This is a genomic window from Rappaport israeli (assembly GCF_001888055.1).
Lineage (GTDB): Bacteria > Pseudomonadota > Gammaproteobacteria > Cardiobacteriales > Cardiobacteriaceae > Rappaport > Rappaport israeli.
Genome location: NZ_LXHZ01000023.1, coordinates 1 through 56,995, shown reverse-complemented (window position 1 = coordinate 56,995; position 56,995 = coordinate 1). Strand labels below are relative to the sequence as shown.

The 56,995-nt window shown below is 42.9% G+C and carries 55 protein-coding genes and 13 pseudogenes (1 of these 68 cut by a window edge); 43 read left to right on the top strand and 25 right to left on the bottom strand.

All coding sequences use genetic code 11. The features are described 5' to 3' along the window. On the bottom strand, positions 1–1,081 hold the start of the coding sequence (gene clpB / locus A5N84_RS07130; protein ID WP_072281837.1) for an ATP-dependent chaperone ClpB. Its footprint begins 1,490 nt before the window's first position; the window shows 1,081 of its 2,571 coding nt (coding positions 1–1,081); its start codon is at positions 1,079–1,081; the stop codon falls past the left edge of the window. Between the two features lie 135 nt (positions 1,082–1,216). On the opposite strand from clpB, the gene A5N84_RS07125 reads away from it, so the two are divergent. From A5N84_RS07125 to A5N84_RS13490, 10 genes and pseudogenes are all read left to right on the top strand, one after another. After that, a complete protein-coding gene (locus A5N84_RS07125) occupies positions 1,217–1,648 on the top strand; it encodes a SixA phosphatase family protein (protein ID WP_072281817.1) in 432 nt (143 codons plus the stop codon). Positions 1,649–1,969: 321 nt separating this feature from the next. After that, complete coding sequence (locus tag A5N84_RS07120; RefSeq protein ID WP_158008675.1) at positions 1,970–2,404, top strand: DUF4442 domain-containing protein; 435 nt, start codon at positions 1,970–1,972, stop codon at positions 2,402–2,404. Positions 2,405–2,425: 21 nt separating this feature from the next. Further along, entirely contained in the window at positions 2,426–3,010 is a 585-nt protein-coding gene (locus tag A5N84_RS07115) for a LemA family protein (protein WP_072281816.1), read from the top strand. A gap of 51 nt (positions 3,011–3,061) precedes the next feature. After that, a complete protein-coding gene (locus A5N84_RS07110; protein WP_072281815.1) occupies positions 3,062–3,700 on the top strand; it encodes a TPM domain-containing protein in 639 nt (212 codons plus the stop codon). Next, positions 3,619–3,957 (top strand): hypothetical protein, encoded by a 339-nt coding sequence (locus A5N84_RS07105; RefSeq protein ID WP_143324872.1) that lies wholly within the window; start codon positions 3,619–3,621, stop codon positions 3,955–3,957. Before A5N84_RS07110 ends, A5N84_RS07105 begins: the two co-directional genes overlap by 82 nt. Continuing rightward, the gene (locus A5N84_RS07100; protein ID WP_078055647.1) at positions 3,951–4,454 is read left to right on the top strand and encodes a TPM domain-containing protein; all 504 of its coding nucleotides are present in this window, start codon (positions 3,951–3,953) and stop codon (positions 4,452–4,454) included. The genes A5N84_RS07105 and A5N84_RS07100 overlap by 7 nt, the downstream gene beginning before the upstream one ends. Positions 4,455–4,607: 153 nt before the next feature. Then, positions 4,608–6,325, top strand: a pseudogene (locus A5N84_RS07095) (ABC transporter ATP-binding protein). A 45-nt stretch (positions 6,326–6,370) separates the two neighbouring features. Further along, positions 6,371–7,924, top strand: a complete 1,554-nt coding sequence (locus A5N84_RS07090; RefSeq protein ID WP_408633846.1) for an ABC transporter substrate-binding protein — start codon at positions 6,371–6,373, stop codon at positions 7,922–7,924. A 102-nt stretch (positions 7,925–8,026) separates the two neighbouring features. Further along, positions 8,027–9,008 (top strand): annotated as a pseudogene (locus A5N84_RS07085) (ABC transporter permease). Next, positions 9,005–9,939, top strand: a pseudogene (locus tag A5N84_RS13490) (ABC transporter permease). The pseudogenes A5N84_RS07085 and A5N84_RS13490 overlap by 4 nt, the downstream one beginning before the upstream one ends. Positions 9,940–10,048: 109 nt before the next feature. Here A5N84_RS13490 and A5N84_RS09615 read toward each other — a convergent pair. Continuing rightward, positions 10,049–10,606 (bottom strand): annotated as a pseudogene (locus tag A5N84_RS09615) (substrate binding domain-containing protein); the annotation flags it as partial. Positions 10,607–10,769: 163 nt separating this feature from the next. On the opposite strand from A5N84_RS09615, the gene A5N84_RS07070 reads away from it, so the two are divergent. Next, on the top strand, positions 10,770–11,150 hold the full coding sequence (locus A5N84_RS07070; protein ID WP_072281811.1) for a pirin-like C-terminal cupin domain-containing protein: 381 nt from the start codon (positions 10,770–10,772) through the stop codon (positions 11,148–11,150). Positions 11,151–11,206: 56 nt separating this feature from the next. Next, a complete protein-coding gene (locus tag A5N84_RS07065; RefSeq protein ID WP_233120029.1) occupies positions 11,207–11,815 on the top strand; it encodes a nitroreductase family protein in 609 nt (202 codons plus the stop codon). Between the two features lie 406 nt (positions 11,816–12,221). Here A5N84_RS07065 and A5N84_RS07060 read toward each other — a convergent pair. The 5 genes and pseudogenes from A5N84_RS07060 to A5N84_RS10300 form a co-directional block, all read right to left on the bottom strand. Continuing rightward, positions 12,222–12,884, bottom strand: a pseudogene (locus tag A5N84_RS07060) (substrate-binding periplasmic protein); the annotation flags it as partial. 102 nt (positions 12,885–12,986) lie between these two features. After that, entirely contained in the window at positions 12,987–13,442 is a 456-nt protein-coding gene (locus A5N84_RS07050; RefSeq protein WP_072281809.1) for a chemotaxis protein CheX, read from the bottom strand. 4 nt (positions 13,443–13,446) lie between these two features. Beyond that, on the bottom strand, positions 13,447–13,803 hold the full coding sequence (locus tag A5N84_RS07045) for a response regulator (protein ID WP_072281808.1): 357 nt from the start codon (positions 13,801–13,803) through the stop codon (positions 13,447–13,449). A gap of 13 nt (positions 13,804–13,816) precedes the next feature. Continuing rightward, positions 13,817–14,509, bottom strand: coding sequence for an ATP-binding protein (locus A5N84_RS07040; RefSeq protein ID WP_072281807.1), 693 nt, complete (start codon positions 14,507–14,509; stop codon positions 13,817–13,819). A 212-nt stretch (positions 14,510–14,721) separates the two neighbouring features. Continuing rightward, a complete protein-coding gene (locus tag A5N84_RS10300) occupies positions 14,722–14,889 on the bottom strand; it encodes a hypothetical protein (protein ID WP_158008674.1) in 168 nt (55 codons plus the stop codon). A gap of 328 nt (positions 14,890–15,217) precedes the next feature. On the opposite strand from A5N84_RS10300, the gene trhO reads away from it, so the two are divergent. The 5 genes and pseudogenes from trhO to A5N84_RS07015 all read left to right on the top strand — a co-directional run bounded on the left by trhO (position 15,218) and on the right by A5N84_RS07015 (position 20,144). Beyond that, positions 15,218–16,210, top strand: a complete 993-nt coding sequence (gene trhO, locus A5N84_RS07035) for an oxygen-dependent tRNA uridine(34) hydroxylase TrhO (RefSeq protein WP_072281806.1) — start codon at positions 15,218–15,220, stop codon at positions 16,208–16,210. A 235-nt stretch (positions 16,211–16,445) separates the two neighbouring features. Then, the gene (locus A5N84_RS07030; RefSeq protein WP_072281805.1) at positions 16,446–17,900 is read left to right on the top strand and encodes a cytochrome c; all 1,455 of its coding nucleotides are present in this window, start codon (positions 16,446–16,448) and stop codon (positions 17,898–17,900) included. A 31-nt stretch (positions 17,901–17,931) separates the two neighbouring features. Continuing rightward, positions 17,932–19,534, top strand: a pseudogene (locus A5N84_RS07025) (flavin monoamine oxidase family protein). 14 nt (positions 19,535–19,548) lie between these two features. Continuing rightward, on the top strand, positions 19,549–19,968 hold the full coding sequence (locus tag A5N84_RS07020) for a cytochrome c (protein WP_072281804.1): 420 nt from the start codon (positions 19,549–19,551) through the stop codon (positions 19,966–19,968). After that, on the top strand, positions 19,935–20,144 hold the full coding sequence (locus tag A5N84_RS07015) for a c-type cytochrome (RefSeq protein ID WP_078055644.1): 210 nt from the start codon (positions 19,935–19,937) through the stop codon (positions 20,142–20,144). Before A5N84_RS07020 ends, A5N84_RS07015 begins: the two co-directional genes overlap by 34 nt. A 240-nt stretch (positions 20,145–20,384) precedes the next feature. On the opposite strand, the gene holA is transcribed toward A5N84_RS07015, so the two are convergent. The 5 genes and pseudogenes from holA to A5N84_RS06990 form a co-directional block, all read right to left on the bottom strand. Then, positions 20,385–21,254: a DNA polymerase III subunit delta gene (gene holA / locus A5N84_RS07010; RefSeq protein WP_233120028.1), complete on the bottom strand. Its 870-nt coding sequence runs from the start codon at positions 21,252–21,254 to the stop codon at positions 20,385–20,387. Next, complete coding sequence (locus A5N84_RS12000; protein WP_233120027.1) at positions 21,145–21,384, bottom strand: hypothetical protein; 240 nt, start codon at positions 21,382–21,384, stop codon at positions 21,145–21,147. Before A5N84_RS12000 ends, holA begins: the two co-directional genes overlap by 110 nt. Positions 21,385–21,894: 510 nt before the next feature. Beyond that, positions 21,895–24,446, bottom strand: a pseudogene (gene leuS, locus A5N84_RS07000) (leucine--tRNA ligase). Beyond that, positions 24,415–25,899: an apolipoprotein N-acyltransferase gene (gene lnt / locus A5N84_RS06995; RefSeq protein WP_072281801.1), complete on the bottom strand. Its 1,485-nt coding sequence runs from the start codon at positions 25,897–25,899 to the stop codon at positions 24,415–24,417. The pseudogene leuS and the gene lnt overlap by 32 nt, the downstream one beginning before the upstream one ends. A gap of 40 nt (positions 25,900–25,939) precedes the next feature. Continuing rightward, positions 25,940–26,131: a CsbD family protein gene (locus A5N84_RS06990; protein ID WP_072281800.1), complete on the bottom strand. Its 192-nt coding sequence runs from the start codon at positions 26,129–26,131 to the stop codon at positions 25,940–25,942. A gap of 206 nt (positions 26,132–26,337) precedes the next feature. Between A5N84_RS06990 and A5N84_RS06985 the strand changes: the two genes are divergently transcribed. Genes A5N84_RS06985 through A5N84_RS10875 form a run of 3 tightly spaced genes read left to right on the top strand, consistent with a single transcriptional unit; the run spans position 26,338 to position 28,221 of the window. Further along, positions 26,338–27,255, top strand: coding sequence for a DMT family transporter (locus A5N84_RS06985; protein ID WP_072281799.1), 918 nt, complete (start codon positions 26,338–26,340; stop codon positions 27,253–27,255). Next, the gene (locus A5N84_RS10880; RefSeq protein ID WP_198923856.1) at positions 27,252–27,866 is read left to right on the top strand and encodes a YeiH family protein; all 615 of its coding nucleotides are present in this window, start codon (positions 27,252–27,254) and stop codon (positions 27,864–27,866) included. The genes A5N84_RS06985 and A5N84_RS10880 overlap by 4 nt, the downstream gene beginning before the upstream one ends. Beyond that, the gene (locus A5N84_RS10875) at positions 27,820–28,221 is read left to right on the top strand and encodes a putative sulfate exporter family transporter (RefSeq protein ID WP_198923855.1); all 402 of its coding nucleotides are present in this window, start codon (positions 27,820–27,822) and stop codon (positions 28,219–28,221) included. Before A5N84_RS10880 ends, A5N84_RS10875 begins: the two co-directional genes overlap by 47 nt. 83 nt (positions 28,222–28,304) lie before the next feature. On the opposite strand, the pseudogene A5N84_RS11995 reads toward A5N84_RS10875, so the two are convergent. From A5N84_RS11995 to purH, 4 genes and pseudogenes are all read right to left on the bottom strand, one after another. Continuing rightward, a pseudogene (locus tag A5N84_RS11995) lies at positions 28,305–29,035 on the bottom strand (M24B family metallopeptidase). Continuing rightward, positions 29,007–29,627 (bottom strand): aminopeptidase P N-terminal domain-containing protein, encoded by a 621-nt coding sequence (locus tag A5N84_RS09600; RefSeq protein ID WP_078055641.1) that lies wholly within the window; start codon positions 29,625–29,627, stop codon positions 29,007–29,009. The pseudogene A5N84_RS11995 and the gene A5N84_RS09600 overlap by 29 nt, the downstream one beginning before the upstream one ends. Beyond that, positions 29,624–30,154 carry a dihydrofolate reductase gene (locus A5N84_RS06970; protein ID WP_072281798.1) on the bottom strand — a complete coding sequence of 177 codons (531 nt, stop codon included), beginning with the start codon at positions 30,152–30,154 and terminating at the stop codon, positions 29,624–29,626. Before A5N84_RS06970 ends, A5N84_RS09600 begins: the two co-directional genes overlap by 4 nt. A 17-nt stretch (positions 30,155–30,171) precedes the next feature. Then, positions 30,172–31,743 carry a bifunctional phosphoribosylaminoimidazolecarboxamide formyltransferase/IMP cyclohydrolase gene (purH, locus tag A5N84_RS06965; protein ID WP_072281797.1) on the bottom strand — a complete coding sequence of 524 codons (1,572 nt, stop codon included), beginning with the start codon at positions 31,741–31,743 and terminating at the stop codon, positions 30,172–30,174. An 81-nt stretch (positions 31,744–31,824) separates the two neighbouring features. Between purH and A5N84_RS06960 the strand changes: the two genes are divergently transcribed. From A5N84_RS06960 to rsmA, 4 genes are read left to right on the top strand one after another with little or no spacing between them, the layout of a single operon-like run. Further along, on the top strand, positions 31,825–32,130 hold the full coding sequence (locus A5N84_RS06960) for a hypothetical protein (RefSeq protein ID WP_143324871.1): 306 nt from the start codon (positions 31,825–31,827) through the stop codon (positions 32,128–32,130). After that, a complete protein-coding gene (locus A5N84_RS06955; RefSeq protein WP_072281795.1) occupies positions 32,106–34,073 on the top strand; it encodes an LPS-assembly protein LptD in 1,968 nt (655 codons plus the stop codon). Before A5N84_RS06960 ends, A5N84_RS06955 begins: the two co-directional genes overlap by 25 nt. 2 nt (positions 34,074–34,075) lie before the next feature. Beyond that, complete coding sequence (locus A5N84_RS06950; RefSeq protein WP_078055640.1) at positions 34,076–35,413, top strand: peptidylprolyl isomerase; 1,338 nt, start codon at positions 34,076–34,078, stop codon at positions 35,411–35,413. 12 nt (positions 35,414–35,425) lie between these two features. Beyond that, positions 35,426–36,220, top strand: coding sequence for a 16S rRNA (adenine(1518)-N(6)/adenine(1519)-N(6))-dimethyltransferase RsmA (gene rsmA / locus A5N84_RS06945; protein ID WP_072281794.1), 795 nt, complete (start codon positions 35,426–35,428; stop codon positions 36,218–36,220). 221 nt (positions 36,221–36,441) lie between these two features. Here the strand turns inward: rsmA and A5N84_RS06940 are convergent, their stop codons facing one another. After that, entirely contained in the window at positions 36,442–37,032 is a 591-nt protein-coding gene (locus tag A5N84_RS06940; protein ID WP_072281793.1) for a PAS domain-containing protein, read from the bottom strand. A 255-nt stretch (positions 37,033–37,287) separates the two neighbouring features. Beyond that, a complete protein-coding gene (locus tag A5N84_RS10295; protein WP_158008673.1) occupies positions 37,288–37,464 on the bottom strand; it encodes a hypothetical protein in 177 nt (58 codons plus the stop codon). Here A5N84_RS10295 and A5N84_RS10020 point away from each other — a divergent pair. The 7 genes and pseudogenes from A5N84_RS10020 to A5N84_RS06905 form a co-directional block, all read left to right on the top strand. Next, positions 37,447–37,608: pseudogene (locus A5N84_RS10020) on the top strand (transposase); the annotation flags it as partial. The gene A5N84_RS10295 and the pseudogene A5N84_RS10020 sit on opposite strands and share 18 nt — an antisense overlap. A 153-nt stretch (positions 37,609–37,761) precedes the next feature. Then, complete coding sequence (locus A5N84_RS06930) at positions 37,762–39,204, top strand: ABC transporter ATP-binding protein (protein ID WP_072281792.1); 1,443 nt, start codon at positions 37,762–37,764, stop codon at positions 39,202–39,204. 68 nt (positions 39,205–39,272) lie between these two features. Further along, on the top strand, positions 39,273–39,479 hold the full coding sequence (locus A5N84_RS06925) for a hypothetical protein (protein WP_072281791.1): 207 nt from the start codon (positions 39,273–39,275) through the stop codon (positions 39,477–39,479). Further along, positions 39,476–41,221 (top strand): ABC transporter ATP-binding protein, encoded by a 1,746-nt coding sequence (locus A5N84_RS06920; protein WP_072281790.1) that lies wholly within the window; start codon positions 39,476–39,478, stop codon positions 41,219–41,221. The genes A5N84_RS06925 and A5N84_RS06920 overlap by 4 nt, the downstream gene beginning before the upstream one ends. Next, complete coding sequence (locus A5N84_RS06915; RefSeq protein WP_072281789.1) at positions 41,218–41,796, top strand: MptD family putative ECF transporter S component; 579 nt, start codon at positions 41,218–41,220, stop codon at positions 41,794–41,796. The genes A5N84_RS06920 and A5N84_RS06915 overlap by 4 nt, the downstream gene beginning before the upstream one ends. After that, positions 41,789–42,412 (top strand): energy-coupling factor transporter transmembrane component T, encoded by a 624-nt coding sequence (locus A5N84_RS06910; RefSeq protein ID WP_072281788.1) that lies wholly within the window; start codon positions 41,789–41,791, stop codon positions 42,410–42,412. The genes A5N84_RS06915 and A5N84_RS06910 overlap by 8 nt, the downstream gene beginning before the upstream one ends. Before the next feature lie 72 nt (positions 42,413–42,484). Continuing rightward, positions 42,485–43,822, top strand: a complete 1,338-nt coding sequence (locus A5N84_RS06905) for an ABC transporter ATP-binding protein (RefSeq protein ID WP_072281787.1) — start codon at positions 42,485–42,487, stop codon at positions 43,820–43,822. Positions 43,823–43,858: 36 nt separating this feature from the next. On the opposite strand, the pseudogene A5N84_RS13655 reads toward A5N84_RS06905, so the two are convergent. Beyond that, a pseudogene (locus A5N84_RS13655) lies at positions 43,859–43,975 on the bottom strand (IS30 family transposase); the annotation flags it as partial. Between A5N84_RS13655 and A5N84_RS06900 the strand changes: the two are divergent. Then, the gene (locus A5N84_RS06900) at positions 43,937–44,434 is read left to right on the top strand and encodes a hypothetical protein (protein ID WP_072281786.1); all 498 of its coding nucleotides are present in this window, start codon (positions 43,937–43,939) and stop codon (positions 44,432–44,434) included. The pseudogene A5N84_RS13655 and the gene A5N84_RS06900 sit on opposite strands and share 39 nt — an antisense overlap. Here A5N84_RS06900 and A5N84_RS10015 read toward each other — a convergent pair. After that, positions 44,385–44,675, bottom strand: coding sequence for a hypothetical protein (locus A5N84_RS10015; RefSeq protein ID WP_143324868.1), 291 nt, complete (start codon positions 44,673–44,675; stop codon positions 44,385–44,387). The genes A5N84_RS06900 and A5N84_RS10015 overlap by 50 nt on opposite strands. A 240-nt stretch (positions 44,676–44,915) precedes the next feature. Here A5N84_RS10015 and A5N84_RS13485 point away from each other — a divergent pair. The 10 genes and pseudogenes from A5N84_RS13485 to A5N84_RS06835 form a co-directional block, all read left to right on the top strand. Next, a pseudogene (locus tag A5N84_RS13485) lies at positions 44,916–45,140 on the top strand (transposase); the annotation flags it as partial. A gap of 343 nt (positions 45,141–45,483) precedes the next feature. Beyond that, the gene (locus tag A5N84_RS06890) at positions 45,484–46,239 is read left to right on the top strand and encodes a hypothetical protein (protein ID WP_072281785.1); all 756 of its coding nucleotides are present in this window, start codon (positions 45,484–45,486) and stop codon (positions 46,237–46,239) included. A gap of 28 nt (positions 46,240–46,267) precedes the next feature. Then, a complete protein-coding gene (locus tag A5N84_RS06885) occupies positions 46,268–46,819 on the top strand; it encodes a hypothetical protein (RefSeq protein WP_072281784.1) in 552 nt (183 codons plus the stop codon). 329 nt (positions 46,820–47,148) lie between these two features. Beyond that, on the top strand, positions 47,149–47,442 hold the full coding sequence (locus tag A5N84_RS06875; protein WP_072281782.1) for a hypothetical protein: 294 nt from the start codon (positions 47,149–47,151) through the stop codon (positions 47,440–47,442). A 302-nt stretch (positions 47,443–47,744) separates the two neighbouring features. After that, positions 47,745–48,053 carry a hypothetical protein gene (locus A5N84_RS06865; protein ID WP_072281780.1) on the top strand — a complete coding sequence of 103 codons (309 nt, stop codon included), beginning with the start codon at positions 47,745–47,747 and terminating at the stop codon, positions 48,051–48,053. 80 nt (positions 48,054–48,133) lie between these two features. Then, positions 48,134–48,661: a hypothetical protein gene (locus A5N84_RS06860; RefSeq protein ID WP_072281779.1), complete on the top strand. Its 528-nt coding sequence runs from the start codon at positions 48,134–48,136 to the stop codon at positions 48,659–48,661. Between the two features lie 336 nt (positions 48,662–48,997). Further along, positions 48,998–49,489 (top strand): hypothetical protein, encoded by a 492-nt coding sequence (locus A5N84_RS11990; RefSeq protein WP_072281777.1) that lies wholly within the window; start codon positions 48,998–49,000, stop codon positions 49,487–49,489. Beyond that, positions 49,449–50,015 carry a C39 family peptidase gene (locus A5N84_RS06845; RefSeq protein ID WP_072281776.1) on the top strand — a complete coding sequence of 189 codons (567 nt, stop codon included), beginning with the start codon at positions 49,449–49,451 and terminating at the stop codon, positions 50,013–50,015. The genes A5N84_RS11990 and A5N84_RS06845 overlap by 41 nt, the downstream gene beginning before the upstream one ends. A 91-nt stretch (positions 50,016–50,106) precedes the next feature. Then, positions 50,107–50,478, top strand: a pseudogene (locus tag A5N84_RS06840) (transposase); the annotation flags it as partial. A gap of 75 nt (positions 50,479–50,553) precedes the next feature. Beyond that, on the top strand, positions 50,554–51,441 hold the full coding sequence (locus tag A5N84_RS06835; protein WP_072281774.1) for a LysR family transcriptional regulator: 888 nt from the start codon (positions 50,554–50,556) through the stop codon (positions 51,439–51,441). Between the two features lie 5 nt (positions 51,442–51,446). On the opposite strand, the gene A5N84_RS06830 is transcribed toward A5N84_RS06835, so the two are convergent. Beyond that, positions 51,447–52,346: a cupin domain-containing protein gene (locus A5N84_RS06830; RefSeq protein WP_072281773.1), complete on the bottom strand. Its 900-nt coding sequence runs from the start codon at positions 52,344–52,346 to the stop codon at positions 51,447–51,449. 94 nt (positions 52,347–52,440) lie between these two features. On the opposite strand from A5N84_RS06830, the gene A5N84_RS06825 reads away from it, so the two are divergent. After that, complete coding sequence (locus tag A5N84_RS06825) at positions 52,441–52,776, top strand: carboxymuconolactone decarboxylase family protein (protein WP_072281772.1); 336 nt, start codon at positions 52,441–52,443, stop codon at positions 52,774–52,776. Positions 52,777–52,890: 114 nt separating this feature from the next. Here A5N84_RS06825 and A5N84_RS10870 read toward each other — a convergent pair whose 3' ends face one another. The 4 genes and pseudogenes from A5N84_RS10870 to A5N84_RS10290 all read right to left on the bottom strand — a co-directional run. Further along, on the bottom strand, positions 52,891–54,183 hold the full coding sequence (locus A5N84_RS10870; RefSeq protein ID WP_072281771.1) for an EF-hand domain-containing protein: 1,293 nt from the start codon (positions 54,181–54,183) through the stop codon (positions 52,891–52,893). An 18-nt stretch (positions 54,184–54,201) separates the two neighbouring features. Continuing rightward, positions 54,202–54,933: a hypothetical protein gene (locus A5N84_RS06815; protein WP_072281770.1), complete on the bottom strand. Its 732-nt coding sequence runs from the start codon at positions 54,931–54,933 to the stop codon at positions 54,202–54,204. Between the two features lie 26 nt (positions 54,934–54,959). After that, positions 54,960–55,631, bottom strand: a complete 672-nt coding sequence (locus A5N84_RS06810) for a hypothetical protein (RefSeq protein ID WP_072281769.1) — start codon at positions 55,629–55,631, stop codon at positions 54,960–54,962. A 3-nt stretch (positions 55,632–55,634) separates the two neighbouring features. Next, a pseudogene (locus A5N84_RS10290) lies at positions 55,635–56,995 on the bottom strand (hypothetical protein); the annotation flags it as partial.

Below are 56,995 nucleotides of genomic sequence, written 5' to 3'. Positions count from 1 at the left end.
CATGATGGACTTCATAGCGCTCTTGTAGACCGCGTAAAATGGCGATGGTGTCTTCAACACTGGGCTCATCAACCAATACTTTTTGAAAACGGCGCTCAAGAGCGGCATCTTTTTCCATATATTGGCGATATTCTTCTAATGTGGTCGCGCCAATGCAGTGTAGTTCTCCGCGGGCGAGGGCAGGTTTGAGCATATTACCTGCATCCATTGAGCCTTCAGCTTTGCCTGCGCCAACCATGGTATGAATTTCATCAATAAATAAAATGATTTGTCCGCTAGATTTCTCAATATCAGTTAAGACCGCTTTTAGGCGCTCTTCAAATTCGCCACGGAATTTTGTGCCTGCTAATAAGGCGGCTAAATCAAGTGAAAGCAGGCGCTTGCCTTTTAGGCTCTCAGGGACTTCATTATTTACAATGCGTTGTGCTAATCCTTCAACAATGGCGGTTTTCCCTACACCTGGTTCGCCAATTAAGACAGGATTGTTTTTGCTACGGCGTTGTAGAATTTGCATGGCACGGCGGATTTCTTCATCTCGTCCAATAACGGGGTCGATTTTGCCTGCTTCGGCGCGTGCGGTAACGTCGATGGTGTATTTTTTAAGCGCTTCGCGTTTGTCTTCGGCGTTAACTTCGGTTACCGCTTCGCCCCCTCGCAAATCTTCTATCACTTGATTGAGTTTGTTTTTGTTGACACCGCTATCACTTAGCAGCGTGCTGAGGTTGTCTTTGCCCTCAATGGCAGCTATCAATAAAATTTCTGAGGAGATGTAATGATCGCCATGTTGTTGAGCAAGTTTATCGCAGCGGTTGATTAGGCGAATGCTCTCTGGTGAGAAACTGACCTCGCCGTTGGCATGTGTGATGGTTGGTAAGGCGTCAATGGCGCTGGTGAGTTTTTGCCGCAGTTGGGCTATATCCGCGCCTGCTTGGCGCAAAATGCTAGCAGTTGCGCTGCCTTGTTGGTCGAGTAAAGCCGATAAAATATGAACGGGCTCTATTTGGTTATGGTCGCGCCCAACGGCAAGCGATTGAGCATTCATTAAAGCGTCTTGTAGGCGCTGAGTGAATTTTTGTTGCATAATGCTTTTCCTTTTTTGAAATAAAACTATTACCGATATTGGGTATTGAGCATAAAAATCAAGTTTAATGCGTAAATTTAACAAGATGGTCATGCTGAATGCCCGTTTTTTAGTGCTTGGTCTTAAGGAGGACAAATGAAACATTTATTATTGTGGCGTCATGGTGAGGCGGGAAATGCGCGTACGGATTTAGAGCGTGAATTAACAGAGTATGGTCAAGCTCAGGCACAACGCACTGCGCAATGGTTGCACGCACAGAATTTGGATTTAACGGTTATAAGTTCGCAAGCTCAGCGCACGCAACAAACGGCAGGATTTTATAAACAACCTGACGCGGTCTGTGCGCAGATTAATCCCGGAACAGCGATTGATGCGGTGTTGGCGTTTATTGAAGCGCAAACGGCAGAGCAGTTGTTGGTGGTCGGGCATCAGTCATGGGTGGGGCAAGTGGTGTCTTATTATTTAACAGGAGAGAAAGATTATTTGGCACTTAATACCAGTGATTTGTGGTGGTTGCAGTGTGATGAGGCAGGGCATTGGACGCTTAAAGAGAAGTATGTGAGCTAGGTGGCTAATAAAGTTATGCACATTTTGACAAGGATGACAAGCCATTCATCTCAGTTTTTTAAAAGCGCCAATAAAAACAATGGTTAATGTAATATGTTGATTTGTATAGTGATTTTGTTTGTCAAGTGTTAAGGAAGATAATTTTGGCAGGTGTGTTTAGTCCCTTTGTTACGGCAAACTCAGGAGTTATTCACAAGGTTATCCACAGGTTGTTGGGTATAAGTTTTTAGTCTGTATAATCGTTAGGAGGCAGGCTGTGAATGATTTTTTTAAACGTTATTTTTTCCGCTCACCGCGCGGGTTGCGCTGGGGGTTGAGTTTGTGGCCGCCGCTTTTTTTAGTGGTATTAAGGTGGTGTTTGTGAGTGAGGATTTGCGTTGTATGAAGGTGATGTTAAAACGTCGTCCGTGGACGTTAAATATGCATAAGGCGCAATATGGGGGGAGTTTGTTTTCCATGACTGACCCTGTGTATTTGTCGTTGGTTTATGCCGCGCTTGGGTGGGAAAAATACTATATTTGGGATCAGGCGGCAGAGATTGAATATGTGCGCCCAGCGCGAGGGAAGGTGTTTTTTGAGGCGAGGGTGTCGCAGGATTTTTTGCAAGAGATTGTCGCTCATACGCAAAATGGGGAGAAATATTTGCCTTGGGCGCATGGGGAGATTGTAGATGAGGAGGGGGTGGTGGTGGCAAGGGTTAGACGGCAGTTGTATGTGCGTTTAAAGCGGGCATATCGTCCGTTATCTGTAGAGTAATTTTATTTTTAAGGAGTGGCTATGCGTTGGTTGAAATGGATGTTGTGGGGGATGATGTTGGGGATGTTGGCTGGCTGTGGCTATAACGAGTTGCAGCGTTTGGATGAGGAAGTGAAGGCGAAATGGTCGGAGGTGGTCAATCAATATCAGAGACGTGCGGATTTGGTGCCTAATTTGGTGGAGACGGTGAAAGGATATGCTGGGCATGAGGCGCAGGTGCTAGAGGCGCTTACACAAGCGCGCGCGAGGGTGGGGCAGGTGTCGGTGTCTTCTGAGTTGTTGGAAGATGCGCAGGCGATGCGACAGTTTCAACAGGCGCAGGGGGAGTTGTCGGGTGTGTTGTCGCGTTTGTTGGTGGTGGCGGAGAATTATCCTGAGTTAAAGGCGAATGTGAGTTTTGAGAATTTGATGGCGCAGTTAGATGGCACGGAGAATCGCATTGCAGTGGCGCGCAATCGTTATATTGAGGCGGTGCGTGATTACAATGTGAAGGTGCGATCGTTTCCAAGTAATTTGACGGCGAAGTTATTTGGTTTGCAGGAGAAGGTGAATTTTCAGGTAGAGAATGAGTCTGCGCTTGCCACGTCGCCAAGTGTGCAGTTTTAATGTGCTGTTTTTTAAAATTATTTTTCTATAGGTTGTGGGCGATTATTTGGGATGAATAAGATTATTTGGCGCGTGGTAGGAATTTGGGGGTTGTGGGTTGTGGCGGTTTTGGGGTGGGCGTTGCCTGTGGAGAGGGTGGCGGTTGGTCAATCGGCAGTGGTGGATGTGGCGGGAGTGATTGAGCCAATGCGCCAAGCGCAATTAGAGGCGCGGTTGCAACGTTGGGCGCGTGAAGGGGTGATGCAGGCGGCGGTTGTGGTGGTGGATTCAACGCAGGGGTTGGGGGTGTTTGATTATGCGTTGGCGCTGGCGGAGCGTTGGCAGTTGGGTGGGCGTGAGTCTGATGAGGGGTTGTTGCTGTTGGTGGCGATTGAGGAGCGTGATTTGCAGGTGTTGACAGGATATGGGTTGGAGGGGGCGCTGCCTGATGTGTCGGTTAAGCGAATTATTACAGAGCAAATCACTCCAGCTTTTAAGGTGGGGGATTATGCTGGCGGGATTGAGTTGGGTTTGCAGGCGATGGCAACGCGATTGTTGGTAGATGATGAGACTCAACAGCGCTTGGTGGCGGCAGATAAGGCGCAGGTGCAACAGGAGGTGGCAGGGGATTGGCTGGCTTTGATTGTGCCAGCTGTGATTATAGCGACGGTGTTGTCGCAGTTTTTAGGGCGGATTTTGGCTGGGTTTTAGGCGGTGTGGGGACGGTTGGGGTGTTGTCAGGTATGGGGGGGGTGAGTTTATGGTTGGCGCTGGTTTTGGGGTTGGCGGTGATGTTGGTGGTGATGGTGCCAGCGTTTGTGAGTGGGGGTAATGCTGTGGTGGTGGGGCGTTTGCCTTCAGGCTATGGGGATGGGTTTGGTGGGAGAATGAATGGGCGTCGTGGGGGCGGTGGTTATCGTGGCGGTGGTGGCGGATTTGGGGGCGGAGGCGCTGGAGGGTCATGGTGATGTGGGTAAGATGTTGGCGAGTGGTGCGGCATGGGTGTTGCTATCCGTGGCGGTTTGCGTGGTTAAATGCGCGTACTAGACAGTCGTTGCAGGAGGCTGTGGCGGCAGCGGAGTTGGGGCATGGTGGGGAGGTGGTGTTGGTTATTGAGCGCACATTGCCGTTGGATTGGGCGTGGCAGGGTTCGGTGCGCGCACGGGCGGAGGCGCTATTTGCTAGTTTGCGGGTGTGGGAGACGAAAAATCGTAGTGGGGTGTTGGTGTATGTGAATTTGCTAGAAAGGCGTTTGGAGTTGGTGGTAGATGAGGGGATAAGGGGAAAAGCGCCACAAGCTTTGTGGCAGGCGCATTGTGATGAGGCGTTGATGGCGCTTAAGCAGGGGCAGGCGTTGACGGGGTTGTTGAATTTGGTGGCGCGGATTGGGCAGACGTTGCGGGCTTATGAGGGTGGGGAGGATGTGTTTGGTAATGAGTTAGACGATGGGGCGCATATTTTGTAGCGCTAACTAGGGTTTTGGAATGTTTATTAGCAAGAGAGGGTTGTAAAATTTTCTTGCTTTTGTGTTAGAAATCGATAAGGTATTGAGATTATCTAGCGGCTATAGCTTTTGCTTTTGTTAAAGATTAATCATTGATTGAGGGGTGGGTTGGGAATGTCTGCTGCATTATTACAAGTCAAGGATTTGCAAGTTGTTTTTCCTTCACGTCATGGGGATTTTCAGGCGGTGAAGAAGGTGAGTTTTAATCTTCATGCAGGCGAGATTCTAGGGATTGTAGGGGAATCTGGCGCGGGGAAGTCGACGGTAGGTAATGCAATTGCAAAGTTATTATCGCCACCTGGCTATGTGAGTGGCGGTGAGGTGTGGCTAGATGGGCAGGATTTGCGTACGCTAAATGCTGAAGAGATGCGCAAGGTTTGTGGTAAGGATATTGGCTTTATTTTCCAAGACCCGATGACATCGTTAAATCCGCTTTTTACGATTGAAGAGCAGATTGTTGAACCGATGTTGGCGCATTTGAAAATTGGCTATAGTGCGGCTCGCATGCGAGCGATTGAGCTTTTGGAGGCGGTGGGGATTAAAAATGCTGAGCGTCGTATGCGCCAATATCCGCATCAGTTTTCAGGAGGGATGCGTCAGCGAGTGGTGATTGCGATTGCTTTATCTACAAAACCTAAATTTATTATTGCAGATGAACCAACAACGGCTTTAGATGTGTCGATTCAAGACCAGATTTTGCAGTTGATTCGTCGGCTGTGTATTGAAAATAATGTTGGGTGTATGTTGGTAACGCATGATATGGGGGTGGTGGCGTCGGTAACCGATAGGGTGATGGTGATGTATCGGGGGGAGCGGGTGGAGATTGGGAAGACGCAACAGGTGTTGCGTGCGCCAGTGCATGATTATACAAAAAGTTTGATTTCAGCTGTGCCACCTTCGCAGTATAAATTAGAGCGTTTTCCGTTGGTTACTTATATTGAGCATGCGCATGAGGCGGCAAAGATTGATTTAAAAACGCACTGGTTGGGGCGTAAAGAGGACAATGCAACTGCGCAGGATAATCAGGCGTTGTTGGCGGTAAAGAATGTGTCGTTGCGTTTTTTAACGCATCGTTCTTTTTTTGCCAGTAAGCGTGAGTATGTGCAGGCGGTTGATGGGGTGAGTTTTAGTATTAGAAGGGGAAAAAGTTTTGGTTTGGTAGGGGAGTCTGGTTCGGGGAAATCTACTTTGGCGCGCATTATTACAGGGCTTTATGCACCAGATAGCGGTCAGGTGATTTTTGAAGGTAAGGACTTAACGGCGATTCAAAGCGATAAGGCGCGCTTGTCTTTTCGAAGGGCGATGCAGATGGTGTTTCAAAATCCGTATTCTTCGGTTAATCCGCGCATGCGGGTGCGCGATATTATTGCAGAGCCTATGCGTTTTCATCAATTGGCTCAATCAGAGGCGCAAGTGCGACAAGTGGTGGATGATTTGTTGAATTATGTTGGGCTTGGAAAGGGTGCTGGGGATAAGTTTCCGCATGAATTTTCAGGGGGCAGCGTCAACGAATTTCTGTTGCTAGAGCGCTGGCGACGCGTCCTACTTTGCTAATTTGTGATGAGCCTACTTCGGCTTTGGATGTGTCGGTGCAGGCGCAGATTTTGAATTTGTTAAAAGATTTGCAAGATGAATTGCAATTGACGATGCTTTTTATTAGCCATGATTTGCCTGTGGTGCGGCAAATGTGTGATGAGATTGGGGTGATGAAGTATGGCAAGTTGGTGGAAGTTGGTGAGAGTAATCAATTATTTGACCATCCTCAACATGCTTATACAAAGGAGTTAATTCGCTTAATGCCACGTTTTGATGAGGCGCATGTAAGGGTGTAAAAAAACGCTGGCAAGAGTGTTTGACAAAGTTATTTAACATGAGGAGTGAAAATGTTTAAAAAAAATATATTGGCTTTAGCTATGACGGCATCGGCAGCAATGATTGCTCATGCAGCAGATATTACGATTGCTTATGATTCTGACCCAGTGTCAATGGATCCACAGGAGCAATTATCAGCGGGTACTTTGCAGATGGGTTATTTACTGTTTGACCCTTTGGTTTTTATGGATGCAAATTTGGAGATACAACCCCGTTTGGCGGAAAGTTGGGAAAAAATTGATGATAAGACCATGCGTTTTCATTTGCGTAAAGGGGTGAAATTTCATAGTGGCAATGAGATGACGGCAGAGGATGTGGTGTTTAGTTACAACCGCTTGTTATCCTCAGCTGATTTTAAGGGGTTATTGGCTAATTATGACCGCATTGAGAAGGTCGATGATTATACGGTAGATATTATTACAAAAGAGCCTTATCCGTTGGTGCTGGCAAATATGACGTATCTTTTTGTGATGGATAAGGATTTCTATACTGGAAAAGATGATAACGGTAAGGATAAGTCTGCTATTGAAAAGAGTACGGGCACTTTCGCGTCAATGAATGTTTCAGGTACAGGCCCGTTTAAATTGGAATCTCGTCAGCAGGGTGTGGAGAGTGTGTATGTTAAAAATCATGATTATTGGGCAGACTCTGGCAATATTGAGCGTTTAAAATTAGTCCCAATTAAAGAAAATCCTACGCGCATTTCTGCATTGTTATCAGGTGATGTGGATTGGATTTATCCAGTAGCACCAACAGATTTAGACCGTGTGAAAGATGCAAAAGGCTATGAACTTTATTCTATTCCTAGCGACCGCATTATTTTCTTAGAACTTAATCAAGAGGTGGTTGAGCCATTTAAAGATGTGCGTGTGCGTGAGGCGGTGGTGCATGCTATTAATAATAAAGGCATTGTGGATAAAATCATGCGTGGTTTTGCAACGCCTGCTGGTCAGCTTTCACCTGAGGGATATAGTGGGCATAATGAATCGCTTGCGCCGCGTTATGACTTAGAAAAAGCTAAGGCATTGATGAAAGAAGCAGGGTATGAGAAAGGCTTTAGCGTAACGATGATTTCGCCTAATAATCGTTATGTCAATGATGAAAAAATTGCTCAAGCAGTGGCGGCAATGTTGGCAAAAATCAATATTGATGTGCAGTTAACAACAATGCCTAAAGCGCAATATTGGGATGAATTTGAAAAATGTGAAAATGGTATTCAATTGATTGGATGGAGCTCTGATACGGGTGATTCTGCCAACTATAGTGAATATTTGACGATGACACGCAATAATGAAACAGGCGTGGGTCAATATAATTGTAATGGCAATTCTAATGCTCAGTTAGATACTTTGGTAAATCAAGCTAACGCAACTCTTGATCCAGAAGAGCGTAGCGCGCTTTTAAAACAAGTGGCTAAGATTGAATATGATGAAGCAATTGTTGTGCCATTACATTGGCAGAATTTGGACTGGGGTTATAAATCTAAAATTAGTAATTTCCCTGAAAATGTTAATTTGAAAAACTTCCCATTATTTGGTGATGTAATTGTTAGCGAGTAAGTTTTAGGATTAGATCAGCGCGCTATTGGAGGCAATGCTCAATGGTGCGCTGATTTTCTTAATTTATGAGCATTTTATTATTTTTTAAGTACATAAAAATCTATGTTGTTATTTTTAATTAGAAGAATCGCGCAGTTAGCGGTGGTGATGCTGATTATTTCCTTTATTGCTTTTGCGGTGCAAAGTAAGTTAGGCGACCCTATAAATGAGCTCACCAGTATGGGTACGCCAGAGGCGGAAAAAATAGCTTTGCGAGAATCTCTTGGGTTGAATGACCCTTTTTTAGTGCAGTATGGGCGTTATGTGCTTCATGCGGTTCAGGGGGATTTTGGGACAAGTTATTTTTTTAAACGTCCAACTTTAGAGGTTATTTTAGAAAAACTACCTGCAACGATGGAGCTGGTATTGGTCTCTTCTTTATTGGTTGTAGGCTTGTCTATTCCTCTAGGGATTTATACGGCGATTTATCCGCGCTCATGGTTGACTAAAATTATTATGGGCGTGAGTATTGTTGGAATTTCTATTCCTGTGTTTTTAACGGCGATTTTGTTGTTATTTGTTTTTTCTGAGGGACTTGGGTGGTTGCCTTCTTATGGGCGCGGTGAAACAGTGGCGTTGGGGAATTATTGGTCGACGGGGTTTTTAACTACAGATGGATTGTTGCATTTAATATTGCCAGCGATAGCGCTCTCTTCAATTATGTTACCGCTTTTTATTCGCTTGGTACGTGCTGAGATGATGGAATCTTTAGGGCAGGAATATATTCGTTTTGCCCGCGCGAAGGGGCTAAAAAAAAAGTACAATCCGCTATAAGCATGCGCTTAAAAATACGCTTTTGCCAGTGATTACGGTAGGCGGAGTTCAGTTGGGAACGATGATTGCGTATACGATTTTAACTGAGACGGTATTTCAATGGCCTGGAATGGGATTAATGTTTTTACAGGCGGTTAATCGCGCAGATATTCCATTGCTGACAACCTATATTGTGTTTGTAGGCTTTGTGTTTGTGATGACTAATACGGTGGTTGATATTATTTATGGATTGATTGACCCGCGGGTTAAATTATCAGGAGAAAGCGCATGATGAAAGAGCATCCAACACGTTGGCAACGTTTTTTATCCTCTGATTTGTTTTATTATTTTAAGCGCGATAAAACCGCGATTGTATCGCTTTTTATTTTACTGACTTTGACGATGTTGGCGCTGTTTGCCCCGCTTTTGGCGCAAAGTAATCCTTATGATTTATTGTTAATTGATATTTTAGATTCTGAATTGCCACCGATTTGGATGGAGGGGGGAGATGCGCGTTTTTGGCTAGGAACAGATGAGCAGGGTAGGGGGATTTATTCAACCATCTTATATGGTCTTAGAACATCATTGGTGATTGGTATTTTTGCGGTGGCGTTACAAATGCTGTTAGGCATTATTGTTGGATTGGTTGCAGCGTATTATGGCGGTTGGGTGGATAGTGTATTGATGCGAATTGCAGATGTGCAGTTGTCATTTTCTACATTGATGGTGGCAATTATTGTTTCAGCAATTTTTTAAAACGGCATTTGGGGCGCAATTTTTTTGCCAATTATGCGGTGGTGATTTTGGTATTGATTATTGGAATTGCAGAATGGCCACAATATGCGCGCACAATTCGTTCAACTGCTTTGGCTGAAAAAGGTAAGGAATATGTTGAGGCTGCTAAAGTGATGGGATTTAAACCTATGCGCATTATGTTTCGCCATATTTTGCCAAATTGTTTGTCGCCAATTTTAGTAATTTCTACAGTGCAAATTGCCAATGCAATTATGAGTGAGGCGGCATTGTCCTTTTTGGGCTTAGGAATGCCACCTTCTAAACCTTCACTTGGCTCATTGATTTCAAATGGCTTTGCTTATATTAGCTCAGGCTCATGGTGGATTACGCTATTCCCTGGAATAGTATTAGTGGTATTGGTTTTAGTGGTGAATTTATTAGGGGATTGGTTGCGTGATGTGTTTAATCCTAAATTGTTTAAAGGTTAATGCAAAAAAAAGCGATATTTTTTAACCCGTAAATAGTTGCTAGTCATTAAACTGGCAGTTTTGCGCTAGGTGCGGTTCGCCGTATCTAGCGTTTTTTATAAATATGGGATTATGATTGGTTTGACCTATCCCAATAGGGTGGGTCGCCTAATTGCTCAGAGAGATGTTCGATAAGCAGGCGACTTTGTGGCGAGAGATAGCGGTTGCTGGGATAAAGCGCATAAGCTTTAACACTAGGAAATTGATAATGAGGAAGAACATGCTGAAGTTGGTTGTTTGCAATGGCGCGATGGCTTAAGAAAGTAGGGAGATAGGCGATACCATGATGGTTTAACGCCATTTGTAAAAGAAAATCCCCATTATTAGCGTTGATTTTGCTTTTTAGGTTTAGGGTGTGGATGTTTTGCTGTGGGTCGATAAGGGTGAGAGTGGGATGTTTATGATAGCCATATTGTAGGAAGTTGTGGCGTTGTAGTTCGGCTAAGGTGTTGGGTGTGCCGTGTCGTTTGAGATATTGAGGGCTTGCACAGAGGCTAAAATGTATGGGACAAAGGGGTTTGGCATGATAGCTGGAATCTTTTAAATGCCCAATGCGAATGGCTAATTCATAGCCTTCTTTGATTAAATCTACTTTACGGTCAGAAAAATGTAACTTTAAAATAAGTTCGGGATGCTGCTGAGCCTATTGATTAATTAAAGGGCTTAAATGTAAAAGCCCAAAAGACAGAGGAAGCGCAAGTTTAAGGCTACTGCTTAGATTTGGGCTGGGGTGGTTTAGTTAGTTATTGAGTTGTTCGACATTATGCAATAATCTCCTCTGATTGGGTTAGATGTACATTTTTTTACAAGATGGTGAAGCCACACTACAACTTGAAGCAGGCATGGAATATGGTCTGCTAACAATTGTAGATGAGTTGGAATTAGAAGGAGAGGGCTACGAAGCAGATAGGTTAATGCGCTTGGGAGAAGGTGTGCTAACACAAGCAACACCCATTCGTGTTAGTGCTAAAAAAGGATGTCGGTTTATGTTAATTGGGGGTGAGCCCTTGCAACAAAAAGTGTTACTATGGTGGAATTTTGTTGCCGATAGCAAAGAGGAAATTAAACAGTCTATAGAAGACTGGAATAACCATCATCCTCGCTTTGGCAAAGTAAAAACTACGCTTAAGCGATTGGTGGCTCCAGAATTGCCTGTAGGATTTAAGGGTTAGCGATGGATTGTTTTTATTTTAATCAGTTTTATTGTTAGTTATAAAAGGAGAAAATTGTGTCAGATTTACAAGTTTTGCACAATAATATGGAAAAACGCCGTAGTGTTTATGCATTAAATAAGCAATTGCCTGTAGAACAACAAGAAATTGTTGCATTAGTAGAGCATGCGCTTTTGCATACGCCATCAGCGTTTAATTCACAATCTACACGTTTAGTAGTCCTATTTGGTCAAGAGCACGAAAAACTTTGGCAAATAGCTGAAGATATTCTTAGAGAAGTTGTTAATGATGATGAAAAATTTGCAACAACGAAAAATAAGATTGATGGATTTAAAGCTGGTGCAGGGACTATCTTGTTCTTTGAAGACCAAGCAGTGGTACATGGGTTACAAGAGCAATTTGAGCAATTTGCAGATAAATTCCCTGAGTGGTCTCAGCATACAAACGCAATGCATCAATATGTTGTTTGGACGGCATTGGCAAGTTTGAATGTAGGTGCAAGTTTGCAACACTATAATCCTTTGATTGATGAACAGGTAAAAGCAAACTGGCAAATAGATTCTAACTGGTCATTAGTTGCACAAATGGTCTTTGGTGGCATTGAAGCACCAGCTGGAGAAAAAGAATTTTCTGATGTTAAACCAAGATTAAAAGTATTTTCATAAAATCTTTTATTTAAAATATTAGTTTTATCTGCACTCTAAGTAATGCTGTTTTAATTAATCAGCGTATTGGAGTGCAGATTTTTATTGTGTTTAAAAAAAATGATATAGCATATAATTCATTAACATGATAATAAAAAGAACTAGTTTTATTTGAAATAACAGATTCTTCTTAATGGAAATTATTATCTTTATATAAAAATCAAACTTTATACGTATATATTAATAACCTATAGTTTATAATTACTGAAAATTTTATTTGCTAATATTGTTTACGATTTTTTGGATTAAAATAAGGATTTCTGTATTTTTTATTTTGGGATCATATCTAATTAAAGTAGGCGAATAAAAACAGCCAATAGCTTTATACTATTGGCTGTTTTTATTTTTATAGAGTAGAAGGGTTGGGTTAATTACTTGTATTAATCCATTTTTGTCTAAGCTCTTCTAACTGACCGTTTTCTTTTAAATTTTTCAAACCAGCATTAAGTTTGTCTAGTAATTCAGTATTGCCTTTTTTTACCGCTATAGCAATAGGTAAGGAAAAATTCTCGTCAGAATTAATAAGATTGAAAGCAAAATTTAATTCAGGATAATGACTTAATGCATATCCTTCTACAACATCTTCGGTATATAAAATATCAATTTTTCCTTGGGCAAGCGCTTTAAGATCTAAAAAAACGGTAGAGTATCCATATACACCTTTAATGCTTTTTTGTTTTAAGCGTTCTGAATCTGAGCTCGCAATTAAAACACCTATCTTGTAAGGACGCATATCATCAATTGTTTTAATTTCGCCTAGTTTTTCTTTGTTATACAGTACTGAAAAATTTATTTCAAAATATTCATCAGAAAAATCATATAATTGCATTCTTTCTGGGGTTTTTGTTACTGTAGAAATAATCATATCTCTTTCCCCATTGTCTAACAGATTAAATATGTTATCCCATATATCAGCATTTAGCTGTACTTCAAAGCCTTAATTTTCGGCAATAGCATGAATTAAATCAACATCATATCCTACAATTGTTGCTTCTTCATCTAAGAATTCCATAGGAGGATAGTGGGGGTCTACGCCTACTTGATAAGTTTACGCTGTGCCGACTTGATTTGTTAATAAAGTAGCCAATAAAAGTGCAGAAATAATTTTTTTCATTTAATAGTATCGGATTTATTATTTTGGATTTTGTAAGCAAATAACCGTTGCAGCGGTATATTCTTGCCAAGAGATAGGAATTACATACGAACGAGAATCTTTGGGTAAGAAGATTTCACTTGGCGCACCTTCAATAATAATGGGTGCGGAAATCATAAAAGATTCTCCATAAACTCTACGAGCATTTCCTGAAATAGTGTTGGCAATTTCACCAACTAGGTCAAACATAGCCTCTTTATTAGTATTCTTTTCACCAATTTCAAGTAGGATATGGCGTAATAATGCCCGAGGTGCTGTAAAATATACGCAACCTTTGTAATCACCAGAAAGTCCGATAATTCCCGTAAAGTCATGGACTTTGGGCTTGTCATTTTCAACTAAGTAAGGGGTACCAATTTCTGCATTAATATTATTTACTTCATTGAAAAATCTATTAGCTCCATCAATAAATACCTGCATTCTTTCTTCTTTCATTGTATTAATCCTCCATCATTTCATTTAAAGCATCTAATAATTGTTCATCGCTAAAAGGTTTAGTTAAAAAGCCATTGGCACCTAACTCCAAGGATTTGATGCCAGTTGCTTTATCTGATAAGGCAGAGACAACAAGAATCTGTAAATTAGGTTTAATTTGCATGAGCTCTTTAATACATGTTAGACCGTCCATTTCAGGCATTGTTAAATCTATAGTAACAATATCAATAGGCATTTTTTTAACAATTTTTAATGCTTCTTCACCATTGTTTGCCTTACCTACTATTTTAAAATTAGAAGTAGTTGGTAATCGCGATATTTTATTTCTAATAATCATGGAGTCATCTAATAAATTATACATAGTCTGATTGCCCTTATTTTAAGTTAACAGTGAAGGCAGTGAGCTCACCTTTTCTAGTTCTGAGGTTGAGTGCGCCGCCAATGGATTTAACTTGTTCTTTAACAACATCCATCCCTACACCTCTGCCAGCATCTTCATTATTTTGCTCAGCAGTGGATAGCCCAGAGATAAAGATGGCTTGGAATAGTTCTTTTGTGCTCATAGCATCAGAGTCTTTATTAAAGTGAGGCAGTTGCTTGAGTTTTTCTTTAATGACAACAGTGTCAATCCCTTTGCCGTCATCTCTGACGATTAATTCAACTTTGTTGTCTTGTTCAGTCAACTCAACACTAATGTTTCCTGCAGGATTCTTATTGTTTTGTCTTCTAATCTCAGAATCCTCAATGCCATGTACAACTGCATTACGAATAAGCTGGATGGCAACTGATTTTAGCGTTTCTAATTTATCTTTTTTTTTTAGAATACTTTCTAATAATTCCTCAAAAGTTTGCCCACTTAGGCGGATATTGGGAAGAATTTCTTTTAATGCAGTTGAATGCTGTTGACTAACTCTTAAATCTCTATCAATAAGGAACAGTTCTTCTTGCACTGTTTGCATGATTTCTGAAGTTTCTTGCTGTGCTTCTAAAATTTGTTCATCAGCTTTAAACAAACGGCGGATAAAGATAAATAGGAGCGCTAAGAAGTAAATAATTACGCCAATCATTAAAACAATAAGCGTTAAACGTTGTCTATCAACTGTTGTGGTAAAGTCGGAACGACTGTCTAACGATATTTCATCAAGAGCTTCTAAATTTTAGCATTGTTTAGTTGAGCTTGAAGCTCAGCGGCTTTTAGTTGGTCGTCAGCATCAATCATGATATCACTAGCAACAGCTAAATATTCTTGTGTTCTCGCTTTAACAGGCGCCCAGTTGGCTTAGAGTTGTTCTAGTGCCTGTTGAAATTCTAGATGCTCATCAGGTTGAACAATTGCCGTAATATTTTGTTGCAACCGCTCGCTCATCGCGATTTTCGCACTTTGGCGTACTAAGTTTACTTCAGCGCGGATGGTTAGCAATGCAAATACAATAAATAATACAATCAATCCGCCGATAAAAGAGATTAAGACCTAGATAGCGTTTAAACGCACTTTGTTTTTTGCTGCATGGACACTTCCTTAGTTAGAACATTTTTATGCGCGCTATTGTATTAATAGAAAAGGATTTTTTTATGGAATTGGTACTCAGACAGGATAGGAAAATATTTTTTGTAAGTTTTTTCTTTTTCTAAAGAAATAATGAGCACTTTATTGGTTTGTCTTTATTTTTTTAGGCAGTATAATGCCCTACACAAATGGCTGTTTGTGCTGTTTTTTATTGAATTTTTACTTTTAATTTTGGCACTGGTTTTACGTTCCAGTAAGCGGAGAAACAATGACTTTACAAGATAAAACGCAAGCGGTAGTAATTGCGGCGCTCTATAAATTTACTCATTTTGAAGACTTTGAGGCTTATCAGAAGCCGATTTATGATTGTATGTGTGCCAATGAGGTGCGGGGTACGTTATTGATTGCTCGTGAAGGGATTAATGGCACAATTGCAGGATCGCGGTTGGGTATTGATGTGGTGCTGGCATTTTTAAAACGTATTCCTCAAATAGGGGAGTTTAATCATAAAGAATCCTATAGTGAGGAGTTGCCTTTTTATCGTAGTAAGGTGAAGCTTAAAAAAGAGATTGTAACGATGGGGGTGGAGGATATTGACCCACGTACAGATGCTGGAGAATATGTTGCGCCTAAAGATTGGAATGCGCTCATTCAAGACCCTGAGGTGTTGCTCATTGATACGCGTAATGATTATGAAATAAAGATTGGCACGTTTAAACAGGCTATTAATCCTAATACGCAATCATTTCGCGAATTTCCTGAGTATGTAGCAAAACATTTAGATAAAAATCGTCATAAAAAGATTGCGATGTTTTGCACTGGTGGCATTCGTTGTGAAAAATCAACTGCTTATTTGAAACAACAAGGCTTTGAGCATGTTTATCATTTAGAGGGTGGCATTTTGCAATATTTTGAAGATGTTGCGCCAGAGGACTCTCTTTGGGAGGGGGAGTGTTTTGTTTTTGATAATCGAGTTGCGGTTACTAAAACGTTAGAAGTAGGGCAGTATGATCAATGTTTTGCCTGTCGTATGCCGATTACAGAAGAAGATAAAGCAAGCCAATACTATGAACAAGGGGTGTCTTGTCCACATTGTTATGCACAAACAACTAAGAGACAAAAAAAACGTTTTGAGGAGCGCCAAAAGCAAACAGCATTAGCTAAAAAACGTGGTGAGACGCATATTGGTGGAGAGGTGGAGGCGATAGCGCAAAAACGTCGTCGACAAAAAACGCTACTTAAACAATTACAAAGTAAATAATTGTTCTTCTTGCTTCTGATGATTTCCTTTAAGACATAAGTGACAGAGCTAGAGTTCGGCAGATAAAACCAGCTTATTTAGGCTGGTTTTATTTATTAGTGATAGTGCTTATTTTCGCTCAATCAAACTTTATAAAATTTTTGTAGATATTTGGTTTTGTTGGACTATAATGCAGGAAAAATATTACCTGTTAATAAATAATAATAATGACTTTTTATAGGCAATGGAGACAGATATGAGACGAAAACCCCTATGGTTGCAGTCGTTTATTTTAGGGGGCGCGGTGCTTTTGTCGCCAGCCTATGCTGATGAGACGACACTTGCACAGTTACATGAACAGTACAAAAAGGACTTTGTTAATCTACAAGAAGATCCGCTGATTAAAAAAGGACACTATGTTGCGCGAGCTGCTGATTGCATGGGTTGCCATGGTGAGGATTATGCAGGTGGAACACTTTTTCCTACTCCTATGGGGGAAATTGTCGCTACAAATATTACCCCATCTAAAGAATATGGCATCGGTAATTATACGTTAGAGGATTTCAAGCTTGCTGTGCGAGAAGGTCTCACACCTAATCATCGTTTATATCCAGCAATGCCTTATTTGTCTTATCATAAGATGAGTGATACAGATGTTGAAAATTTATTCTATTATTTTCAATCGATTATACCCGTTGATAAACATCCAAAAGCGCAAACAACTTTAGATTTTCCTTTTAGCATGCGCGTTATGATGAATGGCTTTAATCTTGTTAATTCACCTGTGGATATTGAGGATTCTAGCTGGAATGAAGCGCAAAAAAGAGGGGCTTATTTAGTCAATCATCTAGGGCATTGTGCTGATTGCCATACTCCTAGAGATGCAACCATGGGTTATAAAAAAAGTAAGCATTTAGCAGGTAATGATATGGGGCATTTTTATGCGCCTAATATTACGCCAGATAAGAAAACAGGTATTGGTAACTGGTCGCAAGAGGATATCGTAGCTTTCTTAAAGTATGGTGAATTAGATCAACGTGCTTATGCAGGCGGTGAGATGGGCAAAGCAGTAACGCATGGTTTGCAATATTTAACCGATGAAGATTTATATGCTATAGCTGCTTATTTACAAAGTATTCCTGCAGTTGAAAATGGCTATAAAGCGGTGGCTTTAGAAACTAATGCCTTGCCCGAGAAATATAGCGAAGCAATTACGTTTGATTTGATGGCACAAATTGATGCAATGAATGAGCGTTTGAATGCTACAGCAGCAGGCTCTGGGCAGGAGACTTATTTAATGCACTGTGCAAGTTGTCATGGTGTAGATGGATATGGTCAGCCAGAGGCATTTTATCCAGCACTAGTAGGTTTATCTATTTTACGCAGCGACAATACCCAACCATTAATTGCAGCGATTGGTCATGGTATGGAACCTGCATTAAGCACACAACCTAAAATGCCTGCTTTTGCTAAGCGCTTATCACATGAGCAAATAGCAGATTTGGTGAATTTTTTACGTACGCAGTTAGGGGGAGCCTCACAAAGTGCCGTTGATGCAAAAGCTGTTCAGCGTGCGCTTAATCATCAGGTAAATGCGCCATTTTTAGTGCGCAATGCTTTATTGTTGATGATTATAGGATTGTTAGCAGTTGTTGGTTTGATTATTGGATTGGTTGTATATTTTAAAAAACGCAACAGTCAAACGGTGTGATGGGTTTATACTGTTTTTGTGAGGAATAATTATGTTTGATAAATTAGAACAAACCAGTCGCCGTGAACTTTTGGCGATGATTGGTAAAGTGGCTGGGGCAACTACGATGTATCAGGCGATGACATCTCTTGGTTTTGCAAGTCAGTCCGATTTTAAACAGGCGGTTAATTTAAGTGGTGCGCCTGCAAATACTTCTATTGTAATTTTGGGTGCGGGATTGGGCGGATTAACGGCTGCTTATGAGCTTAGAAAAGCAGGATATCAGGTTAAGGTTTTAGAATTCCAAAATCGTGGGGGTGGGCAGAAGCATCACTATTCGCGGGGGAGATCGCTATCGAGAGATAAATGGCGATGAGGTGCGCTGTGATTTTGATGAGGGTAATTATTTAAACCCTGGTCCTTGGCGTTTGCCTAGCCATCATTATGCATTATTTCATTACTGCCGTGAATTTGGTGTAGAAATGGAGGCATTTGTACAAGAAAATCATAATACTTATTTGCATCATAGTGATTATTTTAAAGGAGTGCCTCAGCGTCTAGGGGATGTGGTTAGTGATGTGCGAGGGCATGTTTCTGAATTATTGGCAAAATCAGTTAATCAGGGTGGATTGGATGATGCTGTGAGTCAAGAAGATAAAGAGAAACTACTAGAAGGTTTAAGAGGCTGGGGGGTATTGGATGAAAATTTCCGCTATGTTGCCTCGCCAGAGTTAGGGATTTTCCGTGGGAATAGCATCTTGCCTGGGGGTGGTTTAATGCCTAGAGAGCGCTCTTCTAAGCCTATGGCTTTGCATGATATTTTAAAAGCAGACTTATGGTCGCATATTAATGGTAATTTTATTTCTTATAAACATCATCCCACGTTGCTACAACCTAAAGGTGGCATGGATAAGATTGGTGATGCCTTTACGCGTGAATGCCATGATATGATCGAATTTAATGCCAAAGTTGTTAAAATTGACCAAAACGAAAACGGGGTAAGTATTTATTATGTCGATACGCAAAATCCCGAAGCAGGCGTAAAAAGGCTAGAAGCAGATTGGTGTGTTTGTAATATTCCATTGTCAGTGTTAAGTCAAATCGAAGTTAAAGCATCAAAAGGAATGCTTAGAGCAATTTCTGCTGTCCCTTATGAAACATCATTTAAAGTTGGTTTGGAGTTTAAGCGCCGTTTTTGGGAGGAAGATGAGTGGATTTATGGTGGTGTAACTTATACGAATTTGCCAATTATACAAATTTCCTATCCATCAGATAATTGGTTTAAAAAAGGCTCTGGTGTATTGTTAGGCGCTTATGGTTTTGGTCCAACTTCCTATAAATTTAATACTTTAACGCCAGAGCAACGTATTGAAGCAGCATTAGCTTATGGCGAACAAATCCATCCTCAGTATCGCCAAGAGTTTAAATCTGGAACATCTTGGGCATGGCATCGTGTGCCATGGACTTTAGGTTGTTATGGACTTTGGAATGAAACCACGCGGGAACAATACTACGATACTTTATGTCAGATTGATAACCGCTTAATCTTAGCAGGAGAGCATTGCTCACATATTCCGGGTTGGCAAGAAGGAGCAATTTTATCTGGCATTGATGCGGCTAAGCGTTTGCATCATAAGATTAAGACAACGGTTTAAGGTGGAAGGAATTTATGAAGGCTAAAAAATTATGGCTACCCTTGGCATGTTTGACTTTAACACTCTTTACACAAGCTGCGGAGCAATCGTCAAAAGAATCCTCTGATAAATGGTCGGTTGATGTTTATGACAGTCGAGATAATCACGCTTGGGGTGGGGTTTATATGAGTCGTGAGGATGTAGGTAAGAAAAAAGGACATATCGTTGATTACAGTACAATCCCTGATTTGGAAACAGATGCTACTTTACAGAAATGGCAGCAGTTTTTTGGTGAAGGGAATAAGTTTAATGAACGCGATGGTAAAGCTATTTATCAACATTCCTGTGCGGGTTGCCATATGCATGAAGGGAGGGTGCTTTTGGTGCTGGTTATTATCCGCCTTTGGCAAATAATCCTAAAATGCAGTCAGAGGACTATATTTATAGCATTATGATTAATGGTTTTAGAGGAATGCCTTATTTTCGCGATATGCTAGATGATGAGCAGATGGTAGAAGTTGTGCGCTATATTCAGCAGGAATTAAACGATTACACTAAAGAATTAAGTGCTGAAGATGTAAAAGCATTGCGTCATGATAATCCGCCTGCACATGATATTAGTGAGGGTTAAGGATTAATTGAATAATTAAACTTTCTATTTTTCACACAAAGAAGCCAGCGGTTGCTGGCTTTTTATTTATGTAAGAAGTGGAGCTAAGTATTGTAATTGTTAATTTTACCTATTAGCTATGCTCAATTTAGGAAAAGAGGGCTAAAGCACTTCTTGAAATTGGATGGGGGATAAATATATTGGTTGAGGTTTATTGATATTTATGCCGATTTTTATTTTTAGCTTAATTAGAAGGTCGTCCTAATGCTGAGCGCGTAGCAGGAGGTATTGTTTTAAGGTAAGCCAATAATGACCATGTTCTGCGCCTTTGGTGATGCGATCGAGTTTGTCCGCGAGGGTGAAGGTGGTTTGTGCAATGGTGGGGGTGTAGTGTTTTAGGGCGAGTATGTAGCGTTTTTGTTGAAAAGAAGAGATGTTATAGTTTTTATAAAGTGTGGTGTGGTCTTGCGGTTGGGCAATGAGTTGAAGAATAAGGCTCATATCGCGCTGAATGAGCCATGTGATTAGGGTGTGTTCTTGGTTGTTTTCTTCAGCGAGTTTGTGCGCGATTTTATAAGCTTGTAACCAATTGCTAGCTAAAATAGCGTCTGTAAGGGCGAAAGTGGAAAACTGTGATACATCCGATAGCAGGTTTTGTAGGAGCGTGTCGTCAATAATTTGCTCATGCTGAGGATGAATGCTTAGGCGCTCTATGGCTTGTTTGGCGGCAAGAAGGTTGTTTTGGCAATAGGCAATGAGGCGTTCGCGTGCTTGGGAGGTGAGGCGCAGATGCGCTGTTTTAAGGCGCTGGTCGATTTGTTGATTAAAATCACTGGCAAATAGGGTGAAGCTTCGGATTGCTAGATTGTGCTGAAAGAGGGTTTTATACCAAGCGCTTTGCTCAATTTTGCTGAAATTGGGCGCAAAGAGGACGATTTTATGATGTGCGCTGGGTTGATTATTGAGGGTTAATAGAGCTGTTTCAGCAGTTTTATTGGGTTTTTTATCTTCACAATGCAGTTCAATTAGGCGTTTTGCGCAAAAGGGAGAGGTTGTCCGTTTGGCTTGGAAGTTTTGCCCAATCGTTGGCGCTTTGTAGTGTGATGCGCTGGCGTTCGGTGTAGTGGTCATTTTTGGCACGTTGGCGCACAGCTTCAAGCGCTTCAAGATTTAAGAGCGGTTCTTCGCCATAAATTAAGGTGATGTTTGGGAGTGGGTTTTTTTGTAGATAGGCAATACTCGCTGGCGCTTTGAGGTTCATGGTTGTTGCTGTGTGGGGTCATCAAGAGTTTTGGGGAGAGTGGCTTGGAGATAGCGCAGGAGTTTTTGCGCGTTATCTTGCGCAAGTTGTTTATGCGATTGCTGTTCTTCGGCTTGGCTTGCAAGGTAGTGGGTGGTGTCGTAACTTATATTGGTGCGACTTTGTAAGATGGTTTGAGCAATGGGTGTGTCGTCTTGGGTGATATGTATGCTTAGGCTGTCGATGAGTTCAATTTCGTGGTAGTTGCCATTAAGCCCACCTATGGCATTTTGATAGCGTTGTGGCTTTGGTGTACTAATGTGAAGATGGAGGGAGGTTTGGCTTGGGGGAGCGAGATTGATGGAATGCTGTTGTAAAGTGCGAGTGATTTCATGTTCAATCAGCGGGTCGGTTTGTGTAAAATGAGTGCTAAAGTAGGAAGGGTGGGATTATCCTGCGTCCCTTTAAGATGAAAACCGCAGGCGCTCAGCAAAAGCGCGTAGAGACCAGCGGTTAGGATTTGTATACGCATTAGCTCACAACGAGGTTGACGAGTTTTTGCGGGACAACGATGGTTTTGCGAATGGTTTTACCTTCAAGATGCGGTTGGACGCCATCGTTGGCTTGGGCTGCGGCGATAATACTGGCTTCGTCGCTATTGGCTGGGACGGTGATTTCGCCGCGTCGTTTGCCGTTTACTTGTACAACTAAGGTGTGCTCATCTTGTATGAGTGCTTTTTCATCAACCGTGGGCATGGCGGTGTGAATTAGGCTGTCGCCAAATTCAAGTTCTTGCCAAAGGCGCTCGCAGATATGCGGAACGATAGGCGCTAAAACACGTAGTAAGATGCTCATGCATTTACGACGTAATGCGCTATGGTTAGGTTCAATCTGTTGCATGGATTTGACAATTTTCATGGCAGAAGAGACAACGGTATTAAATTGATTGCGCTGATAGTCAAAATGAATGCTGCGTAACTGTTCTTGAATATCGCGATAAATGCTTTGATGTTTTTTATCTAATTGCGATAAATCAAATGCGGTTTTTTGTGTGAGTTCGTTTTTGAAGTCAAAGGCATATGCCAGAGTCGTTTAAGGAAGCGGTGCGCCCCCTCAACGCCTTGGTCTGACCACTCAAGGGATTGCTCAGGGGGTGCGGCAAACATGGTAAATAGGCGAGCAGTATCTGCGCCGTATTGTTCGATTAGTGGCTGTGGGTCAACGCCGTTATTTTTAGATTTGGACATTTTTTCCATGCCACCATATTCAACCGTCTGACCATCAGCAATGAGTGTTCCGCCAATGATGCGCCCCTTGTGGTCAGTCTGTGGGCTGACTGCATCGGGGGAATACCAAGTTTTGCGCCCTTGTTCATCGGTGCGATACCAAGTGCCTGCCAAAACCATGCCTTGAGTGAGTAGACGTTTAAAGGGTTCATCTATTTGTACAAGTCCTTCATCGCGCAATAGTTTGGTGAAAAAACGCGCGTAGAGAAGGTGCAAAATGGCATGTTCAATCCCACCCACATATTGGTCAACGGGAAGCCAATAATTGGCGCGCTCATCTAGCATGGCATTGGTATTATCCGCGCAACAATAACGAGCAAAATACCAGCTGGATTCTACGAAGGTATCCATGGTGTCGGTTTCGCGGCGTAATCCTTCGCCAGCGTTGGTGAAACTGTCAAGATTATTAAGTGGATTACCAGCACCTGTAGGAATAACATTTTCAGGCAGGCGCACGGGTAAATCTTGAGGGTTTGCTAATTGCTCATCTCCATTGTCGTTGTGAATAATTGGAATGGGGCAGCCCCAATAGCGCTGGCGTGAAATCCCCCAATCACGAAGGCGGTATTGCGTGGTAATTCTGCCAGCGGCTCTTTCTTTCAGAGCAAGTGCGATGGCATCAAAAGCTTGGTTAAAATCCATGCCATCAAAAACCCCAGAATTAATGAGCGTGCCTTTATTGGTAATCGGCAATGTCTGTTCGTCGTCTGTGCTGATAACAGGTTGAATAGGGAGGTCGTATTGTTGGGCAAATTCAAAATCACGTTGGTCGTGCGCTGGAACTGCCATAACCGCCCCTTCGCCATAATCCATCAAGACATAATTTGCCACCCAAACGGGGATAGATTCTTCACTGAGCGGATGGCGGACATAAGCACCGCTAAACATCCCTTTTTTAGGCATTTTAGCGCGCTGCGCTTCACTCACTCCACCACTTTGTTTGCATTCTTGGATAAAGTCTTGCAACGCTGGATTATGTTCTGCCATTTGCTCAGCTAAAGGGTGTTCAGCGGCAATGGCGCAGTAGGTAACACCTAGCAAAGTATCAGGGCGAGTGGTAAATACAGTGAGTTGACCATCGTCATCTTCATAAGGGAAGATGATTTCCATGCCATAAGATTTGCCAATCCAATTGCGTTGCATGGTTTTAACTTGTTCTGGCCAGCCATCTAGTTGGTCTAAATCTTTTAGAAGTTCATCGGCATAGGCGGTGATATTGAAGTAATACATTGGGATTTCATGCCGCTCAACAGCAACGCCACTGCGCCAACCTTTACCATCTACAACTTGCTCATTTGCTAATACAGTTTGTTCGACAGGATCCCAATTCACAACGCCATTTTTACGATAAATAATGCCTTTGTCATAGAGTTTGCCAAATAACCATTGCTCCCAGCGGTAATATTCGGGGTCGCAGGTGGCAAGTTCACGCGACCAATCAAATCCAAAGCCTAGACGATTGAGCTGGTTGCGCATATAGGCGATGTTGTCATACGTCCATTTTGCGGGGGCGACTTGATGGGCAATAGCGGCATTTTCTGCAGGCAGTCCAAAGGCATCCCATCCCATTGGGTGCAGGACATTTTTGCCCATCATGCGCTGATAGCGACTGATTACATCGGTGATGGTGTAGTTGCGCACATGCCCCATATGTAATTTTCCTGAGGGATAAGGAAACATGGAAAGGCAGTAGAATTTTTCGCGTGTAGGGTCTTCAGTAACTTTAAAAACGTCTTGAGACGCCCATTGTTGTTGACTTTCGCTTTCAATCAAACTGGGTTGGTAATGTTCTTGCATAACGGTTACGCCAAGGGAAAATTAAACCAGCTATGATAGCATAGGCAATTAGCACTATGGCAATAATCGTATTACCAAATTTAGCGTAAGGCGTTAAGCCAATGCGTGGTTGAATTGAGCCAGAGAGCACGTCTTGAGTAAAGCGTGGGAGGCGATTTTGGATATATCCTTTATGGTCGATAAAAACACTAACGCCATTATTGGTTGCTCTTGCCATTTCCCGCCCCATTTCTAGCGCGCGCATTTGATTGAGTTGGAGATGTTGTTCGGCGGCAATGGAATCTTTAAACCAAGCATCATTGCTAACATTAATTAAATATTGCGCATTTGGCAGGCTATGGCGGATTTCGCGCCCAAACGCCGCTTCAAAACAAATAGATACCCCAGCAGGGATGCCATGAGTGGTCATTAACTGCTGATGGCTTCCCCCACGAGAAAATCCATTTAAAGGGATATAAACATAGTCATTAAAGATAGCAAAGACACTGGCAAGGGGCGTGTATTCCCCAAAGGGTAGGAGATGATTTTTGTAGTAGCGCCCATTGGCTTGTCCAAGTGAGATAACAGCGTTGTAGTATTGTTTGCCTTCTTGCGCCAAAATACCTGTGATAAGGGCTTGCTTTTTCGCTTGGGTGAGCTTATCTAGCTCTGCTAATACATTATCTTTTAAAGTGTTTTCAAAATATGTAATCGCAGTTTCTGGCCAAATAATCACACTTTCCTCACGTGTGGCGGTGAGGGTGATGTAGTCTTCTAGATGCTTGTGTTGTGAATCTTGGCTAAATTTATCGTCTTGTTCGACGTTGCCCTGAATAAGGGCAACTGAAAAGGGTTTGCCGACAGCAATGGTAAAAGAAAATAATTTGGTGGCAAGAATAAAAACCAACAAAAGCGCGCTAAAGAAAAAAGATGTCCAGCATCGATGCAACAGACCATTGGCAATGAGCGTACACAGGCTAATTAGCGCCAATCCAACTGCCATTACGCCTGCAATGGGCGCAAGACCATCCAAAAGCGCGTGTAGTTGTGAATAGCCAATGCTTAACCATGGAAAACCGCTTAAGATATAAGCACGCGCAAGCTCGGCGCTCATCCATAATAATGGGATTAAAAAGGCGCGATAGTAGCTGGCGGGTTTGGAGAGTTTTCCCAGTAACCATCCGATTAATAACGGAAAACAAGATAAAAATAAGATTAAAACAATGTTGGCTAAGATGGCAAAAATAAGGGGAGCATCGCCATAATAATAAAGGCTGATATAAACCCAATAAATGCCAGTGGAGAAATACCCTAAACCAAAACAAAATCCAATAAAACCTGGTCGGCGACATTCAGGGCGCAACCATAAATAGCATAGGCTAACCAGTGAAAATATCCCTAGTCCCCACCAATGATAGGGAGCAAATGCAAAGGTTAGCGCACAGCCGCTTAATAGAGCAAAAATAGCAGGCATAAAAAAAACCCGATAAGACTATCGGGTTTGCGATAAACGATTAAAGGTCAAATGTATCTGCTTCGCGCTCGGCTTCTTCTTTTGAATAGCCGTAACGCTCTTGAAGCTTACCGATGAGGACATCTTTCTTGCCAGCGATTACGTCTAAATCATCATCTGTAAGTTCGCCCCATTTTTGTTTAACATTGCCTTTAAGTTGATTCCATTTACCTTCGATTTGTTCCCAGTTCATTTTGTCCTCCTTAGTTTCAATAGAATTAATCTTTCCTTACTATAGCAAGACTATAAAGAGTCAATCATTAAGTGACGGTGAGGTTTCTAGCTTGTAATGCCTCTAAAAGAGAAAGGAAAGAGAAAGGAATGGGTGGTTTTCGTGGTTTATATAGAGGGGCTTTGTTATGATTGCTGGCTTTTGTTTTGTTTTCTTATGGAGGGCGCATGGCGACTCATTCTCCTTTTAAGGGTGCGTTTTGGATGGTGGCTGCGGGGTTGATGTTTGCGGTGGTCAATACGTCGTTGCAGTATTTAAGCATTGGTTTTGGATTGAATTCGGCTTCGGCGGTGTTGTGGCAATATTTAATTGCATTGTTGGTTTTTCTGCCATTGATGCGCACGGGGGCGATTCGTCAGGCCATGCGTTCGGATTTTCGTTTGTTGCATGTGATGCGTGTGGGGGTGTCTGTTATTGGAATTCAGTTGTGGACGTGGGCGTTGGCGTATCCTGTGCCGATTTGGCAGGGGATTGCGTTATTGATGACTTCGCCTTTATTTGCAACATTAGGTTCTGGGTTGGTGTTGCGTGAGGCGGTTAGTGGCGCGCGTTGGGTGGCGACCGTTATTGGGTTTGCTGGTTCGATGTTGATTTTACAGCCGTGGTCTGATGCTTTTGTTTGGGCAAGTTTATTGCCGATGGCGGCAGCATTTTTTTGGGCATGTGCTTCTTTGATGACGAAGTTTACGGTGAGTCGGGATACGCCCTCAACTATTGTGTTTTATTTGTTGGTGTTGATGTTGCCGTTTAATTTTCTGGTGGGGGTGGCGCAATTTCAATTACCAGATACGGCGATGGTTTGGGGGCTTTTGGTGGCGGTGGGTGGATTAACGGCTTTGGCGCAGTGGGCGATTGCTAAGGCGTATTCGGTGGCGGATGCGTCGTTTGTGCAACCGTTTGACCATGTGAAGTTACCGCTTAATGTGTTGGCGGGTTATTTGGTGTTTGGTTGGGTGCCACCTGGCGCGTTGTGGTTGGGTTCGGCGTTTATTATCGCTTCGGTGGCTTTTGTAACGCATTATGAGCATCATGGGAATCCTGTGGCGGTATTGTGGCGACGGATGAAAGATGAAGGAAAAATATGAGAGCGCATTTAGATAAGGTATGGGGGTTGATGCTAGTGGGTGCGCTGGCTGTGATAGCGTTGGGCTTGCAGGCGCTTGGGTGGGGGCGGGCGCTGTTGTGGGCGATTGTGTTAGGGCTGGTGCTGGGCAATATCGTGCAAATTGGCGGGCGATTTGAGGCTGGGGTGGGTTTTGCGAAAAAGCCATTACTTAGGCTGGCGATTGTGTTGTATGGGTTTCGTTTGACGTTTGCGCAGGTGGCGAGTTTGGGGGCGGAGGTGTTGCTGGTTGATGTGTTGATGGTTATGTTGACGTTTGCGCTGACGCTGTGGTTGGCTGGGCATTGGTTTGGGATTGATAGACAGACGGCGATATTGATGGGGGCTGGGGCGAGTATTTGTGGGGCGGCGGCGGTGTTGGCGGCAGATTCGGTGGTTAAAGCACCTGCGCATAAGAGTTCTGTGGCGGTGGCGACGGTGGTGGTTTTTGGCACGGTGTCGATGTTGGTGTATCCGTTAATTTATGTGGGGTTTGGGGATTGGTTTTCTTTGCAGGAATTTGGGTTGTATGTGGGCGCGTCGGTGCATGAAGTGGCGCAGGTGGTGGCGGTTGGGGGGGGTGATTGCGCCTGAGGTGGCAGATGCTGCGGTGGTGGCTAAGATGGTGCGGGTGATGCTGTTGGCGCCTTTTTTGTGGGTTCTGGCGCTGTTGGTTCGGGATAATGGCGCGTTAGGAGCGCGTCAATCAGTGGCGGTGCCGTGGTTTGCTTTGGGATTTGTGGCGATGGTGGGGGTTAATTCGTTGGCGCTATTGTCTCAGAGTTGGGTGAGGGGTTTGGTGTGGGTCGATGAGGTGTTGTTGGCGATGGCGATGGCGGCTTTGGGCGTTAGTACGCGGCTTTCACAATTAAAAGCGGTTGGTTTGGTGCCATTTAAGCTGGGGGGTGGTGATTTGGTTATGGTTGGTTTTAGGTGGGGGGAGTGCTGACTTTTTTAGTGAGCGCGTTGTTGTAATGCGCTGATTAAAGCGCGCTTGCTAGGGAGCTTGCGCGCTTTTGCGTGTTTGTTGGATTAATGTTTGGAGCGCTCTGCCAGTAGCGCTTCAATTTCATGAACCTCTTTGGGGACGTCGCTTGAGGTGAGTTCGTTGCCCGTTTCGGTTAGGATAACGTCGTCTTCGATGCGAATGCCAATGCCTCTCCATTGTTCGGCGACGCTGGTGTCGTTGGCTTGAATGTAAAGCCCAGGTTCGATGGTGATGACCATGCCAGCTTGATATTGGCGTGATTGTCCATGGGGTTTGTATACGCCAACATCGTGTACATCTAGCCCAAGCCAATGCCCTGTGCCGTGCATATAAAATTGTTTGTAGCGCTCGTTGGCGAGCCAGTCGTCCAGTTGTCCGTCGATAATGCCCACATCAAGCATGCCTTGCATGAGTTGGCTGATGGTGTGTTGGTGGAGTTGTTCGTGGGTGATGCCTACGCGTGCGGTGGCGATGGCGGATTTTGCGCATTTAATACCACTTCATAAAGCGCTTGTTGGTCGCGTGTGAATTTGCCGTTAATTGGGAAGGTGCGCGAAATATCGCCTGCATATCCTGAAAATTCTGCGCCTGCATCAACCATGAGCAAATCCCCGTTGCGCAGTTGGGCGTTGTTAGCGCGATAGTGTAAGCAACAGGCATTTTCACCGCCAGCGATGATGCTGGGGAAAGACCAATCACAGCCATGTTCACGGAAGGTAGCTTCTAGGGCGGCTTGCACTTGGTATTCATAACGATTGGGGGCGGTGGCTAGCATAGCGGCGCGATGCCCTTGGGCGCTGATTTGTCCTGCATGATGTAGTAATGCTTGCTCTTCGGCACTTTTTTATCAGGCGCATATTGTCTAGGAGTTGGCGCAAGTCAAATAATCCTTCAAGTTCACTGCCACCGCGTCCAAATTGACGGTGAATTTGTCTGAGTAGGGCGCTGATGCGCTCATCTTGTGTTTGCTCTATGCCTAAAACGGTATAGAGGCGGTTGCTGGTGCTAAGCAGTTGGGGCAGTTGTTCAAGTTGCTCTAGTGGATAGCTTTCATCGGCGCCATAGTCGATTTTAGCGCTTTGTTGTCCGATGATTTTACCTTCCCAAATTTCAAGCTCGGGGTTTTGTTTGGCGCTAAATAAAATATAACGCGTTTGCTCGTTTTCTTTGACAAGGACGGCAACAGTTTTAGGCTCAGGAAAACCCGTGAGATACCAAAAATAGCTGTCTTGACGGAAGGGATAATAGACGTCGTTATTGCGTCGGACTTCATCGGGGGCAAATAAGATGGCGGCGCTGTTGGCGGGTAATTGTGCCAAAAGCGCTTGGCGACGTTGGGCAAAAATGGCTTGTTCTAGTGGTTTCATAAGTACTCCTTATTTAAAAATTGGGTGTGTGTGTAACGGCGAAAGGTGATGGCATGGGCGTGGCGCTCGTCTTTTTGAACGTGCTGTTCTTGCTGTAAGTGCCAAATGTTTTGGTCAATGATGGGGAAATAGCTGTCCCCTTCTATGGTGGCATTAACCCAACTAATGAGCAGTTCTTCAATATGAAGCGCCTTTGCATGTGCCATAGCATAGGCATAAAGCTGTGCACCCCCAATAATAAACGCTTTGCGGTGATGCTGGTCGGCATAATGCAAAGCGCTTTCTAATTGCGTAAACACTTGCGCGCCTTCAAGGCTTAAATTGGCATCCTGACTCAGGACAAGATGCTCACGATTGGGCAAGAGTTTAGGCAGAGAGTGAAAGGTGTTGCGTCCCATGATAATGGCGTGGTGGCTTGTGGTTTGTTTGAAGAATTTAAAATCTTCTGGCAAATGCCATGGGAGGGCGTTGTTTTTGCCTATAACGCGATTGGTGCTTTGTGCTGCGATAATGATGCGTTTTGCCATGCGATTTCCTAGGTAAATTAATGGCGAAAATGGCGCATGCCTGTAAAAATCATGGCGATATCGTGCTCATTGGCTGCCGCGATAACTTCTTCATCTCGCATAGAGCCCCCAGGTTGAATGATGGCGCGCACGCCTGCTTGAGCTGCGGTATCAATCCCATCGCGGAAGGGGAAAAAGGCATCACTGGCTAATGCGCTGGCGTTTAGGGGGAGTTGGGCTTCTTGCGCTTTGAGTGTGGCGATTTGTGCGGCATAAACACGGCTGGTTTGTCCTGCGCCAATGCCAATGGTTGCCCCGTTTTTGGCAAGAACAATGGCGTTGGATTTAACAGATTTGACCATTTGCCAAGCAAATAGTAAGTCGTTGAGTTCGTCATTTGTAGGCTCACGCTTACTCACCACGTTTAGGTCTTCATGTTTGATTTGTCCGCTATCCCAGTTTTGCACTAACACCCCCCCGCGAATGCTAGTGATTTGCCAGTGGCGCTCAATGTGTCCGTCGTTTTGGGTTTGCAGAACGCGGATATTGGGTTTTTCAGCAAAAATGGCGAGTGCTTCTTTGGCATAGGCAGGCGCAAGCACAACCTCGACAAATTGACGGCTTAAGATTTCGCGCGCCACTTCTGGCGTTACAGCGCGATTAAAAGCAACAATGCCCCCAAAAGCAGAGACGGGGTCGCAACGATGGGCGTAATCATAAGCTTGTAAGACATTTTCTCCTATTGCCCCACCGCAGGGATTGGCATGTTTAACAATCACACAAGCTGGGTCTTGTTGAAAGCGAATAACGGCGCTTAATGCTGCATCGGCGTCGGCATAGTTATTATAAGAAAGCGCTTTGCCCTGATGTTGAATGATATTGGCAAGGCTTGCGCCAATAGGTTTGGGGTGTTTATAAAAAGCGGCTTTTTGGTGAGGATTTTCGCCATAACGCAAGACTTCGCTAAGCTCAAGACCAAGATTGAGCTGCTCGGGGAAATCCTTTAGCGTGTCTTGTTCAAAGGTGCGCGCTAGATATTGGCTAATGCTAGCATCATAGCCAGCGGTGTATTCAAAAGCTTTGCAAGCAAGGTATTGGCGCAATTTAAGGTCAACGCTTTGATGTTCGATGGCATGAATCACTTCTGGGTAGTCGTTGGGATTGACTATGACTGCGACGCTTTGATAATTTTTTGCAGCAGCACGAACCATCGTTGGCCCGCCGATATCGATTTGTTCAATCGCCTCAGCAATGCTGACATCTTCTTTGGCAATAGTTTGGCGGAAGGGATATAAATTCACAATCACTAAATCAATGGGTTGAATGTCGTGTTGAGTGAGCGCGTCCTCATCTATGCCCCGACGTGCAAGAATGCCACCATGAATTTTGGGGTGTAGGGTTTTCAGTCGTCCGTCCATAAGTTCTGGAAAGTCGGTATATTGCGCAACATCGATGACTTCAATCCCATTGTCGCGTAGGGTTTTTGCTGTGCCGCCAGTAGAGAGAATGTCCACACCTTGAGCGCGTAGGCGCTTGGCAAATTCAATCAATCCTGTTTTATCGGCAACACTAATTAAAGCGCGTTTGGGGGAAATATTGTGCTGGGGCATGGTTTTCTCCTTAATAATAGTTTGGTTTCATGTCAGTCAATATAAATTAGTGGGATATGTTTGTTTGCTTGTGCAAGGTTTTTGCTAGAATGCGCGGATTATACCTTATCACAATGGATTAAAAGCCGTGCAACGGTATTATTTATATTTATCTCTTTTGTTTTTAGTGGAGCTTGGAATGCGCCTGTTTGGGCGTTAGAGCATTGCGTGGTTGACCCACTGTTGCCTTATACCCACCTAGGCGGTCAATCAGGGGATACACAAGTTTCTATTTCTGCAGATTTTTCTAGCGCAGATTTTGAGCAGGCAGATTTTTCAGGTTCGGTGAAATTGCATCAAGCGATAAACATTTATTTGCGCCAATGTTGCGCTATCAAAATGCACTAGCGCAGGTGATGATTGAAGAGGGAGGATTATTTGCCTCGCCTAAGCTGGTCGTACAAGGGCGCGAAGGACGCTATGATTTATCCGCACAAACCATTGATTTTAAACAAGCTGATTATTTAATGCGCACCAAAACCCACACAGTCATCGGGTCAGCGCAAAATGTGCATTTTGACCAAAAACAGCAAAACAGTAGCTTTGAACAACTAACTTGGACAACTTGCGCTCGCCAATCGCCCGCCTGGCATTTACAAGCCCAACAACTTACCCTTGACCAACAAACCCAACGCGGGGTGGCGCGCAATATCACTTTTAATATTAAAAATATCCCCGTTTTGTATTTACCTTATTTTTCTTTTCCCACCACAGAGGCGCGCCAAAGTGGATTTTTAACGCCAATGCTACACTCTAGCGAAAAACGCGGATTGGATTTAACCTTGCCGTATTATTGGAATATCGCGCCCAATCAAGATGCGACTTTTTCCCTGCGTCCGATGAGTAAACGCGGCATTATGCTGGAGGGGGAATATCGTTATTTAGGCGCTAGGCAAAGCGCAACGCTTAACGGCATGTGGATAGATAAAGATAATAAATCTCTACAAAGTCCAAGGTGGTCGTTTAAATTTGACCATCGCGCGCAATTAAATCAGCAGTGGCGGAGTGAGCTTTTATTGCAAGATGTTTCAGATAGTCATTTTGTAGAAGATTATGATTATCGCCCAAATGTGTATAACCAATGGTATTTAGAGCGCTATGCGCGCCTTATTGGCGAGGGGCGCTATGGCACACTCATTATTCAGGGGCAAGATTATCAGCGCATTAGTCCCAAAGTGAGCGCCAGTAGTACGCCCTATCGGCGCCTACCGCAAGTGCTGTATCACTACGCAAAAGAGCATCAACCTTTTCATTATGCGCTAAATGCCGAAGCGATACGCTTTGAAGCGCCTAACAAAGGCAGCGCCAATCGTTTTGATGTGCAGGGAGAGGTGGGGTATCGCCTAAACCGTAGTTATGGCTATTTTGAACCAAAATTGCGCCTAAAAGCCACGCATTATGATTTATCTAATTTTAATGCCACACACGCTAAACCTCAGCAAACCCGCCTATTGCCAACGCTTAGCCTAGATGGCGGACTAACTTTAGAAAGACCTTTGCAATGGGGCGGAGCGCATTTCACCCAAACCATCGAACCAAGATTATTTTATCTCTATACGCCTTATCGCAACCAAGATGATTTGCCATTGTTTGATACAGGTTTAGCAAGTCGTTCATGGCAATGGTTATTTGCGCCCAACCGCTTTATTGGTGGCGATAGAATCGGGGATGCCAACCAGCTCACCACCGTGCTCACCACCCGCCTGTATAAGGATGAAGATGGGCAGGAGAAATTTCGTCTTTCGCTTGGGCAAATCCAATATTTTGCCGACCGCAAAGTAAATCTAACCGCCTCTGCAGCGCATACCGAAGGGAAATCAGTGATTGTGGGGGAGGGGTTTTATCAAATTGACCGCCATTGGGATATTTATGCGCTGTCATTTTGGGATACTGCTAAAGGTGAAAATCAACGCGATGTGATTGATTTGCGCTATAAACTAGAAGACGACCGCTTTATTAGCCTTGGACATCATTATTATCGCAACCGCTACAATCAATTGAGTTTATCAGGCGTGTGGCGCATCAATCCGCAGTGGCGTGTGTTTGCGCGACAAGATTATTCCAAAACCTTTGACCGCTCACTCAATAGCTTATTGGGCGTGGAGTATAACGATTGTTGCTGGGCATGGCGTTTGGTTGGCAAGCATTATCGCGACACCCCGCAAAGCGCTAAAGCGAATAATGCCGTATACTTAGAATTTGTATTCAAAGGCTTAGGGAATATGGGCAATCGTTCTGCTGCACTTCTAAGCCAAGAAATTCAAGGATTTAAACCTTTAAAAGAGGAGTAATAATGTTTCAAAATTCTTTTGCGCGCACCGTTTGTTTAACTTTAAGCGTAGCGCTTTTAACGCCTTTAAACCCATACGCGCAAACAGTGGTGAACTCCCCTTCAAGCGCGCTTGAATTTGGGCAAAAATACGCCTCTAACTATCAATTGTTAGATGAAATTGCCTTGGTGATTAATGATGAGGTGATTAGTTATCAGCAATTACAACAAGAACTAGCGCGCGAACGGGCGCAGTTTGGCGATATGGAAGGGATTTCAACACAGATGCTGCAAACGCAATTATTAGAGCGCGTGATTATGCAACATTTGCTAGCGCAAATTCAGCAAAAAGTAGGCATTCAAGCCAGCGAGCAAGACATTGAAGCGGCTTTAATGCAAGTGGCAGGACAAAATGGCTTAAGCGTGGATGAGTTGTTGGGCAAGGTTCAACAAGAAACAGGATTGGATGAGCGCGCTTTTCGCGCGCAAATGGCGCATGAGGTGATATTACAACAATTGCGTCAAGGCTTGGTGGGGCAAAATGTGCGCATTAGTGAAGCACAAATTGACCAGCAGTTAGCACAAATCGCGCGCGCGCAGGGGTTACGTTTACAGGTGCAGGATTTATTAGTGCCTGTCCCAGCAGGAGGCGTTAAAGAGCGCGGGGAGGCGGTTAAGCAGATTCTAAGCACGATAGCCAATGCTCATCAGGCAGGACAATCATTAGCGCAAATTGCCAGTCAAATTAATGGTGCGACCTTTAATGATTTGGGCGAGGTGAGCATGGCGCAAATCCCTACCCGCTTTGCAAACGCCATCGCCAATCTCCCAGCAGGCGAAATTGTAGAATCGCCGATTACCGATCGGGATGGCATGCATTTTCTAAAAGTGGTGAGCAAACAAGGTGAGGGCGGTGCGTATCAATTGCCTGAGGCGAATGTGGCGCATATTTTGTTGCGCGTAGACAATGAAACGCAGGCAAACAGTCAAAAACAACGCGCGGACGCGCTTTATCAACAATTATTAGCTGGCGCGGATTTTTCTGTATTAGCGCAAACCTATTCTGATGACCGCGTTTCTGCTTCTCAGGGGGGGCAATTGGGTTGGATTGGCGCAGATGAAGTAGTGCCTGCTTTTGCTGAGGCGATGATGCAGGCAATCCCTAATCAATATACCGCGCCCGTGCGCACGCCTTATGGTTGGCATATTCTAAAAGTGCTAGACCAACGCATTGTTGATCGCAGTGAAGAAGTATTGCGCGCGCAAATTCGCCAAAGTTTATTGGAAAAACAATTGGAAGAAGTTTGGCAACAACGTTTACTTGAATTGCGTCAGCAAGCCTATGTTGATATTCGCTTATAAGGAATAAGCACCATGCAAACTCCAGTCAAAGCGGATAAAAGTTTAGGACAACATTTTTTAATCGATGAACAGGTCATTTCGCAATTGGTTTGTGCGATTGCGCCTAAAGAAGGGCAACATTTAGTAGAAATCGGAGCTGGTTTGGGAGCGCTGACTGTGCCTGTGTTGCAACAAGCTAAGCGCCTAACAGCCATTGAATTTGACCGCCGCGTGATGAGCGCGCTAAAAGCAGCGACCGCTATTCATGGCAAGTTGGAAATTATTGAAGCAGATGTGTTGCGCGTGGATTTATCCGCCTTAGCTAAAGAAGCGCCTTTGCGCTTGATTGGTAATTTGCCTTATAACCTCTCCTCACCCATTTTATTTCACTGTCTGGCGCATCGGCATCAGATTAAAGACATGCATTTTATGCTACAAAAAGAAGTGGTGGCGCGGATTGTGGCGCAGGCAGGCAGTAAGGCATACGGACGTTTGAGCATTATGGTGCAATATTATTGTGAGGCAGAGTCGCTATTTGAGATTGCGCCAGAAGCATTTAATCCACCGCCAAAAGTGGATTCCGCTGTGGTGCGATTGCTTGTACGGACAACGCCTGCTTGGGAGGTAGAAGAGTTTGCGGTGTTTGAGCGCTTGGTGCGAGAGGCTTTTAGTCAACGGCGAAAAATGGTGCGTAAATCATTGCGCCCTTATTTTAGCGAGGCGCAGTTGGCGGATTTATCCATTGAACCAACCGCACGACCTGAAACATTAGGCGGTGAGGATTTTGCACGCATGGCAAACGCGTTAAGTGCTAGGGTAGCGCCCTAATAGCGCCATGAAAATAAGGGCTAACGGCGTTTTTTCGTGGGGTGTTTTTTCTGGCGGGAAATTAGATTAGATTAGATTAGATTAGATTAGATTAGATTAGATTAGATTAGATTAGATTAGAGATTAGAGATTAGAGATTAGAGATTAGAGATTAGAGATTAGAGATTAGAGATTAGAGATTAGAGATTAGAGATTAGAGATTAGAGATTAGAGATTAGAGATTAGAGATTGTGTGGCGTTATAAAATAAAAGCGGTGAGTTTGGACATCACCGCTTTTTACTTGTTTGATGGCGCTGTTTAGGCGTTTTTCTTCAGCGCGCATTTGCGCGTAGCGTTCTTCATATTCTTTGATAATGTCGCGATCAATACGGCGACGTACTGAATGATAGCCGACAATATTATCATCTTTATCGCGAATAGTGGTTACAGTGGCTTTGACCCAATAGTAACCACCGTCTTTGCGTAGGTTTTTTACTATGCCAATCCAAGTCCCGCCTGTTTGGATGGTTGTCCAAAGATCTGCAAAAGCAGCTTTAGGCATATGTGGATGACGCATAAAAAAATGTGGTTGTCCGATAATTTCTTCTTTGGTGTAGCCGCTGGCATCGACAAAGTCTGCATTGGCATGCGTAATGAAACCGTCTAAATCGGTGCGCGAAACAATCATCATGTTGTGTGGGACGATGTATTGCGAGTCCGTAAAGAAGACCTCGCGTGAAGAGTCATCATGGTATTCCATAAAGGCGGTTTCAATAGAAGAGATAGAAGTGTGGGAAGGAGGTTTTTCCATTTTTGGAAGTTCGTATTTCATGATAATTTTCCATAAAAGATTGTAAAAAAAATTATCAATTGAAGGTATCAATTATACCATAAAATATTGTTTTTGGCTAATTTTTCAATTGTTAAATTTAATTACAAATCTCTTAATGTCTATTATTATTAATTAAGGCTTTGCCAAGACACCATGGGCTAAAAAGCGGTGTGTAGCGTTTTTCAATGCCTGAAGGGGTAATACGGTCGATTGGGGCAGCCTGTTGCATTTTAGGTTTTAATGGCGCTTATGAAATCAGTCGTCCAATGGTTTGCCAGCGTAGTCGTCAGCAGCGCGAATGGCAATCAGTGAAATAATGCCAGTGAAAATGATGTACATGGCAATCGGTATATAAGAACCATTAAAGGATTTGAGTAGAGCCGCCATCAGCAGTATTACCGACCAACTATAACCCTCAATACCGAGGGGCATAAAGAGCTTATTGGACTTTACTGCTCTGAAAGTGAGGGCGCCAATTATTGGCTGTCTGTGCTGATGGATTTACACAATCATGGCGTAGAAGATATTCTTATTGTCTGCTATGATGCAGTTGTCTATCCATTTCCCCGGGCGCTTAGATAAGGTGATGAGCCTTTGATTGAACTGACACAGATTTCTGAACGCCCTCGTTGTGGATGGCGGACATTTCTATCTTTCAGCGCCCAATACGCAATTGCCCAATCTCCTCCACCAACTTGCCGAATCTCTCACAGCTGAACAGGATATATCATGTTGAAATTAAAACATACGCCATTATGGCAGCTACTGTCTCCGATTAAATATCGCATGAGTGTTGCCGCTTTATTACAAATACTAGCGAGCTTATGCTCCTTAATTCCCTACGCCGCTTTACTCGCCTTAAGTCAGGCTTTATTTAGCGGTGAAAAACAAGCGGCTTTACAAGCATTATTTTACTTTGTGATGGGTTTAGGATTGCATTCAGGTCTCGGTGCAATTGCCCTATGGCTGACTCATATTGCCGACCACCGCTTGCAAGCCCTGCTTCGCAGCAAGCTGATCAGCAAACTAGCAAAGCTGCCGCTTTCTTGGTTTAGCCATCACGCTTCAGGCGAAATCAGACAACTCATACAAGAAGACGTTGAGTCCCTGCATCAACTGGTTGCCCATACCTTTGTCGAAATGTTAGCCGCCACACTCACACCGCTGATGGGGATTGGCTTTTGTTTTTATCTTGACTGGAAACTAGGCATTGCCGCCACCGCTCCACTACTGCTGTACCTTATCCTATTTAGCCTCTGCGCACGTTATGATATGCGCGGCATCATGGAAGAGATAAACCGCCATTTACAAAAAGTCAGCGCCACGATTACAGAATACGTCAATGGCGTTGCCGTGCTGAAAATCTTTGCTAAAAGCGAGATGGGCTATAGCCGCTTTGACGAAGCCAGTAGTGATTTTTATCAACGCTTCAGCACACTGGTGCAACCAGCCATGCGCGCGCAAGGCATTGCTCTATGTGCCTTATCTGCCCCTGTTATCATTATCATCATGAGTGCCACCGCTTTTCTCCCCCAAGCGCCTGCACCTGAGCATATCCTGATTGCCACACTCATTGCTCTTTTTGTACCCGGCACGCTCATGACGCTTGCACTTTCCTCGCAAGTACGTGCTGCCGCTCAAGGAGCAGCGCAGCGCATTTATGCTTTTTTGCAACAAGCAGAATTGACAAATGCCAAGACCATCGTGCCGCTCTCTGCCATTCCTCATCTGCGCGTAAGCAATCTTTCTTTTGGCTATGCAGAGCATCGTATTTTGGAACACATCAATGCCGATTTTCCACCCAAGACCCATAGCGCCATTGTGGGCAGCTCTGGTGCTGGCAAATCCACCCTTGCCGCCCTACTCGCACGTTTTCAAGATATTGAAGCAGGCAGTATTAGCCTTGATGGGCAGGAACTGCGCCACATTCCATTGAGCCAGCTTCAGGAAACCATCGGCATATTGGGACAACAAGCACCGCTCTTACATGCCAGTATCGCCGACAACATCAGGCTTGGTAAAAGTGCTAGCGAAGAGCAACTCATCGCCGCTGCCAAACGTGCCTGCATTCATGAGCGAATCATGCAATTAGAAAAAGGCTACGACAGCATGATTGGCACAGAAGCCAGACTATCTGGTGGCGAAATTCAACGTATTCATTTGGCTAGCTGATATTACACGCCCCACCCATTATCATCTTTGATGAAGCCACCGCTGCGACCGACCCACTCACGCAGCAAATGCTTAGTCAAGCCATTGAGGAATTGACACAGCAACACAGCATCATCAGCATCAGCCACCGTCTAGCCAGTATTGCTCATGCCGACCAAATTTTGGTGATGGACAAAGGCAGGATTGTTGAACAAGGTAAGCACAGCGAACTGCTTGCCAAAAAAGGACTTTACTATCAACTTTGGCATAGCCAACACACTTCGGAGCAAGTATGATTCAAGCACTTTTCCGTCTTGCCGCTTTTGGAGAGCGCCAACAATTTCGCCAATTTCTTCTCCTTGCCATTAGCACAGGCATCGTGCGAGGCATTGCCGTTATCCTGCTGTTACCACTCATGCAACACCTGCTACAAAGAGAGTATCAAGCCTTTTTATACTGGCTGCTGGCAATGATGATTGCCGCTGGAATCAGTGCCTATTTAGAAGCGGTGGCGACCATGCGTGGATTTGACGAAGCCATGAAACTCATTCATCTCATGCACAAGCAATTAGGGCGACATCTCATTCGCCTGCCAATTGGCTGGTTCGCCCCAGAAAAAAGTGCCTTTGCTGCACATATTGCCGTACGTGGTACTCTGCTCGTTGCGCAAAGCGCGATGGATATTCTGCTGCCGCTTATCATCAACATCTGCGTACCGCTGAGCGTAGCGGTCATTATGCTCTTTATTGATTGGCGCTTAGGACTGATCTTAATCCTTTCTACACCACTGATTTATGCGCTAACACATTATTCCACGCTGCGCCATGAACGCGCCGAACAAAACATTCACCATGCACATCAACAAAGCGGTGAAGCCATCTTGGAATATATTCAATGCCAAAGCCTGCTGCGCAGTAGCCATTATCACAGCGGTGATTATCCACCGCTCATTCAAGCCTTAAACGCTCAGCATCAAGCCCAACACAAAGCCTTATTTGCCTCTTTATGGGGAATGCTCAGCCAAAGCATCTTGGTGCAAACCTTGCTTGCCATCGTGGTCAGCAGCGCCTTACTCTTTGCCTTAAATGGCAGCTTAACTCCTGCCAAAACGCTTGCCTTGATTGGATTATGCGCACTCTTTAGCGGACCGCTCAAATTATTATCTGAATATGGTGCAGGGCTGAAACGCACAAAAGCAGTGCTACTAGACATCGTCAATCTGTTAAATACGCCAAGCCTGCCAGAAGCCGAAAATCCTGAGCCAGCACCCAATCGTCATGACATCACATTGAGCAATGTGAGCTTTGGCTATCATAGCCATGCGCCTATCTTGCAAGGACTCAATCTACATATTCCCAGCGGTCAAATCACCGCTCTTGTCGGCGCATCAGGCTGTGGCAAAAGCACCATCATTCAACTTATCGCGCGATTTTGGGATATTGATAGCGGCAGCATCTCTATTGGCGGACACGACATTCGCCAACTCAGTCATCAAGAGTTGATGCAGCAATTTTCCCTCGTATTTCAACAGGTTTATCTCTTTGATGATAGCCTAGAAGCCAATATCCGATTAGGCAATCCTCATGCCAGTGAAGCCGATTTGCACACCGCCATCACGCTCTCTGGCGTTGATGAAATCATTGCCAGACTGCCTGAGGGCTTAAACAGCCGCGTTGGCGAAGGGGGCAGTGCTTTATCAGGCGGCGAACGTCAGCGTGTATCCATTGCTCGCGCCCTGCTCAAACGTGCGCCAATTGTCTTATTTGATGAAGCCACCGCTGCTCTTGATGGCAAAAGTGCGCAGATTGTTAGCGCGGCAATAGAAGAATTGGCAAAAAATGCCACCGTTGTCGTCATCGCTCATCAACTCAACACCATTCTCTCAGCCCATCAAATTGCCTTTATTGCACAGGGAAAAGTCTGCGAATGCGGCGACCATCACAGCTTAGTCGCACAAAATGGCCGCTATGCCCAATTCTGGCAAGCCCATTTATCTCCCAATGCACAAGTCCAACATAATCAAAAGGAAAGACCATGAACTCAGCCAAATCCTATATTCAACTCGGCATTTTTAGCGTCATTTATTTTTTCTTATACTTCTCTATCACCGCTTTTGCTGCCATTAGTCCAATTTTGATTGTGCCGCTTGCCCCGATAGCGGTCATTATCGCTGCCATTCCCTTTATGCTGTTTATTCGCCGCATTCATCAATTTGGGCTCATCACACTCATGGCATTGTTACTTGCACTCACCGCTGTATTGCTCGGTGATTATCCGCTCACGCTATTGAGCGCCTTAATCGCTGGCAGCATTGCCGACAGCATCGCGTTGCTTGCTCGCCGCCGAAAACAAGCCACACTCAATTATCTTGCCTATAGCATCTTTGCCCTATGGCAAAGCGGTGCCTTTCTGCCTTTTCTCTTTTTGCGCCAATCGATTATCAAAGATATTGAACAACGTTTTGGCGCAGAATATGCAAACAACATCGCCGCTATCTTTCAGCCGCTCACCATTGTTAGCATGCTGTGTTTGGTGCTCATCGCCGGCTTTATTGGCGCAATCATTGCCAATAAACTGATTAACAAACATTTTGCAAGAGCAGGTCATGCCTAAACGCGCTATCCGCTCACCATTTGATGTGCGCAGTCATTTATTTGCGCTTATCAGCATCAATCTTGCAGTGCTATCCAATGACAACCCCACATTTCTCTTTGTGATTTTTGGGCAAATCATTATCTTATTCTTGCTCTGTCGCGCTTGGAAAGAAGCGGTAAATGTAAGCATCTGCGCCATCATCTTAGCCCTGCTATACCGCTTACTCAGCTTTCTTCCTAGCGGCAACTGGCATAGCGCACTTTACACCAGCCTACGCCTTAGCGCCCCTTTTCTCTGCGCCAGCTGCATGGGCTACTACTTCATCAAAGTCAGCCCCGCCAATTTACTACTTGCAGGGCTACACTGCTTACATTGCCCACGCGCCCTCACCACCGCTCTTGCGGTGATGCTTCGCCTCCTACCCACACTCAGCGACAATGCACGCGCCATTAGAGAAGCCATGCGCATACGCGGTCTCAGCTTTAGACAGGCTATCTTTCAACCGCTCAATATGTTGGAATATTTTCTAATCCCGCTGATTAGTGCCACCATTGTTTCAGGCGAAGCGCTCACCGCTGCGGCACTCAGTCGCGGACTGGGCAGCCACATCGTCCAACCAGCATTTATCCTTTGACATTCACATGGAAAGACTGGCTACTTTGTCTAAGCTGCTGCCTACTCATCTTACTAAATAGAATATAAGCCTATGTCATTGATACAGATTGAAGACTTCAGCCTCACTTATCACAATCAACATCGCCCTAGCCTATCTCACATCAGCCTCAGCATTGAGAAAGGCGAAAGTGTGCTACTCACAGGCCACAGCGCCTGTGGCAAAAGCAGCCTGCTACGCGCCTTAAGCGGCATCGTGCCTCATATCTATCCTGCCCAATTAAGCGGCAAACTTAAGATTGCAGAACATATTCCTGCACAAACGCCAATCCATCAACTGGGGCGGAAAATTGGCATGATTTATCAAAACCCACGCATGCAATTTTTTTGTCGCAATGTGCGCGAAGAACTGGCATTTGCACGAGAAAACGCAGGTGAAAATCCACAAGAAATTCTGCTCGATATTGAATACGTTAGCCAAGCCTTAGCTATCGACACTCTACTTGAACGCAACCTTTGGACACTCTCTAGCGGCGAACGACAGCGTGTCGCCATTGCAGCGGCACTCGTGGATAAAGCCCCAATCCTACTGTTTGACGAACCTAGCGCAAATTTAGACACCGAAAGCATCGCACAGCTGCGCGACTTGCTTCCAAGTTTGAGCGAACGCGGCATCACCATGCTCATTGCCGAACACCGCTGCCATTTTTTCAAAGACAGGGTTCATCGCGTCATCACCATGAAACAAGGAAAAATCATCAACAATCAAAAAGCCAAAGACTATTGGCAAGAAACGCCAACTAAAACTCTTTTAAGCCACAAGCCCTCATCACCGCTTAAGCCCCACCTTGCTTATCATGCGCCCAATCAAGCCCCATTTGCTTGTGAAAAGGGCAGCATTAGCGCAATCATAGGTCAAAATGGCAGCGGCAAAACCACGCTATTACGCACACTCGCAGGACTCAACAAAACCGCCTACCCCATTATGCTCAATGGCAAAGCGGTAAAAGCCAAACAGCTCATGCAACGCAGCTTTCTTGTCATGCAAGACATACCGCGCCAACTCTTTGCCGCTAAAGTCTGCGAAGAAATCACCCTGCCGCAGCGCAAACTCAATCAGCAAGATAAAGAACGCCTTGAACACTATCTCAAGGTTTTTTCTATCGCGCATCAAGCTGAGCAGCACCCACAAGCCCTATCAGCTGGCGAGCAACAACGCGTTTTGCTTGCCGCTGCACTCTATGCACAACGAGACATTTGCTTACTGGACGAACCCACATCAGGGCTAGATGCTTGTAGCGCCGAGCAACTCTGCACAGAACTCAGAAAACTGGCAGATAAAGGCAATATGGTCATTGTCGCCACCCACGACCCTAGCCTGATCGCCTATGCCGACCACATCTACCGCTTGAACAAGCATCAGCATGATTGAAGTCTATTGGAGCAGACTCGCTCCGCTCAGGCTATTATAGTCAAAGAATTGAAAAAGTATTACGTCGTTGGCTCGCCTTGCCGTACGCTCTTGTACTGTCTGCGGCTCGCCGCCTTGTACTACTTTTTCACTTCTCCGACTATAGAACGACATTGCCTAACAACAGAATGGCAAGCGGCACAATCTTACTACCGCTTAGAAGATAAACAGCGTTTTTTAACAGCACGACTCCTCTGCCGAGAAATTGCCGCACCTCATATTAATCACCCAGCGCAACATTTATCTATACACAAAAACAAACAAGGTGCGCCTTTTTTAACCTTGAACGCCTATCAGCATCAGCCTTTATTGCCTAATATCAGCATCAGCCATAGCGGTGATTATGTTGCCATTGCACTGGCTTGGCATATCGCGCTAGGAATTGATTTAGAATATGAAACACACTGTGATTTTGCCCAATTTAATGAAATTGCCCTACAACCGCATGAATACTGCAAGCTAACAGCATATTCACGCGCACAATTTACGCGTAAGCGACAGTTTATTGCTTGTGTGTATTCTGCTAGGGCGAAGTGGCGTTTTGCTTTTGAAATGGAAATTCTTGGAATTTAATTTCTCCATTGCGCATTTTTTCACTAATTTTTCCTAAGGAATAGTCAGGGTGGCAGAAAATGCTGCCTTGACCTGTGCGGCACATTCCCATTTCTGTCATTAGAAAAGAAAGAGAAAGGATGATGGCTGCATCACGTACAAGTATTTTAGGTGTAATTTTTGAGTATTTACAAAGAGTAAAAATAAAAAGGACACTTAAAAAAGTAAGGTTAATGAGAAATAGTTTCCAATAAAGCAACATTTTTTCTCCTGTTTAACAATATGTTAAAACCCCAAAATGTATGGGATTGATGTCTAATTTATCAAATATTTAAGTTTTTTCATGAGTGATTTAGATTGGATTGTCGAGGCTCGCCGCCATATCGGGATGCGCGAGATTGTCGGACTTGCGCACAATCCTAAAATACTGGAAATGCTGCGCAAGATGGGCGGTTTTCTGGCGAGCATAAGGCGTGGTGGGCGGAAGACGAGACGGCTTTGGAAAACAGCATTCCCCACCATGCCAAGCTACAATTGATTTATCGAATTAGCACAACGTGCATTACCTGCTATGTTGGTTTTTCTCAGTACTCAAATGGGGAAATGTACAGGCATCAGTATCGTGGATTCCACCATCTTATCTATTTGCCACAATCGTCGAATTCATAGGCATAAAGTATTTAAAAACATTGCTCAACGTGGCAAAAGCAGCATGGGTTGGTTCTATTTGCTTGTTTGCGTATAAGCCGCAGATGTTTGGGAAGAATGCTTTGGCGGCTGCTAAATAGAGGTGGCTTATCCCGAACTCAGGTTAAATTTAAAGAAAAATTTATTTCAAACACAATTATATATTTCTTTTATTATTAACACAGTTTAAAGAGTATAAAAATTCCCCTCGTCCTCATTGATAATTATCAAAAACAAAATTAAGATACAAAAAAATATAGAGGACTGAACATGAATAGAAAAATACATCTATACATAATGACGGCACTGTGCGCCGCAAATGCACAAGCAGATTTACCGCTTTCTCTTGAAGGTATCTCGCCCGAGGAGCCGAGGAGCATCGCATGAAATTAGGTTTATCAATGACCTACTACAACCGCAATGCTGATATTTATACTCAAGGCAGTAATTATTTCCTCACGCCGCAAAATACGCTCATCGAAATCCCCACACGCCTGCAAACAGGCAAGCAAAATACAGATATACTTTATGGCAATCTCGGCTTTCAATACGGCTTAAGTCAAGACACCGAAATTTATACAAATTTAGGTGCTTTTTGGCAACAAAACCGCTACAGTTTAAATAACCGCAATCTTTCAGAAAGCAAAAACGAGCTTTCCGAAATCACGCTAGGCTTAAATCATGTATTGCTGCGTGATGGTGCAAACCCCATGCTGATTGGTGTTGTAGAAACTGCCGCTTTAGAAAAAATCGGCGGTGAACGCCATCACGGGAAATCCTGGTTTGTAGGTATTAATGCCTATAAATCTATTGATCCTGTTGTTTTTTCATTAAACACAGGTTATCGCTTCCATTTAAAGCACAACGATAATTACCGCTTGGGAAATTATTGGCTTATTCGTCCTGGAGTCTCTTTTGCCGCTAACGACCGTGTCAGCTTCAATGCCAAATTACAATGGATAGGAAAACAAGGCGACCGCATTAACGGTATCAAACAAACATTTGAAACAAATAGCCGTGCCAGTATCGGCGTCGGCTATGCCGTCTCATCACAAACATCACTCTCTGCTGATGCGCAATGGCATCTCTCAGGAAATGAGGGTAGCAATATCACATTTGCTCTTCAGCATAGATTTTGATGTAATTTCATAAACACAGGAGAAAATCATGAAAAAACTCATATTAACCATCGTCATTACTGCTTTTGCCGGCACTAGCTATGCAGATACTCAAACTTTTAGCCAGATAGGAGATGAACAAGCTTTTAACGCAGCGCTCTCAGCCATTAAGCAAACATCGCACACAGATGCTATTGCCGAGGCAATATTCGACAATCAATTCGCACTCGCTGCACTTAGCCCAGAGGAAATGAATGAAACCGAAGGTGCATTTGCTTGGGGGACTTTAGGAAATGGAATGTTAATTGGCTCTGCTTACAATGTATCCTTAAATAATATTATGCATTATTTAAAGTATGATGAATTTGCCAGCTGGGATTCTAATGCTCAATCCGCAGTATTGGGTGCAATATTAGGTGCGAGAGCATTTTTGCCTGGCGCTTCAGCGAACCTAAAAACATGGCAAACTTTAACAGCAAGGGAGAAATATGATTTACTTACACCAAAAGATAAGATAGAGGCTTTAGTAAGATATCATGCTTATAAAACAGATATAGTAATATTAGGAGCAACTTTTCCATACGAAAATTCCAACAATTAACATATAGGAGAGAGAATATCAAGGTGTAACCCTTGATATTCTCTACAGATAAAGATAATAACATCATTCGTAAATTATAGAAAATATGAATAATGGTTTTATATATTTAGCCACTGCATTTCTGTTATTGCTATGTTCTAAGATTGGCGTTACGCCTGTCGCCTTCAAAAAGAAAATGACAATAGTTTTTCTAGTAGGAATTTTTACATCTTTATTCTTTTTTATTGCAGTAAATAAATTCAAACTCTCAGTTTTTTTAGCCATTATTATAGCAAGTTTTATTATAACAGCCAGTTTTCACTGGTTGGCATTTAAGCGTTGGAATTGATATGGAACATCCTTTATTCACTCCGGGAAGCGTGGTTAGCTGCGTCTTATTTATTGTATTTTTCCTAGTTTTTATCGTGCATTGGGAGTTGAGCGACACTTCGGGGAAAGCACTTTTTAAAAGATTATTAAACTACATCGCTATTTACCTAGCACTCTCATATTTTGTCATCTTTTTCGCCTTTAAAAAATTCAGCTACGCCCCTATTTTTTTGCTAGGGTACTTCGGCCTACGCTATGCTGTTGACAGCTGGAGCGCTAGAAATAGCAACGAGGATTTTTTAAATAATAAATAAGCGCATAACCTACAAATTATCAGGTATTTTCAATATGCAAAAAATAACTCTTATTCATGAAGTTCTCATTATAATTGCTGTATATTCTGCCTTGATGCACGTCAGTCTCTCCCATCAAAAAACGCTCGTTAAATTATTCTGCCTGTCATTCGCTTTTTCCATATTTTCCCTATATCATTTAATGATGAGAGACAAATTATCTCCCGCTTTTGCCATGTTTAAACATCAAAGTATCAGTTCCGAGATACTGCTGCTGATATTTTCCGCCACTTCTATATTATTATTCATATTGATGAGGAAACATGAATAATTACCTCCCCGTTATCTGCCCTTTGCTGATTGCAATTGCCTGCCGGATTTTTATTTTCTCATTGCAATGTATCACAGCAGAAATCACCGCTCGAAAAGTGATAAAAATAGGGGTGATTTTAAGCATTATTTATCTTGTCATTACTTTCCCCATATTTATCTTGGCATTTGATTTTTATATTTTTCCTATCGTTTCTCTTATTGTTATTTGGGTATATTTTATTTTTATGTCATTGCTTTATGAGGGCTATTTTGAAAGAATGAGAAAAGATGGTTCATTATTATTACTATATAAAAAATGAAATATTTATATTTATTTATTTTAGCATTTAATATCGCTTAAATCATCAGACAAAACCATTTTCTTTACCACGGAAAAATCATGAAAAAACTCATATTAACCATCGTCATTACTGTTTTTGCCGGCACTAGCTATGCAGATACTCAAACTTTTAGCCAGATAGGAGATGAACAAGCTTTTAACGCAGCGCTCTCAGCCATTAAGCAAATACCGCACACAGATGCTATTGCCGAGGCAATATTCGACAATCAATTCGCACTCACTGCACTTAACCCAGAGGAAATGAATGAAACTGAAGGTGCATTTGCTTGGGGGACTTTAGGAAATGGAGCCTTGGCTGGTGCAAGCTTTGGCGTTGCTACTGGTAATTTATACCACTATATTGCACATGGAAGTTTTGCGAGTTTAGAGTCAAATTTGATTTCAGCAACCGCTGGCGCAGCAACAGGCGGATTAACTGGTCTTGGTGCCGCTGCCGCTGGTAAAACATTAACCCAAGTTTTGACTGAAGATTTAAGTAGATTAGCTGCTTATCATGCAATAAAAACAGAACTTGCAATTAATGCAGCAACGTTTCCTTGGCAAGACTCAAATCCTAATAATCCATAAATAATAGGCGGTCAATCCTTAAAATGAGGATTGACCTTTTATCATTATTATTTTGAGAAATTTGATGATGGACGCAAATAACGAAATTACGGAACAACTTATTTTTATAACATCTATGGCATTAACCAGCTTAGGCATGACAATCGGGGCTGCAAAAAAACCTTTAAAAAATAAAAAACTTGCTATGTTTTTTGCAATTATCTGCATATCTTTATTCAATTTCGTATATATTAAACAATTCAGGTTTGACATATTATTATTTATCATATTCTCTATTATAGTTATCTCTATTTCTACACATTTTTTATTTAACAAAAAACCAAAGAAAGAGAATAAATGACTATGGTTGCTCATGGCGCAATTAGTGTAATTATATGTTTTATTACTCTTTTTATATTTTGCGTACATACAGAACTTTTAGATGAAAATGATAAAAACATAAGAAATAAAAAAATTTTAAAACTATCAGTCGTCTATAGTTTAATTTATTTATTTCTAACCTCACTGCTTCCATTTTTATTATTGCAATTTTTTAGCCTAATTCCATTTGGATTATTATTGTGGATATGGGCTAAATTTGGCATACAGGCAATGCTGAATGAAAAATTTTTCGATAGTGAACCACTTTCACCAGAATTAGAAAAACGCATTAATAGCAGAAAAAATTTAAAAAAATTAAATATATCAAGAGAAGCACATGAGAATAAATTACTGGCTTATTTCATTTTTACTAGTCACTCAATTTTCTATTGCTCAAATCAGCATACAAGATTATTTTCCGCCAACCATGCATCCGCAGGTAAAAAGTTGGAAATATCTGCGGGATGAGGGAATTATTAAGCAAAATCTGGATTATTCCTGCGGAGCAGCAGCAATTGCGACTTTACTCAACCGTTATTATGGACAATCTTATTCTGAAGCCGATATTTTGGAACGATTACTTCAGGAAGCACAGGAATCTTGGCGGGCTTCTTTTGCCGACATGCAGAAAATTTTGCCTAATTTAGGCTTTCAGGCACAGGGTTATGCTTTGTCTTTTGAACAATTACAGCATTTACGTGCCCCCGTCATTGTGTATTTACGCTATCGCAATAATGAACATTTTTCCGTTTTATACGGCATTAATAGAGAAACCGTTTTACTCGCCGATCCTGCTTTAGGGCATTTATCTCTGAGCCGGGAACAGTTTTTAAGCGCATGGCAAACGCGTGAGAGTGAATTAAGCGGCAAGATTTTAGCAATTGTTCCTAATGCAAAGCAGATGTCTATCGCTACGGACTTTTTCACAAATGTTCCGCAAAGAAAAAGCGCTATTGCACTGCAAATAGAGATGATGCAAAAATCTTATAGGTAAAGATGACTATATTTCTGAATCTTTCCATTATTCGCCTAATCTTAATAATAACCTGAGTTCGGGATAAGCACCCCACTAAAAAATAAAGAGCAATGTTGATGACCGTAAAGGCTTACGACAAATGGCAAACAAACTGTTTGGATTGTTGGTTGGGGATAGAGGCTATATCAGCAAAGAGTTAAGCGATTGCTTAGAAAAGAGATACAACATCACTTTACTGACAGGCAAGAAAAAGAATATGAAATCCCCGCCCCAAAGTCCTGAACAAAAAAGGTTGTTAAAACAAAGATGTGTTGTTGAAACGATTTTTGATCAGTTAAAGAATCTATGCCAAATTGAACATACTCGCCATCGTTCAGAGAAGGGATTTTTGTTGAATCTGATTTCTGGATTAACGGCATATTGCTTGTTTGCGTATAAGCCGCAGATGTTTGGGAAGAATGCTTTGGCGGCTGCTAAATAGAGATGGCTTATCCCGAACTCAGGTTATAATGCAAAGCATTGCCTGCCTAAACAGGCTTTTTTATGAGGAGTTTTGATGCTCGACCGTCATCATCTTGCCATTATCGCCGCCGTCATGGAAACCGGCACCCTGACCAATGCCGCCGATGCCCTGCATCTTACGCAACCTGCCCTAAGCCATACCATCAAAAAACTGGAAGATATATTAGGTACGCCGATTTGGGAAAAAGACGGCAGACGGGTGCGTCTGACCCGTGCAGGGGACTATCTCCATCAAATGGCGCTGCGGCTCTTGCCGCAATTCGAGCGCGGCGAGACGGAATTACGCCGCTTTGCCCAAGGGCTGCGCGGCAGTCTGCGCATCGGCATGGAATGCCATCCTTGTTATCAATGGCTGTTGCGCAATGTGCGTCCCTATCTCGAACAATGGCCGGATGTGGATTTGGACGTGCATCAGCAATTTCAATTCAAAGGCATTGCCGCGCTGTTTGCTTATGAGGTTGACGTGCTGATTACCCCTGATCCCGTGTTCCGCGAAGGATTGATTTTCACGCCGGCTTTTCCTTACGAACTCAAGCTCGCCATGCACGCCTCGCATCCTTTGGCGGCAAAAACGGCGATTGAAGCGGCGGATTTGAGCAATGAAACCTTATTCACTTATCCCGTGCCGACGGAAAGACTGGATATTTTTCAGCAGTTTCTCCTGCCCGCCAAGCAAAACGTCGCCCTGCATAAGCGCGTGGAAACCACGGAAATTCTGCTGGAAATGGTGGCGGCAAACCGCGGCATTACCGCCTTGCCGGGTTGGCTTTTGGAAAACCAGTTTGCACATTTGCCGCTGGTCAGCAAATCCATCGGCGCCGGCATTCATAAGCATATCTATTTGGGCATTCGCGAAAATGACGCCGAGATTGATTACATCAAGGGCTTTATCGCGCAATGCCTGGCGCATGATAATGCCTGAAGCCTTTATTGTTTGCGGTAATCGCCGGCGCTGATGCCGTAGTAATTTTTAAAGGCTTTGCCGAAATTGGTTTCGCTGTTAAAGCCTGAAAGCAGGGCGATGTTTAAAATGCTGTCTTGGCTGTTTTTGAGCAAATGAGCGGCTTTTTGCAAACGGGTTTGCAAGATAAAGGCATAGGGGCTGATATTGAGATGCTGCTTGAACAGGCGCATCAATTGCGCTCTGGAGAGATGCCCTAATTCGCAGAGTTTTTCAATCGTCCAATCTTGTTCGGGATTGTGCATAATCGCGTGGATTAAAGGCTGTAGGCGCGGTTCCCGTCCGGCTTTGATAATACCCTCGGGCAATGCGGGCGAGTCGGCAAGATAGGCGCGGATAATCATGATGAATAATGCCGAAGATAAGGCGTGAATCAGCGATGCGGCGCCCTCGTCATACTTATCGGCTTCATTTTTCAACAGCCGGCTTAAGGTTTGCAGGGCGGGATGCTCGACATTGATGGCAATCATCTGCGGCAGAGCGCGGAAAAGCGCCGCATTCGCTTCATAATGAAAAACGGCGCAGAAAAACTCCATATCGGCTTGTGCATAATCGCCGCAGTAGTTCAGGGTAAATACGCCTTGCTTGCGGCTGTGTATCTTTTCTTGCCGATGCAGGGATTTATCGCTGCTGCTCAAGCGGTGTGTATGCGCCTGCGGAAAGAACAGAATATCGCCCTGCTTAATCGCACGGGCTTCTTTTTCTCCTGCGATATTCAGCCAGCCGCTGCCGCGGCTGATGATGTGCATATTGGCCTGCCCCTGCTTTTGCTCATGCGGAATCGACCAATCCCCTTGCAGGCGGCAATGAATATCCGCTTGACCGCGAATCTGTGCCAGCTGAATCAGTTGATCGAGAATATCCATCTTTTTTGCCTACAATATGAGAGGATTTGATAGGTATGATAGCGAAAAAAGTCGCATAATGCCCGCTCTTCAATGAGAAACTTAGGAGCATATGATGTTTAACGATTGGAACGCCCATACCGCACATGTCAAAAAATCTTTTGGCGAATTAGGCAAAAATCATCCCAAAATGTTGCAGGCTTATCTGTCATTAGACCAAGCGGCAGCGGCAGAGGCTTTGGATGAAAAAACGCGGGAATTGATTGCCATTGCGGTGGCGATTACTACGCGCTGCGAAAGCTGCATCAGCGTCCATGCCGAGAAAGCGGCGAAATTGGGCGCCACGGAAAGCGAAATTGCCGGTGCTTTGGCAACCGCAATCGCTTTGAATGCGGGAGCGGCTTATACCTATGCTTTGCGTGCTTTAGAAGCTGTTGAAGCGCAAAAATAATCGCTATAGTCGAAGAATTGAAAAAGTATTACGGCGTTGGCTGGCCTTGCCGTACTATCTGTACTGTCTACGGCTCGCCGCCTTGTACTACTTTTCCACTTCTCCGACTATATTTCAATTATTCGGGAAATATGATGAAACATTTATTAAGAAATACCTTAATCGCAGCGGCATTGCCTTATTGTCGCTCGGCGCTTGGGCGCAGGCGGCGGTCGAACAGCCTGCGGCGGCGGTTAGCGAAACAGCGGCTGCCGAATCGGCTGATAAAGCGGCGGTCAAAGCCGAAGGAATATGGATTGACGTGCGCACCGCAGAAGAGTTTGCCCAAGGACAGAGTTTTGACCAGATAGAGTCGGTCGATGAAATGATACCGTCGCCGTTTTCATCATATTGATGAAGAGCGGCAAAACCATCAGAAGCTAAAGTCCCATCTTTTAATGCGGTATGATTACCAAAAAGCTCCGCACCATTATCAATTTTTCCATTGCCGTTTAGGTCTAATACTAGTAAGCCGTCATGCTCATCTAGCCAACCAGTTCGCTCTGCAAAACCAGAATTATCTAAGTCAAAGCGTGTAGAAATACCTAAAGGAAAAGTTTGAATACCATTTTTGTTTAAATCAATAACCAAAGGTGATGTGGTACATTCCGCTTCAGATATATTGGGTTGATTATCTGTACATTGATTCCCTTTAGGAATTTCGTTCCCAGTAAAAGCTTTATAAGCTTTGTCATAAAGCCAACCTAGTCCTGTGCTAACAGGGTAACTTAGTAAAGCTCCACCAAGCATAGCCGCAACTGGACCAACAGCAGGAATAAAAGAAAGTAATCCTCTAGTTATAAAATTTGATGAGACTGCAACTAATGAATTTTTTGCTGCTTGAGCAGTATTACAATTTCCAACTATATCAACTATAGGTACAATTGCATTAGCTACATTTCCAGCAACACTTAAATTCTTACCTAGTTGTGTTGCAAATTTTTGGGCGTTTCTTTGGATTGAATTAATATCATCCCTTATTTCATAATAAGTTTGTGCCTTTTTCCAATAGTATTGTTTATCCGCTTCAGAATATATATATCCTTTAGAAGACATATAATCATACACTCTTTGTCCTGTATTATAGTTATTTTTAACAAATTGACTAAATTGATTCGAGATATCTTTTCTAAATTTATCAGACCCTAATTCATTAAGAACTCCTCTCAATGTACTATGCCTATTTATAACCTTTTTAGCAAAATAGTCAGAACCATATTTATCCAATAGAAATTGTTTATAGAATTTAAACTTTTCCGATGCTTCATCAATTGATGCTGCATTAGCATACATCTGAACCCAGTTATTAAGATCATTAGCAAGTTCAGAGTAATCTTTAGGTTGTTTATTCTCACAGACATTACTCATAGTAATTCTCCTTAAGTTTTATTTCTCACAAAATTTATAAAAAGCGTATGATGAAGCTATGGATGTGGTAATTGCATCCATTTCTGATTTTCTATAAAAAAATAGGCTAAAATAACATAACCTGTATATTAAAAAGAAAACAATAAAAAAAAGAAGACAAAAATAGTTTATTATTCCAGCAGGAGAGATATCAAAATCATACCTAGTCACATTACTATAAGTAGATAGTACCTCAACCATTGGTGCCGCCAATAATAAAACTAAAATTACAAAAGATACTACAATTATATCAGCATAATATAAGAAAAAATTTTTCCAAGAATCAAAATTCCTAACAATGACAAAATATTTTCTTGCAAGAAACAAAACCATCAAAGTATACAAAATAATAAATATAAAAAAATAACCTTTTAGTAGATATTGCTTTTCTGGCATTTTAGTAATACTAAAAAAAATACCTACTTTATTTATTGAATCAAAATAAAAATAATCGTAGAAATTATAAATAAGAAACCCAGATATTATTGATACCATAACAAATGGGGGAATAAAATATATTCCCAATGTTTCAGCTATTCGCCTTTCTTTATTTTGTTCAGATTTTTTATAAAGATTAAAATAATCAATATAGAATTTTCTATCTTGCATATGAATAATATTATATATTTTAAACTCTCTATTATAAAAATCTTCTTTCAAAACATTAGTTGAAAAATCTATCAACTTATTAGTGAACTCACTATCAGACATCTATAGACTCCGAAAATTTATTTTATTTAAATCAAAAATAAAAAAAGGTGCACAGGTTTGACGAATCTAGTCATAAGCAGACTCTGAGGTAAAACATCAACACCATTATAGACAGAGATAGCAACTGTCATGATATCATCAGAAGAACTTTTTCCCATATTATCTCTATTATCACATTCACTCATTTTTTCTCTCCTTAAAGCAAGTATTGCAAAGTAGCCCATACAATAACAAATAGTCATCATAATTAGAAATTCTGCTCCTCCGACAAGGAAAGAACTGCTTTCAGTAAGATGAGATTTATTAGTATAGGCATGTTCAGCGCCAATTAAAATATAACCTATAATTGAATAGATCCAGAGCATGCCATATTTTAATTTCCTAGAAAAATAATATGGTAACTCTACAGCCCATTGAATATTTTTTTGTTTATTAAATTTAAACAAGCTTAATGTAAAAATTAAAGAAAATAAGATACCTAATGGAATGGTTATATAAGCTCTTAAAAATGTATGTATATTTTTTGCGTCAAAAGCTGCCCCTAAAGAAATAAAATTTGTATAAAAATTATTATGGTAATCGAAATTAAAATACGCATCTAGAGAATTATTCCACGCAAATGGAAAAAAAATAAAAACAATAAATACATGCTGGAAAAAAAACAATACAAAAAATTGATTGATGGGAGTATATCTCATAATTTATTCTTGGGGCTGAAGTAGATTAGCATTAAATTTCACACCATTTCTGCAAAGTTTTGAGGTGCTGAGATGGTCTCCCATAGTTGAACCCCAGCACCAAGTACCCAGATAGCCATGCCCTGTGAGATGCTCAAGCGTCACTAATTGGCGGGCATCCATCACATGCGGATAAATTTTCTTAGGATCGCGGCTATAAGGATCAACATCCTCACTGCCTGTCCAGCGATAAATTAAGTCATCTAGCAAAGATTCACGCTTAGTTTCAGCTAAAGGTTCAAAGGTTGCCGCCGCTTCGCGTAAATCTCGCAAATTGCCTACGCCTTTTAAGTTCATCCATAATAATTGTTCTGATGTGAGAGGAATTTTTTCTACATATTCAGAAACCAAAGTATTGCGCGTAAAGTTTACATCCCCCATCTCAGCAGTTGAACCATCTAATTTTTCATAACTGCCTTTTTGGGTAATCGTGTTATCACCTTCAAGTTTCTCATCAACAGCGGTGTGTTCAAGGTTCAGTGCTTTTACGCCGGCGGCTTCAAGCGTTAATAATTCGCCGTCATCGGTAATACCGTTGCTGTTTACGTCTCTCCAAATCCGCAGCTCGGCAAAATCAGCATCATTGGCATCCACTTTGCCGTCTTGATTGCTGTCAAATTCCGCTAATGCTTCATAGCCGTTTTTAGCAAGCGCACCGCTTTTAAGTTCATAGGCGTCACCAAAAATCTCACGGCCATTATTGATCTTGCCATCTTGGTTAATGTCGCGGACTAAAATACCGTCATTGGCATCCACCCAACCTATCGCATTGCGGATGCCGTTGGCATTATCATCAAACATCACTGCACGGTTTACCGCTGCTGCAAGGGTTTTAATCCCATTGCCATCAAGATCAATAATCAAGGGATCGGTGAAATAGTATTTTTGCTCCTTTGAACGATCCAAATCTAGCCATGGATTCATCCAATCCGGGAAAGCAGAATAAACAAATTTTGACCAATCTTCAGCTTTTTCCCAAAGAAAACCTTTGAAATTATCAGCGTTAAAGAAGTCATCAGCCGCCATAATTGAGTTACCATCATTATAAGTATGATCGCCGTATTCTTTAATAAATATACCAGCTACAGAAAAAATCTCTCCTGCTTTAAAGCCACGAGAAGCTAAACCATCTCCTGCCGCAACAAATAAATTACCTAGGAGATTATTTAAATCATGTAGATTAATTTCATTTTTCTGAGTTATAGATTGATATATTTTAGCCGCATCATTAGCCAAAGATAATGTAGAAAGTGATGAAGATGCGTTATTTGTTAATTCATTACCCTTCCCTAAGGAATCTCCCATATTGGCAACAACCTGAACCA

Bases quoted from the DNA above. Each gene is read 5' to 3' on its own strand.
- A5N84_RS07125 (WP_072281817.1), top strand. From the start codon at position 1,217: ATGAAACATTTATTATTGTGGCGTCATGGTGAGGCGGGAAATGCGCGT.
- A5N84_RS07115 (WP_072281816.1), top strand. From the start codon at position 2,426: ATGCGTTGGTTGAAATGGATGTTGTGGGGGATGATGTTGGGGATGTTG.
- A5N84_RS07110 (WP_072281815.1), top strand. From the start codon at position 3,062: ATGAATAAGATTATTTGGCGCGTGGTAGGAATTTGGGGGTTGTGGGTT.
- A5N84_RS07100 (WP_078055647.1), top strand. From the start codon at position 3,951: ATGGTGATGTGGGTAAGATGTTGGCGAGTGGTGCGGCATGGGTGTTGC.
- A5N84_RS07070 (WP_072281811.1), top strand. From the start codon at position 10,770: ATGTACATTTTTTTACAAGATGGTGAAGCCACACTACAACTTGAAGCA.
- A5N84_RS07050 (WP_072281809.1), bottom strand. From the start codon at position 13,442: ATGAAAGAAGAAAGAATGCAGGTATTTATTGATGGAGCTAATAGATTT.
- A5N84_RS07045 (WP_072281808.1), bottom strand. From the start codon at position 13,803: ATGTATAATTTATTAGATGACTCCATGATTATTAGAAATAAAATATCG.
- A5N84_RS07040 (WP_072281807.1), bottom strand. From the start codon at position 14,509: ATGATTGGCGTAATTATTTACTTCTTAGCGCTCCTATTTATCTTTATC.
- trhO (WP_072281806.1), top strand. From the start codon at position 15,218: ATGACTTTACAAGATAAAACGCAAGCGGTAGTAATTGCGGCGCTCTAT.
- A5N84_RS07030 (WP_072281805.1), top strand. From the start codon at position 16,446: ATGAGACGAAAACCCCTATGGTTGCAGTCGTTTATTTTAGGGGGCGCG.
- A5N84_RS07020 (WP_072281804.1), top strand. From the start codon at position 19,549: ATGAAGGCTAAAAAATTATGGCTACCCTTGGCATGTTTGACTTTAACA.
- A5N84_RS07015 (WP_078055644.1), top strand. From the start codon at position 19,935: ATGCAGTCAGAGGACTATATTTATAGCATTATGATTAATGGTTTTAGA.
- holA (WP_233120028.1), bottom strand. From the start codon at position 21,254: ATGACCACTACACCGAACGCCAGCGCATCACACTACAAAGCGCCAACG.
- A5N84_RS12000 (WP_233120027.1), bottom strand. From the start codon at position 21,384: ATGAACCTCAAAGCGCCAGCGAGTATTGCCTATCTACAAAAAAACCCA.
- lnt (WP_072281801.1), bottom strand. From the start codon at position 25,899: ATGCCTGCTATTTTTGCTCTATTAAGCGGCTGTGCGCTAACCTTTGCA.
- A5N84_RS06990 (WP_072281800.1), bottom strand. From the start codon at position 26,131: ATGAACTGGGAACAAATCGAAGGTAAATGGAATCAACTTAAAGGCAAT.
- A5N84_RS06985 (WP_072281799.1), top strand. From the start codon at position 26,338: ATGGCGACTCATTCTCCTTTTAAGGGTGCGTTTTGGATGGTGGCTGCG.
- A5N84_RS10880 (WP_198923856.1), top strand. From the start codon at position 27,252: ATGAGAGCGCATTTAGATAAGGTATGGGGGTTGATGCTAGTGGGTGCG.
- A5N84_RS10875 (WP_198923855.1), top strand. From the start codon at position 27,820: ATGAAGTGGCGCAGGTGGTGGCGGTTGGGGGGGGTGATTGCGCCTGAG.
- A5N84_RS09600 (WP_078055641.1), bottom strand. From the start codon at position 29,627: ATGAAACCACTAGAACAAGCCATTTTTGCCCAACGTCGCCAAGCGCTT.
- A5N84_RS06970 (WP_072281798.1), bottom strand. From the start codon at position 30,154: ATGGCAAAACGCATCATTATCGCAGCACAAAGCACCAATCGCGTTATA.
- purH (WP_072281797.1), bottom strand. From the start codon at position 31,743: ATGCCCCAGCACAATATTTCCCCCAAACGCGCTTTAATTAGTGTTGCC.
- A5N84_RS06955 (WP_072281795.1), top strand. From the start codon at position 32,106: ATGTTGCGCTATCAAAATGCACTAGCGCAGGTGATGATTGAAGAGGGA.
- A5N84_RS06950 (WP_078055640.1), top strand. From the start codon at position 34,076: ATGTTTCAAAATTCTTTTGCGCGCACCGTTTGTTTAACTTTAAGCGTA.
- rsmA (WP_072281794.1), top strand. From the start codon at position 35,426: ATGCAAACTCCAGTCAAAGCGGATAAAAGTTTAGGACAACATTTTTTA.
- A5N84_RS06940 (WP_072281793.1), bottom strand. From the start codon at position 37,032: ATGAAATACGAACTTCCAAAAATGGAAAAACCTCCTTCCCACACTTCT.
- A5N84_RS10295 (WP_158008673.1), bottom strand. From the start codon at position 37,464: ATGCCCCTCGGTATTGAGGGTTATAGTTGGTCGGTAATACTGCTGATG.
- A5N84_RS06930 (WP_072281792.1), top strand. From the start codon at position 37,762: ATGTTGAAATTAAAACATACGCCATTATGGCAGCTACTGTCTCCGATT.
- A5N84_RS06925 (WP_072281791.1), top strand. From the start codon at position 39,273: ATGCTTAGTCAAGCCATTGAGGAATTGACACAGCAACACAGCATCATC.
- A5N84_RS06920 (WP_072281790.1), top strand. From the start codon at position 39,476: ATGATTCAAGCACTTTTCCGTCTTGCCGCTTTTGGAGAGCGCCAACAA.
- A5N84_RS06915 (WP_072281789.1), top strand. From the start codon at position 41,218: ATGAACTCAGCCAAATCCTATATTCAACTCGGCATTTTTAGCGTCATT.
- A5N84_RS06910 (WP_072281788.1), top strand. From the start codon at position 41,789: ATGCCTAAACGCGCTATCCGCTCACCATTTGATGTGCGCAGTCATTTA.
- A5N84_RS06905 (WP_072281787.1), top strand. From the start codon at position 42,485: ATGTCATTGATACAGATTGAAGACTTCAGCCTCACTTATCACAATCAA.
- A5N84_RS10015 (WP_143324868.1), bottom strand. From the start codon at position 44,675: ATGTTGCTTTATTGGAAACTATTTCTCATTAACCTTACTTTTTTAAGT.
- A5N84_RS06890 (WP_072281785.1), top strand. From the start codon at position 45,484: ATGAAATTAGGTTTATCAATGACCTACTACAACCGCAATGCTGATATT.
- A5N84_RS06885 (WP_072281784.1), top strand. From the start codon at position 46,268: ATGAAAAAACTCATATTAACCATCGTCATTACTGCTTTTGCCGGCACT.
- A5N84_RS06875 (WP_072281782.1), top strand. From the start codon at position 47,149: ATGGAACATCCTTTATTCACTCCGGGAAGCGTGGTTAGCTGCGTCTTA.
- A5N84_RS06865 (WP_072281780.1), top strand. From the start codon at position 47,745: ATGAATAATTACCTCCCCGTTATCTGCCCTTTGCTGATTGCAATTGCC.
- A5N84_RS06860 (WP_072281779.1), top strand. From the start codon at position 48,134: ATGAAAAAACTCATATTAACCATCGTCATTACTGTTTTTGCCGGCACT.
- A5N84_RS11990 (WP_072281777.1), top strand. From the start codon at position 48,998: ATGACTATGGTTGCTCATGGCGCAATTAGTGTAATTATATGTTTTATT.
- A5N84_RS06845 (WP_072281776.1), top strand. From the start codon at position 49,449: ATGCATCCGCAGGTAAAAAGTTGGAAATATCTGCGGGATGAGGGAATT.
- A5N84_RS06835 (WP_072281774.1), top strand. From the start codon at position 50,554: ATGCTCGACCGTCATCATCTTGCCATTATCGCCGCCGTCATGGAAACC.
- A5N84_RS06830 (WP_072281773.1), bottom strand. From the start codon at position 52,346: ATGGATATTCTCGATCAACTGATTCAGCTGGCACAGATTCGCGGTCAA.
- A5N84_RS06825 (WP_072281772.1), top strand. From the start codon at position 52,441: ATGTTTAACGATTGGAACGCCCATACCGCACATGTCAAAAAATCTTTT.
- A5N84_RS10870 (WP_072281771.1), bottom strand. From the start codon at position 54,183: ATGAGTAATGTCTGTGAGAATAAACAACCTAAAGATTACTCTGAACTT.
- A5N84_RS06815 (WP_072281770.1), bottom strand. From the start codon at position 54,933: ATGTCTGATAGTGAGTTCACTAATAAGTTGATAGATTTTTCAACTAAT.
- A5N84_RS06810 (WP_072281769.1), bottom strand. From the start codon at position 55,631: ATGAGATATACTCCCATCAATCAATTTTTTGTATTGTTTTTTTTCCAG.